Origin of the sequence: Actinomadura rubrisoli, from assembly GCF_004349215.1 — a bacterium.
GTDB lineage: Bacteria > Actinomycetota > Actinomycetes > Streptosporangiales > Streptosporangiaceae > Spirillospora > Spirillospora rubrisoli.
Genome location: NZ_SMKU01000002.1, coordinates 1 through 51,821 on the forward strand (window position 1 = coordinate 1; position 51,821 = coordinate 51,821).

Genomic DNA, 51,821 nt, shown 5'->3' on the forward strand with positions numbered 1-51,821 from the left:
GGCATGACGGGCGCGAGGGCGATCCCGACGGCGGTGGCGCTGCCGGCGAGGGGCTGGGTGAGCGCGCCCAGGAGCGGTAGGGGGGACAGCGCGGTCCAGCGGCGCCAGATGTCTCGGAGACGGCGGCGGGTGCCCGGATGCGAGCCGGGCCGGCACAGGTGGACGCGTTCACTGTCACGGATGTAGGTGATTGCGGCGATCTCACGGGGGAGCTCGGGATGGATGCCGGTGTGATATTCGGCGGCGAGGGCCGCGCGGAACTCTCGCCATGACTCGGCTTCGCGTTGGTAGTCCCAGCAGCAGTCTCGCTTGGAGCGGGCGGCGAGGGTGTAGAAGACGCGGACGCCATCAAGGACGAGGCTGTGGCAGTCGCCGGGTTCGCCGTGTCGGATGGCGTTGCGGTAATCGTGGGGGAGGTTGAGTGAGGTGGCGCCCGCTTTGAAGCGGGCTAGCGCGGTGCGGGGGCGTGGCTCGCCGGTGGCGGCTGGGAGAGCGGGGGTGTCGGGGATGAGTCGGTGGGCGCCGGAGTCATCGACGTTGATGGACATGTTTGGCACACCTCGCGCGCGTCTCGTGCGTGTTGCTGGATGCGGTTGTGTGCCAAGGCCCCGTATTAGATGAGACGCGTGCGGGGTTGACTTCGTCGAGTCATTCACGTCACCGTTACGTGTTTGTTACTTAACATCCTGTCGTGGTGAGTTGTGTGCACGACAAGAACGCCAACAGTGAGTCGTAAGGACCGGTCAGCTCACCTTGCCGCGTCCCTTGCGAAGCCTCCGGTTGACGATGCCGTCGACCTCGCTCTTGAGCGCCAACAGGGCATCGATGTCATCCAGTTGATCGCGCACCAGGTAGTTCAAGAAGATCATCATGCGGCGCTCGTCTGTCGTAGTACCTGGGGTGCGCCATACGTACTGCTCCCACAGCGGCCTGGAGCCGATGTCGGACGGCACATCGGGGTCATCGGGTGGTGCGGGAACGAGGGGGCCGAGGCGCGCTGAGGGAGCGATCTCCTTGGCAGTGGCGACGCCGGCGTGGACGAGCATGTCGCCGAGCGAGTAGCCGAACACCTCGCCTATCGCGCGTAGCGCCTTGATCTCGGGGACGCGGTCGTCGATCAGGATGCGGGAGATGACAGAGGGGCTGATGCCGGTCTGTTTGGCTAGGCGGGTGCGGCCGCCGGCGCGTGACCCATCGACTTCGTAGCCGCGTAGTTCCATCTCGCGGCGTAGCCACACACCGAACCTTTTGTCCTCTTCGGTGCCCACGGGCAAGAACTGTATCCCCTCGCGACAGCTAAGTCACGTGCTTGCCGCACAGCAACTAGCAGGTCAGGGGACGGACGCTCAGAAACTCCAAGATCACCGCGTTGACTCGAAAGAAGATTCGACAGCCACATCCACTGTAATCGCTTTGTCCAACCCCTTGCATGCCGAGCAGCAAGCAAGTTAGCGTGCTGCGTGTGCAGCAAATAGAGCCGCGAGTGCAGCTCCGCCACAACCAGTACGACAAGTACTGCGCGCTGGCCGAACTCACCACGCAGGCGCAACAGGGCGAGGCGTTCGGGCAGTCGGAGGCATACATCAGCCGTGTCCGACGTGGCCGCCGTGAGGTCAACGCCGCGTTCATCGCTGGAGTCCTGGCCGCTTTCCCCGACCTCCGCTTCGACGACATGTTCGAGGTCGTTGGCCTCCGCCCTCTCCGGAGGAGCGCATGAGCGCCATGGGTGACTCGACTGCCCCGATGGAGTCGCGGCCCTGGTACCGGCCCGGTATGTCGGCGCGGGACATCGCATGCTGGGAAGCCGCCGAGCGGTGCGCCGCCGCAGCCCCTGAGATCCGCCGCGGCGATGATGTGTGGCTGGCTTTGCGTCCGCTCGTGGGCGGCATGTGCGCCCACCCCGACGAGCAGGAGCACCGCGCCGCATAGACGACGAGCCCCGGCCGGCTGCGACCCGACCAGGGCTCCACACCAACCGACAACCCCACATCACGAGAAGGAAGGAAGTCGGCCAGCAATGCCCGAGCCTACCGGCAGTCACTGCCCCTTCTGCTCCACTCCCACGGAACTGCGTGAGGACACCCCGGGTGTCCCTGCCCGCTGGTACGAGACCGCCACGGACCGGCCGCACACGTGCCCGCCTGGCACGGGCCAGCGACCCGCCGAGATGGCCGTGGAGCCTGCGGGCGGTGCGACATGAACGTGTCCCGCGACGAGTACATCACCGGGCTGCGCGCTATCGCGGACCTGCTGGAGAAGATCCCCGAGCTTCCGCACTACGAGTACGGGCACCCCTCGTTCGCGGTCACCGGGAACGAGGAGGAGGCGTTTGCCGCGATCGGCGCCGCTGCTGACGCTCTGGCCAAGGCCGGGATCCCCTACGAGCGCTACGAGGGTCCAGGTGCCGTGGGCGTCGAGATCGCTGTCGCCGGGATGCGGTACGCGTTCTCGCGCATCGACGAGCGTCGTAGCGCCGAGGACGAGGCGCGCCGCTCGTACTGCCACAACGTCCAGGTCGAGGGCGAGGAGGCCGGTGATGCCTGAGCCGACGCCCGCCGCCGAGCGGCATACCGCTGCCACGAAACTGCGCAAACTGCTGCCAGGTGACCTGAGCGCGCCGCCGCGTCTGGTGATGACCGACGCCGAGACCATTTCTGGTATCGCGTTCTGCGGCGACCACCTCCTGCCGTTCGACGAGGAGCACCAGCACTCGGCCTGCGACAAATGCGAGGTCATCGACTGCAAGTATGCGGCGCTCGCCGAACTGGTCCTGGCGCTGCTGCTGGGACGTGAGGCGCAGGCGGTGTCGCTGGAGACGGTGGCCGCTTCTTGGCCGGTCCACGAGGCACGAACGTCCACGGCGGCGGCAGGTAGCGCCCGCCGTCACGCGCTCCGCATCGCCCGCGCGGTCAACCACTCCGTGGCTGAGGCGGTGGCGCCGTGACGATCCGGTACGAGTCCCGCCGTCACGCCGCTGCTGACCGGGTGATGGCCGTGTACGAGTGGTTGTTGGCCACCACCCGGAAGGCGGTGGCCCGTGGCTGACCCGATGACTGATCCTGCGGTGGTCGCGCGTGTCGCCGAGTTGCAGGCCGCGTTGGACAGGATGCAGGCCGCTGCGCTGGCTGCTCAGAACGAGCGGGACACTGCCCGCGCCGAGGCGGCCGCCACGGTGAAGCTGTGGACCGAGCACGTCGAGAAGGTGCACGCCAACCACCACGAAACTCAGATCCTGTTGAGCGCGGCTGAGAAGGGGCTCGCTCGGCAGACCGTGATCGCCCGGGCCGAGTACGAGCGGCGGTGTGCCGCCGAACGGCTAGCCGCTGGCCGCCAGACCGCAATCGAGCGGTTGACCGAACAGCGGGACGCAGCCAGGCGTCAGGTGCTGGAGCTTAACGCGCGCCTCCTCGACGAGACGGAGGCGGCCGATGCGTGAATCGCTTCGCGTGAAGAAGCCAGTTGCCGGGCTGACCGCGCCCGCCCGGCTGCGCCACCACCGCGCCCCGGGCCGCCACACCGGACAGGAGGTGTCGGCATGACGCCGATGACCGACAAGATGCTCGCCGAGATCCGCGAGCGCGGCTACGGCCGAGGAGACGTGCAGGTCCTGCTGGACGAGGTGGACCGGCTCCGCACGGCGTCCGCCCGCTATATCGGGCGGATCGAGGAGTTGGCCGCCGAGAGCCGGTCTGCGCGCGGAGCGGTGGAGGTGCTCACCGGCCAGCGCGACGACTTCAAGGACCAGCGCGACCGGCTCCGCGCCGAGTTGGCCGAGGTCGCCACCTGGAAGACGCGCGGCGGAATGCGCGAATTGACCGTCCTGCGCCGGGACATGGGCGCCGTGCAGGCCGAGCGGGACGCAGCGCACGACGACGCCGGAATCGCACGGGACGAGAGCGAGCGGCTCCGCGACCAGCTGGCCGAGGCGCAGCGCGTCGCGGCGACCCTGCGCGCCAGCCGCACCGAGGTCCGGACCAAGCTTAACGAGGCGCTCAAAGCGGCCGACGACGACCGGAACCGGCTCGCCGAGCACGAGCACCTGGTCCGGATGCTGCACCCGAAGATCGCACAGCCGCGACACGGCTGCTGTATACCGCCCTCGACCTGTGGCGGTCATCGTCCAGAGTGCGGCGGGGACCACGGCGGCCAGTGGGTGGCCTGGCCATGCTCCACGATTCGGGCTCTCGACGATCCGGTGATCGCCCGGAACAGGATCCGCCATCTCCACAAGGAGTTCCGCGGCCAGGACGCGGTGGAGTCCACGTGTCTGGCTGATCGTGAGCCCTGGCCCTGCCCTACCATCTGCGCCCTCGACGGGACGGAGGCGGGCCAGTGAGCGCCGCCGACGCTCTCACTGCGGGCGTGCACATCAACGAGACCCACCTGGCTTTCTACGCCCCCGACACCGCCACCTACTGGCACACCCACCGGATCCGCTGCGAGGCCAGCGGACTGCTAACCGTCCTGTCCGCCGACGCCTTCGGCGACACCGTCCTCCTCGGCCCGATGTCAACGGCCGACGCCGACGCCATGCGCGCTCACCTCCACGAGAAGGGCGCGCCCCGGACGGCCGTCACGGTGTGCGACTACGCCAAGGGGGCGGGCCGGTGAGCGCCGTGATCACCTGGGGACCGCCCATCGCCCTCGCCATCCTCGGCGTCTGGGCGCTGAAGAAGACCATCGCCGCCGGACCCCGCGTCGACCGCCTCGCAGACCCGCGTCCCCTGCCAGGCGAGCGCGTCACCCCGCCCGGCTTCACCGCCCCGCCCGCCGACGACCAGGACGGCGAGCACGACATCGAACCGCGCTGGGACGAGCGCAAGCCCGGCGTCCATGTCCGCCCCTGGAGCCCCGGGGAGGCGCCGTGACCGACGACGCCCTGTGCGCCTGCGGCTGCGGACGCCCCAAGGACCCCGAGCGCCGCGGCTGGTCACGCGCCTGCTACTTCCGCTGGTACCGCGCTGGGGCGTGCGAAGGGGAACCCCCGCCGCCCCCGCGTCGCGGCCCCGAATGGTCAGCCGCCCTGCGTGAGGACCTCCTCTGGCTCGTCCAGGGCGGTGAGTCCGTCGAGCAGGCCGCGGACCGCATCGGCGTGACGGTCGAGACCGCGGAACGGTATGTGAACCCGCCCCCGCCTAGACCCGGATGTGCCGTGCGGGATTGCAAGGAGGCGCCGACCTACCGCCGGTGGTGCGACACCCATCGGGACACGCGAGCCGTGTACGAGCAGGCACGCGCGGCAGAGATGTCTCGGCAGGCGGCGGCCTTCTACGTTGGCGTCCACTGGCGCGTGACCTACCGGTGGGAACCCGGCCAGCCCGGCATCGGCCGGCCCCGGACGCGGAGGGCCGCATGACCGCCATCCCCGACCGCCCCGCCGGGACGCGCCCGCCCGCGCGCCCGGCGGGGCCCCCGCCCGCTACCGCGCAGGACTCCGAGACCCCTGACACCTCTTCACCTGGCCGTGTTCCCCCGGCCACCGAGGGACCCGACGGAGGATCCCGATGACCGCGTTCACCCGTCAGCAAGTCGAGCAGCTACTTCGGCCGGTCAACAAGAATCGGGTCCTCCGCGACGGGAAGGGTCACTCCCACGTCTCCCAGCAGGACGTCACCGCGCATCTGATCCGGATGTTCGGGTTCGGTTCCTTCAACACCGACGTCGTCTCCGTCGAGTGCGTGTACGAGCACGAACGCGTCGACAACAAGGGCGTCGCAACTGGGCGGTGGGACTGCTGCTACCGGGCGCTGCTCCGCCTGACGATCAAGGACCAGGCCGGCAAGGAGATCTGCCACTACGAGGACGGATCCACCGCGACCGCGCAGAACCAGACCCGCGGCGACGCCCACGACCTGGCGTACAAGTCGGCTCTGTCGCTGGCGAAGAAGCGCGCCGCGATCAACCTCGGTGACCAGTTCGGGCTATCGCTTTACAACAAGGGCCAGCTCGCCGCCCTCGTCCGAGGCACGCTCATCCTGCCGGAGGGGGAGCCGTCCGAGGGCGACGTTCAGGACGGCGTCCCGCAGCAGGTTTCGCTCGGCAACGACGAGGTCGACCGTGACCTCAACGGCGATGCTCCAACTGCGTCCGCCGAGACGGACCCCGGCTGGCTCGCGGCCATCGAGAGCCGCATCACCAGAGCGACCGACCTCGGCGACCTGGAAACGCTTGCTAACGAAGTCGAGAACAAGCGGGCCGCTGGGCAGTGCGACCAAGCCCAGTACGACCGCCTGTACGCGATCGGGAACCGGCGGCACGCCGAACTGGCGGGGGCGGCTGCCTGATGCTTCCTGCCGTCATCGCTCAGCAACTCGGCCAACTCGGTGTCGATCTCGACCAAGCCGTTCGCCGGCTCGGTGAGCTCGAACAGACCGCCATCGAGGCCGAGGCCGCCTACAAGGTCAAGTTCTCGCAGGTCTTTCGTGGCGCGTCGGGCTCGGTGGAGGACCGCAAGCAGCAGGCCGTCGCCGAGTGCGACGCCGAGTGGCGGAATTGGTCGCTGGCCGCATCGGCGGTGCATGTCCAGAAGGAACACATGAAGGCGTTGCACGCCCGCATCGACGTGGGCCGTTCGTTGGCTTCCACGGCCCGCGCGGAGGCAAGCCTCGCCGGATCGGGGATCACACCATGACCGACATCTCGGCCCGCGAAGCGCGCCTCGCGTACGCGCTGCTGAAGCTCCAGCAGCGTCGCCTGTCCGCCGCGCTGAAGACGTTCGAGCCGTTCATCGACCAGGAACCAGGCGACAAGAACACCGCACGGCTCGGCGAAGCCAAGCTCGGCAAGGTCGCCAGGACCGAACCGGTGGAGAAGCCGATGGTGTCGGATCGGGACGCGTTCACCAAGCATGTCGCGGCCGGTTGGTCGACCGAGGTGGAGCAGGTCGAGACCGTCCGCCCGGCGTTCGAGCGGAAGCTCCTCGCCGAGATAGAAGCCCGCGGCTGCGCCGTTGATGACAATGGCGAGGTCGTCCCCGGGGTCCGTTTCGACGCGGCGACTCCGCAGCAGCGGTTCTACCCCGAGGACGGCGCCGAAGACCTCCTCGCCGTGATCGACCTCGACGACCTCCCTGAGGTCGAGGGCTTGGACTGGCGTGAGCTGCTGCCGATCCGCGCCGATGGCGGTGGGTCGTGAAGCGGGGCGGGCGCCTGGAGCGCCGTACCCAGCTCACGTCCACGATGAGGCTCGAGCGGCGTGCGCCCCTCACCTCAACGATCAGGCTGGCCCGTGTCACGCCGTTGCAGCCGGTCAGCGTGAAGCGCCGCGCAGAGAATCGTGAGCGCCACAAGGTCGTGCACGCCACGTTCGGCGACGCCCCGCTGTGTAGGGCACCTGGCTGCGGACGGCTCGCCGACGACATCCACGAACCGCTTACTCGCGGCCGTGGGGGATCGGTCACCGATCCGTCGAACATGGTGCCGCTGTGCCGCACATGCCATGGCCTCGTCCAGCTCGGCCCGCCTTGGGCCTACGAGTTCGGCTTGATGGCTCATTCGTGGGATGGCGGCGATGCCGCGTGAACGCCTGCTCCCCAGCCCCTGCCGCAGTCCCTGCCGCGCCTCCCGCCGAAGCAAAGGAAGAGGAGACACCAGTGCTGAACGGACTCGCGACCACGGACCTGCCGCTGCTGGTCGACGCACCGGCACGGACGCTGCAGCCGGGCGAGAAGATCTGTCGCCACCCCGACGACGGCTCGGAGGTGGACTGGCGTGTCGTCGGCCACCACCCCGGCGAGGACGGTGCGGTCGTTGTGGAGTATCACCTCCCGGATGACGCGCCCGGCGCGGACCCGCGCACGTGGACCGTCACCGACCCCGACGACGAGGACCACTGGTTGACGGTCGAGGTCGGGCAGGTGACCCGATGAGCGGTCGGCACGCAGTCCAGCCCAGTCGGGGCCCGTCGCTTCCGGTGAGGTCGGTCCGGTTCGTCTACGGATGCGTCGCCGCAACTGGCGGCTGGTACACCTCCACGGTCGCCGGGCTCGTCGGCGGGCTGTTCGACCGGTTCTCCCGGACCGATGTGGCCGAGTATTGCGCGGAGGTCGAGGAGACCCCAGCCGAGCCGATCCGGGTGCCGCATCCGGTGCTGCTCGCCGCGGCCGGGCACCGGGTTTCCGCCGAGTCGGCCCCTGCGCCGGCGCCGCTCTCCCCGCACGCTGCCCTGCGCCGCCTGCACGGCGAACAACCGGACCTGCCGGGCGGGCACCTCCGCTGGTCGTTCCCCGGCGACGGCATCCATGGCGAGGTGTACGCCCTGGACGGCAGCGAGGCCGAGCATTGCGCGATCGTCGGGCAGTACGCCGCGGCGCTCGGCGCGCCCGTCGACACCCGCGACGACAACCCCGCGGGCCGCGTCCTCGTCGCGACCGCCGGAAACCTTCACGGCTTCTGGGTCCTGGTGACCACGACCCTGTACACCGCGGTCCCGGAGCTGATCCGCGCCGAGACCGAACGGGACCCGTCGCTGGCGGACGAGACCCAGACCACGGGCGCGATTCCTCCGGAGGTCCTCCGCGAGGTGATGTCGGCGTGAGCGTCCGCATCCCCGCCCGGGTGAACCGGCTCCTCGACTCCGTGTCCCGGCACCGGCTGCCCGCCGCTGGCGCGGTAGCCGCTACCGCTGGTATCGCGGCAGCAGCGTCGCAGTCGGCTCCGGCTGGCGCCGTGGTAGCCGCAGCGACGTCGGGGGCCGGGTTCCTCACCGTAATCGTGGTTGAACGGCGACGGCTCCGCGAGGCCCTCAAGCAGGTCCACTACGACAAGGGCGCACTTGAGGCTGAGCTCGCCGAGCGGCGTATGGGTGACCCGTCCGCGCCGACCACTGAGCTCCGCACGATCGGTGAGGGCGGTGAGCCGGTGTGAGAGACCGAGACACCGACCGGACCGACATCATCCCTGGCCTGCGGACACACCAGACCCGGGAGCTGGACATGCCGCTACCGGAGCCTTCGCCGTCTGGCAGGCACCGCAGTGGCCGCCGCAGCTTCACGCGGGTGCAGTGGGTCGCGTTGATCAGCGCCCCGGTCGTCCCGATGGCCGCAGCTGCGGGCTGGATCCTGGGCGGCTCTACCGGCTCTCGTCCACCAACGGTCGCGCCGCCGTCGTCCACGGAGGCCACACGGCCCAGTGCCGTAGCGCCTGAACCATCACGGTCTGCACCAGCGCGGAGCATCGACCGGCCCCGTCCCCGCAGGACGAAACCCCCTGCGGCTGCGCCGCCCCCGCCGAAGGCACCGCGTCCGGCAACGCCGTCCCGGTCGACCGGACCCTCCGAAAACCCGTCACCTTCCCCGACCGGGACGACGCCGTCCCCGTCCCCGAGCCCTTCCGGCTCGCACCCGATCACCCCACCAGCGACCGTGAAACAGAGAGGCGACTGGGATGTCCGATGATCAGCAGCTCGGCCGGAGCCTGATGCAGGCCGTGGGGTCGGCGTCTGTGGCCGTCACGATGATCGACAACGCCGCCGGCGGTGACCCGTGGAAGGTCCTCGTCGAGGTCCGTACCGCACTGGTACGCGGCTTCAACGGCCGCCCGCTCGTTCGACCCCAAACGTGCCCGCGTGGCGTGCACCGCGACTGGTGGGCGGACGCCGAGGACCTGGTCTGCCCGTGGTGCCGCATCGCCGCCCTCGAAGGCAACCCCGCTGCGGCGGCCGACGAGACGGACGCGGCATGACCAGCGCTCAGACCGTCAAACTCAGCGAGAGTCTCCTGCGGATCGTCCCGGTCCGCTTCCAGGACGCCTGTGGATTCGTGGAGATGTGGCATCGCCATCACGCGCCACCGGTCGGCTGCAAGTTCTGCCTCGGCGTGGCAGACGATGCCGACGTCCTGCGAGGGGTCGCGATCGTCGGTCGTCCTGTCGCCCGGATGTTCGACAACGGGCTCACTCTCGAAGTCACTCGGACTGCGACGGATGGCACGGCGAACGCCAACTCGATGCTCTATGGCTCGGCATGGCGGGCGGCAAAGGCGCTCGGCTACCGACGCCTGGTCACCTACACCCAGCAGGGTGAGGCTGGCACGAGCCTGCATGCCGCTGGATGGCGAGTCCTTGCCGAGCGGCGATCACGCCCCGGCTGGACGTGTCCCTCTCGCCCGCGTACGCCGAAAGGCACTGAAGGCATCCCGCGGACATTGTGGGAGGCGTCGTGACCGGCCGCACTGAGCAGCCCCGCCCGCCGCGTATCACCGGCTCCGCGGCGGGCGGGGCCACCAGCGCCGGGCAGGCGGGTGGGCGGGCCCCCGAGCGTCCCCTGCCTGCCCGGCCCGAAGCCTTCCTCCTCTGCCTGTGCGGGCATCTCGGACTGCTGCACAACATTGCGACCGACAAGAAGATCCGCACCGCCTGCTCGGTCCACACCGGTACCGCATGTACGCCCTGCGGATGCCGCAAGTTCGCCCCTCAACCTTCCACTCCAGGAGATCCCTCATGACTGATCACGGGCGGCGGCCCGTCACCACAACGGCCGAGGAGCGTGCGTCGTGATCACTGAGGCTGTCATCCGGGTCATCCTCCACTGCTCCCGCTGCAACACCCCGTTCGTCGACGACGACGTGGCGCCTGGCGCCCCGATCCTGTGGGCCCCGACCGAGCTCGTCGAGGTGTTCCCATCCGACATGAACGAGTGGGACGACGTGCAGGGCTGGATGCGCGTTGGCGCCCGGGTCCTGTGCCCCGGCTGTTGGCGCTCGGACCGCGAGGACGCTCTCCCCACTGAGATCACGGCGCTGCCTGCGGTGGACGCGGCGAACGTGGTCCGGGAGCAGACCGGCTACACGTCGGTGGAGGCGCTCGAGCGGGTGTTCTACAACGTCCGCAAGCGGCCTGGGCTGGACGACGGGTGGCGGCCCGTCACCGGGACGGCCGGTACCTCATGAACCGCCCTGTCCCCATGGCGAGGGACCAACTACTCGCGGTCATCGACGACATCCGCACCCGCGTCGCCAACGGCGACTCGTTCGAAGGCTCGATCGAGTACCTGATGCCCGAGAACCCGGGCGGGGGCGTCGACTTCGACGTCCGCGCCGGTTACCGGATCGGCAACTCGATGGGCCAGGGCGGCTTCCGACTCATCGCCGCACCGGAGGCCGACGACACCATCCACGCCGACACCACGGGAGGCGCGCCGTGAGTGAGTTCAGCAAGATCGAATGGACCACGCACACGTTCAACCCCTGGTGGGGCTGCGTGCGCGTGTCACCCGCATGCAGGTTCTGCTACGCCGACGGCCAGGCCCGCCGCTACGGCCACCAGGTGTGGCGCAAGCACGGCCCCCGCCGGATGCTGTCGGACGCGAACTGGGCGAAGCCCCTCAAGTGGAACCGCGGCGCCGAACGCGCCGGTATCCCCGCGAAGGTGTTCTGCGCGTCAATGGCGGACGTGTTCGAGGACCACCCGGATGTGGCCGAACCCCGCAAACGACTCTGGGACCTCATCGAGGCGACGCCGTGGCTACGGTGGCAGCTCCTCACCAAACGCCCCGAGAACGTCGCCAGCATGGCGCCCTGGGGCCGTGACTGGCCCTCCCATGTGTGGCTCGGAACGAGCGTGGAGAACCAGCGGTTCGCCGAACAGCGCATTCCCACTCTGCTCCGCATCCCTGCGGCCGTGCTGTTCCTGTCGTGTGAACCGCTCCTCGGCCCGGTGGATCTCCGCAACATCCGAGCCGGCAACGGCGCCCTGGTCGACTGCCTGTCCGGCGACGTGAAGACCGCCGACGGACGCGAGGTCTACGCCGCCGCACCGAACTCGGTGTCGTGGGTCATCTCAGGTGGAGAGAGCGGCGCCAAAGCCAGACCGACTGACGTGGCATGGGTCCGGTCACTGATCGCCCAGTGCCGCGACACGCACGCCGCACCGTTCGTGAAGCAGCTCGGTACCGCATGGGCTGCCGGCATGTTCGTCGGTGGCCGATCTGTCGCCGCTCAGGGAGACCGCAAGGGCGGCGACCCCGAGTACTGGGACGCTGACCTGCGCATCCGTGAGCTGCCGTACAACGTCGGGGTGGGTGCGTGATGGCCCGCTCCCGTGAGATGGACCCGCAGTGGGCGACCGTCCGCGCCGCACGCCAGGCCGACACCCACAAGCGCCCCATCGGCAAGCAGATCGACGCTGAACACATCCTGGTCATGCCGCCCGTGGAGGACACGGTCGAGGCCGCAGAACGGTGGGAGGCCGCAACGAAGGTCACCGACCTCGCCGCCGGGCAGCACGCCTGCGAGCTGAACCCGGCGCGCGGGGTGACGCTCTGCACCCACCCCGATCACGACCGGGACGCCGACGCCGCACGAGACGCCCTCGACGCGCTGGGCCTCCCCAGCGACCAGAGCGACACAGAAGACACCTACACGCCGCCCGCCAAGCCGAAGGCCCGACTCGGCCGGTCGGCGTCACAGCGACCCGACTGGGCCTGGCAGGACCAAGCAGCGTGCCGCGGCAAAGACCTCACCTTCTTCTTCGGCGCCCCCGGCGAACCATCCGCCGACAGGCAACTCCGGGAGTTCTACGCGACCAGGTTCTGCCGGTCGTCCTGCCCCGTCCTCGACGCCTGCCGAACGCACGCGTTCGAACGGAACGAACGGGACGGCGTTTGGGGCGGGCTCACCGAAGACCAACGCAAGGCCGCACGCCGTAACTGGCAGCGCAGGCAGCGGGGGACAGCGGCATGACCTCCTGCCCCCATCCCCTCATCCAGCAGCTGACCGCCGAACGCATCCGCCGCGGCCTGTCCCAGCGCACCGCAGCTACCCGCGCCGGCGTCTCCGCCTCCACCGTCTGCATGTGGGAGACCGGCTCTTCACCGTCCCTGACCCTCCTGGAGATTTACGCGGAGTCATTGGGCTTCCACCTCAACCTGGTTGCGGTCGCCCACGCGACACCGGGCGAGGCGACGCCATGACCGCCGCCCACGAACTCGACGCCCTCATCGACGAGGCGCTACCTGCGGCAACCGAGCTGTCGGTGTGCGTCCGCGACCGCGACGCGACCGGCGTCCACGCCGTCCTCGGTCCCGTCCTGGACACCGGCGACCGCGACCAGGTCGCGGCGCTGATCATCGCACTCGCGGTGATGATCCCCGATGACCTTCCGTTCGGGGACCTGGTCGCCTGGACACACGGCCCCCACGTCTCACAGGAGGCGTACGCCGAGATCGTCAACCTCGTCCGCCCCGGCCACAAACGCTGCTCAGCGTGCCGTGAGGTCCAGCCGCTGTCGGAGTTCCGCCGGGACCGCAGGAAACGCGACGGCCACAAGTCCCGCTGCTGCTCCTGCCTGTCCACCGCCTCCCGAAGCACGGTCGGCAGGAGAGAAGGGGCAGCCTGATGTCAAGAGTCGGCTGTCTCAGCGTTCACGATCTTTCGGACGGTCTCTCGAGACCACCCGGTGACTTCGGCGACATCTACGATCTGCCATTCGCCGGACTTCACGGCATCACGTACGGCGTCGTCAAGTCTCGCCCGAGCCTCGGTGAGGCGTGTCTCGGCGCGCTTGTGGGCGCGCATCGCCGCAATGAGGTCTCGCTGAGCCATGCGCCCAGTGTCCCACGAGACGCCAACCACACCTACATTGGCGTAGGGTTGCGCAAACTAACTTGGCATAGTTACATGCTAACTCAATGGCCGCGCTGAGCAGGCCGTAGCCCACCTATCCGCGACCTAGCAGGGGGAGCACCAGCACAGATGGCTGTCAGCAAGAAGCTCCGCTTCGAGGTCTTCCGGCGGGATGGCTTCACGTGCCGTTACTGCGGGAGGACCGCTGTGGACGGCGCTGTCCTTGAGCCGGACCACGTCGTTCCCCGCGCACGGGGAGGCAAGGACGTGGCTACCAACCTCGTCACGGCCTGCGAGTCCTGCAACTCCGGCAAGAGCGACACGCCGCTGGAGAGCCCGCCTATCGACGATGTCCCCTTCGACCTCTTCCGGCGCGCATGCAACGAGCGGGGGATCACTCCACCTGCGGGCCACCTGATGGACACGGACTCGGCGGTAGATGAGGACACCACATTCCTGGCCGGTCGGCGCAGCCTGGCCTACCAGGTGCTCGGGATGGCGAACGACTGGGACCGCCGCCACGCAGTCCAGCAAGCACTTCGAGCTGCGGCGCCGCACGAACCGACGCAGGAGGAACTTGACCTGTGCGCTGGGGTCATCGCCGCCGAGAGCGCGTTCTGTGACCTGGAACGCCTGTGCGAGATCCTCATGGGCTTCTTGCACGCGATACCGGGGGGGCGCCAGACCTGGGTGGACGCCGTCGCATTTCTGAAGGAGACCAAGGACGGACATCTTCGCCCGACGGACATCATTGAGGAAGCCGTCAACCGCATCCTGACGAGCGTCTGATGGCCTGGGCTCGCGTCGACGACGGTTTCGACGACCACCCCAAGATTCTCGGGCTCCTTGAGGAGGAGCAGGGACCAGCGGCTATCGGACTGTGGACGCTGTGCCTGACTTGGGCGCACCGCAATACGAGACGCAAGGGCAAGACCCCGGGTCTCATCCCGGTCGGCCTGCCGCGACGCTACGTCGGGCCAGCAGGCAGGGAACTCGCGAAACTGCTTGTCGCCCATGAACTGTGGGATGAGCACGACAGCGGTTGGATGATCCACGACTTTTCCGAGTACCTGCCGACCGAGGAGACCAAGGCAGCGCGTTCCGCCGCAGGAAAGAAGGGCGCGGCGAAGCGCTGGGCTGGCAAGCGCGCGTCAGATGCCAGAGCCGACGAAGCAGAAGCAAAGCAAACCGATGGCAACTTGCCATCCGATAGCCATGACGGCGCTAGCAACGACGTAGCAACCGATGGCTCGCGCGCGCCTGCGCACCGGGCTATCCCTTACGGGATAGCACCCACCCCCACCCCCGAACCCGGTGATGAACCTTCGGTTCACCACGACACGTCGGACGGCGGCGCCGCCGACGATCCCGATGACGATTCCGACGAAGACGAGGAGCAGGACGACCAGCGAGACGACGTCGAACGTGTCTGCCGGCACCTCGCCGATCGCGTCCAAGGCAATGGCTCAAAGCGCCCCCGAGTGTCCAAGACCTGGCGGCGAGAAGCCCGACTGCTGATGGACAGCGACGGGCGCACCGAAGAACAGGTTCACCGCGCGATCGACTGGTGCCAGGACAGCAAATTCTGGCGACGCAACGTGATGTCGATGCCGAAGCTGCGCGCTCAGTACGACCGCATGCGCCTCGAAGCCGAAGAGCAACGAGATCGAGCCTCGCCTGATCAGCGCGATCCCGGGCCGGGACGTTCGACCACAGATGAGCGTGTCGCCCAAGCCCAAGCGCTCAAGGAACGCCGCCGCGCTCGCGCCGAAGGGGCCAACCCTGACGGCACCCTCATCCCCCCGAACACCATCCTCGGAGAGGTGGTCTGATGACTGACGATGAGGTCGTTGACCTGCTGACCCTGATGGCGTCGTTCGACCGCCGCACCGTCGGCGACGCTGATGTCGACGCTTGGCTCATGGCCGTCGGTGATCTCCCGTTCGCCGACGCAAAGGTCGCCGTCGTAAAGCACTACCGCGAGTCGCGGGAATGGTTGATGCCAGCCGACGTGCGACGCGCTGTCCGCGCGATCCGCGAGGAGCGGATCAAGGTACGGCCTCTGCCCGCGCCAACGCCTGATGAGGCCGTCGATCCTCGGGTCTACAAACAGCGGATGGCAGACATCATCCACCGCGTCGGTAACGGCAAGATGCCGTTCCGTGCGATCACCGCTGGTGGCGGCGCAGAGCCCTCAACCGAGTACCAGGAGGCGCGGTCGCAGGAAGACCGCGACCGGGTGCTCGCTCAGACAGTGCCCTGTCCGGTCGATTGGTGCCCGGCGCTCGCGGGAGAACCGTGTCGGCCGTCGCCGACGCAGGAGCCCCTGACGACGTGGCACCCGTCGCGCCTCCAGGTCGCCCGTGGTGAAGAGCCTAGGCCGATCAACAAGCAGAGCACTGCGGGTGAGGCGTCATGACGCCCGCGGAGGTCCAGGACCTTCTGGTTGAGGTATGCCGTGTGTTTCCGCGTCAGGCCGATGAGGCGATGGATCCCGAGCAGTGGCGGAAGGGGCTCGAAGGCGTTCGGTACGCGGAGGCGCTGATCGCGGTGGCGATGTTGCGACTGTTTCGGCACAGGGTCAAGCCGAGCCATGTCCTTGACCGCGTGATCCTTACCCGGAGGAATGTCCAAGAGCCGTCCGGTGCTGCTTGGGAGGCTCGCCGAGCACGCCACAACGGCGTGGAGTACCAGGGCGGCCCGGTCTGTTGGCCGCCGGACATCTGCGTTGGGTCGTGCGCCACTTGCCCGAACGATCCGGCGGCGGTGGCCCCGTGAGCGATGTCGAGATCCAGGCGGCGGAGAACCGTGCCGCAGGTGAACTTGAGCGGCGGCTCCGCCCGATCGTGACGATCCAGGACGTGCGGGCGTTCGCTGAGCGGTTCATTGCGGACCTGCGTGCGGAGGGCTGGCGTCCGCCGCTGCGCCCGAACCCGGGCTGGAAGCAGCACGCGGCCCAGCCGGGTGCTGGCCCGAATGACGACTGGCGGGCGGCGAAGGAAGCGCTGCTCCGCGACACCCAGGGAGGCTCTGATGGCGCGTGAGCCGCATCCCCTGGTCGCCGAACTCAAATCGGTTCGTGAGGGCGCTGGGCTGTCGGTGTGGGAAGCCGCGCGCCGCGCTGGTCTGGCGACTGCGGTGGTCCGGGATTGGGAGTCGGGGCGCAGCGAGCCGACCGTGGTCGCGTTGGAGAAGTACCTGGCGGTGTTCGGGCGGCGGCTGTGGTCGGCCGGCGCCGAAGCTGAGGTGCTCCACGCGGAGGCGGTCCGCCGGCTGGAGTTGGAGACGCTGCCGGACCGACCGACACAGCCCGAGCTCCCGCCGGTGACGCCCGACCAGGCCGCGGAGAACCGGCGCGTCTTGGCGGCGGCGCTCGGGATCACCGATGACCTGCCGTTGTCGCCCGCCGCGATCGTTGAGGAGTTCAACCGGAGGGCAGCGGCATGACGGCGTTGTGGCTGGTGAAGACGCTTCCCGCTGTCGACTATCCGGAGCATGCCGGGCTGCCGGTGACGTGGAGGCCGTGGCAGCTGCCGCAGCGGTTCTCGAAGCTTGTACTCGGCTGTGAGGCGTGCGGCACGGACGGGCAGGTGTGGTCAACGACCGGGCTCGTCGGCCCACCGTCGGAGGTGCTACCGCCGCAGCGGACGTGGCGGACACCGCGCCTGTATGCGTTCCGGTGCGCGCCGTGCGGAGCGATGACGGCCTACGACTCAGGCTCGTCGGGCGCTGATTGGACTGAGATCGACCTTCAGAGCCCGGCAGCCGAGGGCGTGATCGCGTGACCGCTTTGGCTGTGGGTGTGTTCGCCGGGTTCACGGTGCAGTCGCTGGTGTTCCCGTTCTCGCTTCCTCCGACCCGTCCGCGGCCTGCAGCTGCGGTGGTGGAAGACAACGGGCCTGGGAGGCGACCGTGACCACATCGAGAGAGCTGCGCTGCACGTGGATCGCGCCGTCGGAAGACCCCGACGCCAGGCTGCTGGTGCCGGGCTGCATGGAACGGGTCCAGGACTGGGACGCCGACTGCACCTGCAAGTCCAGCGCGGAGGAGCTCGACGAGTTGGAGGCGCGCGTCGCCGAACTCGAACAGCAACTCGATGCGCAGCGGGACCGCTACTCGTCGCTGCACAGCGCGGACTTCCGCGAGTGGCGCAAGCAGAAGGCGGCTGTACGCAAAGCCAACGACATGCACGGAACGGAGATCCCCTCATGAGCGACACCTTGAATGACCTCGCCCCGTGGCCAGCGACCGAGGCCGACGTGACCGCAGAGTCCTTGGCCCGGTACCTGGCGGTCCGCGCACAGGCACACCAGACCCACCGGAAGACGGCGTCGTCTCCGGAGGGCCGGGAGTGGGCGACGTCGGCGACCGTGGACATGTTCGGGCTCGTGAAATTGCTGCGGATTCTGCAGGAGGTCGCGCCGGAGACGGCGGACGAGGCCGCGAAGGGCTTGTGGTCGGACTGGCAGGACGGCGCCCCAGTCGACGAGTGGCTGTGGTCGTGGCTGACGGAGTACGGCATCGACCCGGAGGCTGTGAACCGGGCCGCGGTTGACCTGTCTCGGACGGAGGCGGCGTGAGCGCGCCGAAGCCGAAGACCGGTACCTGCGGCAAGTGTGAGCAGGCCCGGCCGCTGTTCCCCGCGAGGAAGGAATGGGGCGACGTCCCTGAGTCGATGTGCTCGCCCTGTTGGCAGGTCTTCGCGGAGGCCCGCGCGAACGGCACGTTCGTGGATTGGGGTGACGCGTTCGACAACGCCACTGACGAGCAGCTCAACGAGCACGTCTCCGGCTACGAGGTGGGGCCGTGATGCGGATTCTCGTCACCGGCTCCCGCGCCTGGCAAGACGTGGACGCGATCGTCGACGCTCTCGACGAGGCGTACTTCGGTAGTCAGTGCCAGGAGCCTGTCACGGTCGTTCACGGTGGATGCCCGGACGGCGCCGACATCATGGCTGCTGCCTGGATTCGTCGCACCCGTGACGCGGGCTGGGCTATCACCGAGGAACGCCATCCCGCGGATTGGCAGAAGCACGGGAAGGCGGCTGGGTTTCGGCGGAACGCTGAGATGGTCGACGCCGGCGCGGACCTCTGCCTGGCGTTCATCAACCCGTGCTCGAAGCGCGGCTGCCCTGACCCGCAGCCGCACGGGTCGCATGGCGCATCACATACCGCGGACTTGGCGGAGAAGGCGGGGATCCCGGTGCGCCGGTTCCCGGCCCGGGACACCCGCGGTGGTGATGCCGCGTGAGCACCATCACCAAGCAGCTCCTCGCCCGACTGAAGGACCACTACCGAAAGCCCGGTACGGCGCAGGACGGCGAGATCCTGGTGACCGAGGTGACGGCGCCAGGCTCGAACCGGTCATGTGATCTGCTCCGCGTTGGGATGTGGCAGTCCCGCGGGCTCGGCATCGGCGTCCACGAGTTGAAGGTGTCCCGGTCGGACTGGCTCCGGGAACTTGACGACCCGGGGAAGGCGGACGCGTGGTGGCGGTTCTGCTCCCGGTTCTGGGTGGTCGCGATGCCTGGCGTGGTGAACGCGTCGGAGTTGCCGGAGGGGTGGGGGCTGATGCTTCCACCGAATCGGGCGAACGGACGCCGGTTCCGGCCGGTGGTCCCGGCGGCGTCGAGGGAGCCGGAGGTGTCGCTGCCTCTGCTGGTGGAGATCCTGCGCCGCGCTGACAACATCCGCGTCGCCGAGATGCAGCAGATGCGGATGGTTCACCGCCGCGACCTGTACACCAAGGTTGAGCAAGCCCGGCGGACAGCGAACGCCGACGCCCTCGACCTGGTCACCAAGCAGAGCTTGGAGAAGCTGGAGCAGGTCCTCGGTGCGCGTATCTCCGACTTTGCCTGGGGCACCGACCTCCCCCTGACGGAGATCACTTCCGGCGAACTCGCGATTGCAGTCTGCGAGTACACGCACCAGCACGTCGCCTTGCAGCGCCGGGAGGTCGAGCTCGGCCGGATCGAGAGTCGGTTGCAGGGGGTGGCGCAGCGCGTTCTCCGGGATCTGCCGTCGGTGGCTGCGTTGAAGCGTGGTGATGCGGCGTGATCACTGCACCGGAGACGCTGCCGAACCTGCTGCGGGCCGCAGCGACGATCGCGCGGGTCACGCACAGCCCGGGCTGCCCTGACTTCGCTGTGCATCGTCGGGCGGCGGAGCTGATGGACCGGGTCGCCGAGGCGGAGGAGTCCGGCGCCCGGCTGCGGGTAGGGGAGCGGGACGCGGCTCTGCGTGCGGCGGTCACTTACCTGGACACCAAGGACCGGGCGGAGGCGCTGGCGTGACCCGGGTTCGCGAGCACGGTACCTACGCCAAGTATCGGTTGGAGAACTGCCGGTGCTACCCCTGCGCAGCGGCGCGCAGCGCCTACGACGAGAACAGGAACCGTGCCATCGCTTACGGGCGGTGGAGCCCGTGGGTGGACGCGGACCCGGTACGTGTCCATGTCCGGCAGTTGCAGGCGTGTGGGCTGGGTCTCCGGCGTGTCGCTGTCGCCGGTGGCATCGAACGGTCGGTGCTCATCGGCCTGATGAACGGCAAGCCGGGGCGGGCACCAGCCCGGAAGGTCCGGCCGCAGACGGCGCTGCGGATCCTTGGAGTGCAGCCGACCCTGGACAACCTGGGCGCGTCCACGGTCATCGACGCGACCGGCACAGTGCGGAGGCTCCGCGCACTGGTTGCCCAGGGCTGGTCACAGGCCAAACTCGCTGGCCAGTTGGGTATCGCGCCCCGCAACTTCACCCAGACGATCAGCGCTGAGCGTGTGATCGTGCGGACAGCCCGCGCGGTTTGCCGCCTGTACGACGAGCTGTGGGACCAACCACCGCCGGAGGAAGGCCATCGGGACAAGATCGCGGCGTCCCGCGCCCGCAACCACGCACGCGCGCACGGCTGGGCGGGGCCGCTTGCGTGGGATGACCGGGAGCTGGACGACCCGGAGGCGCGGCCTCGAGGCGTGCGGCGGGCGGCGGCATGACCGCAGACCCGTGGAGCGCGTTCCTCGCCGCCCCTGACGCCATACCCCGCGATCGGCTGGTGGCCGCGGTGAAGGCCGCCTACGCCCTTCACGAGCCGACGACGACCACGAACGGCGTGATCTTGTGCCCGTTCTGTACCCGCTCGTTTGGCGTACTCATCTCTGCCCCGTGCGACGCGGCGAAGGACATCCTCGCTGCCCTCAACCCCTCGAAGGAGAGCCGGGATGGCTGATCTTCTGACCGAGCCGCGAAGCGGTGACCTCGCGAGTGAGGAGATCGCCGCCCGGTTGGTGGCGATTACCGCGAACCTCGACGCGCACATCGAGGAGAGGGCAATTGTGATAGCGGCCGAGCGGATCACTGCCGCCGAGGACGCCGCCGAGCAGAAGGTCGCCGGCCTCATGGCCAGCCACGCGTCCGAAGTCCAGCGGCTCGAAGACCTGATCAAGGAACTGCGGCGGCAACTCAAGCCGCTCAGACGCCACATCGAGGAGACCTGCCCGGAGGTGAAGGAGCGGAGAGCCCGCTTCGAGGCGGAGCGCACCGGACGCCTCGACCTCGACGTCGGCCACGACCGGGACCTTCTCCTGGACGCAGCCCGGGTGGTCATCGAGACCCAGCGTGCGGACCGCACCACCATCCAGCGGAAGGCCCGTGTCGGGTTCGCGAAGGCAGGGCGGTTGCTGGAGCTGCTTGAGCAATTCCGGGTAATCGGACCCGTCCCGGCGACGACGAGCGGGAAACGGCCAGTGCTGCTGCCGAAGGAGGAGACAGACGGGGCGCTGAAGCGGCTACGCAAGGAGATCGGAGAGGCCAGCAATGGCTGAGCGGATCCAGCGGCGACGAGTCCGCGGCTGGCGGCTTCCCGAGGGCGCGGTGGTGGTGGACCGTACATCCCGGTTCGGGAACCCGTTCACCGAGGCCGCTGCCGAGGCGGCCGGTGAGGAAGGCCCGCGGGGTGCGGTGGTCGACGCGTACGCCGAGTGGCTGTCGGGCTGCGAGACCTACGAGGACGTGTACATGCTGCATCGCCGTAGCTTCGACCGGCTGTGGGTGTGGGATCACCTACCTGATCTGGCCGGTAAGGACCTGGCGTGCTGGTGCCCGCTGCCCGCGGACGGTGAGCCGGACATCTGCCATGGCGCGGTTCTCCTGGCCGCTGTGGAGCAGGCTGCGGCGGTGGAGAAGGGGTGCCGGGGCGGTGCTGGGGCGTGGGTTCCTGAGCGGCGTCGGCATTGGCGGTCGATGAAGGACGTGCCCGTGACGGGAGCGCTTCTGTGAGGCGCCTTCGCCGACCTGGCTCGCCGTGGCGTCTCCTCGTCGACCTGCTGGTTGCCGTTGTGGCTCGCCGTCCCCGCTGGCATCGGACGCCATGCATGGCCGCGGCCCGACACGCGCCACGTCCGCCGGTGCGGTCCTACACAGCGCCGTCGGATGATCCTGCGCTGGATCGCCTTGCAGCGGCGGGTGGGGATCTGGACGCGCACCGGATCGTGCACGCCCAGAGTAGAGGTGACCGTGATGGCTGACGCCGACCGCCCCACCGTCGTGGCGACCGCCCCGCAACTGCTGTGCGCTGCGGCGGGAGACGTGGTTGTGGTGCACATGCTGGAGGGCGGCGAGGCGCTGCTGCGGCTACCGACGGCCGCGGAGTTCCTCGCCCTGTGGGGTGTGCAGGTCCCGAGCCGGGCTGACGCGGCGATGGCCGAGCGGATCGTCGCCCCGCACATCCAGCGACGGGACGGCATCCATGGCTGAGTGCCCAGCGATCGCCCCGCACGCCCCCACAGACCCGCTCAGCCCCACGGAGGACAGATGAAGCCCGCCGCCTCACCTGAGCCCGCACCGCGCTTTGCCACCATCCACGTGCGCCGCTTCGGCGAGCACGAGCGGATCCCGATCGTGCTGAACGACCGCGGGGCCTGCGGCCTCCCGAGCGACCACCGAAGGCGAGGCTGCATCGGCCTGAACATCCAGGGCGGCGGGTCTCACCAGCTCGTTCACCTGACGGCCGACGAGGCGCTGCGGCTATCGGACCTGCTGCGCGCGATGGCCGAAGCGGACACCGCCCACGACGAGGAGCCCGACCATGCCTGACGTGCCCAGCACACCACCGCTCACGCCCACCCTGCCCGAGGACGTGCCCACACTCCAGTCCCGCCTGCCCGCGCATCAGCAGGCGGGCTACGACGCCGTCTACGCGGTGATCCGCTCCACACCCGGCGACGCCTGGCGCAACGCGCTCATCTGGCGGGCCGTCGAGGCGTACCGCACCGCCGCCGAGCCCAAGCACGACCGGTGGGTCCGCGAGCAGGTCGCCGCCGAGGACAAGCGCGACCGGTCCGACGCGCTCAACCGAGTCATCGCAGTGATCGAGGGTTACGAGTGCGTCCCGTGGGACGTGCCCGTTCCCGTGAGCCTTTTCCGCAAGGCCGTGGAGGGACGCCGATGAGCATCCGCGCGATCAAGATCGGCTGCGATACCCCCGCCTGCTGGGCGTTCTGCAAGATCGATCAACCCACCGCCGACAAAGCCCGCGAGTACGCCGCCGAACGGTGGGGCTGGACGCGCCGCGACGGCCTCGACATCTGCGACCCGTGCAGCCGGGGCAACACCCCGCAGGCGCGGGGCGAGTCGTGACCGGCGACCGCACGCCCACCGGCGACTGCCCGACGGCGCACCGCCTCATGCTGGCCCGCCAGCACGCCCACGACGGCGAGGCAACCCAGGAGGACGCCCGCATCCTCGCCGACGTGATCGCGGACTGGCTGGCCCCGCCCACCGGCGACACACCAACGCCCGTCCGCTGGAACGTCTGTCCTGACTGCGGCGACCGCCACCCCGGCGGTGCCGCATGCCACGACACCCCGCCGGACGCGACTACGCCCGATTCGACCGTTTCCGCAGCCCAGACGCCGGACAGCACCGCGCCTTTGGGCCAGGCATTGGAACAACGGGAGCCTCAAAGCAGCCTCAAAGGCGCGCCCACCGAGGACCTGCGCGGGCGGCTGATCGCCGCGATAGACGACGAGCCGCACTTCAGCTCAGCCGAAATCGTCACCACCGTGATGCGCGTCCTGGCCGAGCCGCGGCAAGGCGACCTGAGCGAGCGGCTCTCCGCCGCCCTGCTCACCGACACCTGGGGAGACGACAGTCCCCGCGTCGCACACGGCCAGCACATCCACGACCGCGCATGCGCCATCTGCCACGGCGACGTGGACGCCATCGCCCGCGTCGTCATGCGCGTGGTCGAGCACGACATCCTCGCCGCCTGGGTCCAGGGCTTCCACGCGCCTGACCGAACCGTTTCCGAACAGGAAACAGTTCGCCCTGACCTGCGCGACCAGATCGCCGAGGCACTGCTGAACGTCGACGCCTGGGCCCAATTGAAACGCCGGGACGACCGCGAGCGCTTCGCCGACGCCGTCCTGCCCATCGTCGAGGCCGAAATCGCAGGGCTGCGCCAGCGCGCCCAGGACGCCGAGGAGGACGCCGCCTACCTCAACGAGGAGATCATCACCCCGGAGCGCGCCCTGCACGAGCAGACCATCATGCGCGCCGAGGAGGCCGAGGCCGTCGTCGAGCGGGCTACGTTCGTCCGCCAGGTGCTCGACCTGTTCGACAAGGCAGACATCCACTCGGAACTGCTCTGGCGCGTCCAGGACGACACCGTCCGGCTGTACGCCAACGTCAGCGACACCTTCGACTGGGCTACCGCGGACCTCGAAGAGATCACCGTCGAGCGGCTGCCCGTTCTCCAGCAGGCGTACGACGACCTGATCGCGATCGACTCGGCAGAGGAAACCGCGACCTTGTTCGCCGCCCGCGTCCGTGGCGTGCGCCCGCAGGGTGCCGCCCATCCGGATCACCCGACCGTGTGCAGGCTGCTGGACGAATGCGGCCCCGAGCGTCAGCTCGGCCTCGCTAATCCGAAGCCGCCGGCCGCCCTCGACGACGTGGAGGCCGCGCCGTGACGCAACCCGACCACACCCCGCCGCCCACCTACGTCTGCGACAACACCCCGCCGCCCCGCAGCAGGGTCACCGGCTGGTACCGCGTCCTCCGCTGGTGGGCGGGCGCCCTCGCCGCAAGGTGGCGCCGATGATCTGCCCGCCCTGCCGCGACCGCGACCACCTCGCCTGCGTGTCGGGCGACTGCACCTGCGGCCACGCCGGAACCCCCGTCCGCGCGCTCACCGGCGCCGAGCGGCAGGCCGTCCGCGACGGCACCCTCACCGCCCACGTCATGCCCCGCGAGACCACCCAGGAGATGCCCGATGCCTGACACCGCCCGCCGCGTGAACGTCTCGCTCACGTTCGCCACCGACGTGTTGCCTCATCACGCCCTGATGAGAGTGACCGCCTGTCTGCCCGACGAGTACTCCGTCCGTTTGGAGTCCACCAGCGTCCACGCCTTCGACCTCGCCGAGGACGACGCGGACGAGCCGTGCGTGCAGCTCGTCGTGGACGCCACGGCAGGGCTGCTGAAGGCGTACGTGGACAACCCGCAGCGAGCGGAGGAGTTCGCGACCCATACGGGCGCGGTCGTCGACGAGCTGCCGATCACCGCCGACCACCGGGGCGAGGCGACCGCGTGAGGGACGACCGGACGACGCTCACGATCCCAGGGATGCGCGCCGGCGCACTGTGGCGCCGTTCCGTCCGCGCGGCCATTCGCAACGCCTGCGTGCTCGGCGCCGAGGTCCACGTCAACGAGGAGTGGCACCTGCTCGACTCGCGGTTCACCATCCGCGCGGTGGGCAACCTCCGTGAGCTGGCCCCGCTGGTGGAGCTGCTCAAGGCAGCTCAGGCGCGCGAAGCCAAGGAGGCCCGTTGAACGTCATCACCCTCGCCTGCGACTGCCGCGACCGGCTCGAACGCTTCTTCCGCTGGAGGGCCGTCCACCGCGTCGGCTACGACCCGGCGCCCGCCCTCGGCGGCGGCCGGTACTACCTGGCCATCGGCACCCGAGGCTGGCGAACCGAGCACGAGTACGAGCTGTCTCGCGACGACATGGAGATGCTCGGCGAGGCCATCAGCGACCTGCTCGCCACTACCCGCCCCAACGACCGGGGCGGATGGCAGTGGTTCGACCCCGAGACCGAGGAGACCCGATGATCGGCCGCACCCTGCTCGCCCGCACCATCAGGGAGAAATGACATGCGCAAGATTCCGACGGTCTTCCTCAGGGACTGGGACAACAACCCCAAACACGTCACCCGCGAACCCAACCCGGAATGCGCCTGGGTGTTCGCCGGCGCCGGCGACGCGACCCGCAAATACGACGGGACCTGCGTGATGCTCGACGAGCACGGCGACTGGTGGGCACGTCGCGAGGTCAAGCCAGGCAAGACCCCTCCGCCCGGTTTCGTTGAAGTCGGCCGCGATGAGGAGACCGGCAAGGCGATGGGCTGGGAACCCATCGCACAGTCCGGATTCGCCAAGCATTTCGAGCAGGCCCTGGACCATCTCCGCGGGAGCTCCGCGCCGACGCCGCCCGGCACCTATGAGCTCATCGGCCCGAAGATCAACGGCAACCCCGAACACCGCGACACCCACACCCTGGTCTGCCACGCCCACGCTGAGATCAGCCCCGACGACCGCGACCACGACTTGCGTACCTACGACACCATCCGCGATCTAGTAGCCGGTCTCGCAACCCAGAACGGCTGGGAAGGGCTGGTCTACCACGCGCCGGACGGACGCATGGCCAAGATCAAAGCCAAGGACTTCCCCGCGTGACCACCGAGAAGACCGTCAAACATGACGCCGCCGACCCCAAACACGGCATGACCCTCGACGAACTCGCCGCGTTCATCCAGGAAGCAATGCGCGCCGAGATCCCCGGCGACACCATCGTCCACTCCACGGCGACGTGGCGATCCAGCATCAAGCGCATCGAAGTCAAGGGCTGACGCCTGCACAACCCATGGGGGGATTATGACGAACACCGACGACGGGATGCACGACTGTGCGCGTGGGGAGCGCTGCGCAGCCCGCAAGACTATCGCAGGGGACGGCGGGGAACGGATCATCGTCCCGGCACAGACGTACCGGGTGTTCTGCGACGGCGACCGCGACCGTGTCCGAGTCTGCGTCGCCGAGCTACCGAACCGGTACACCGAACTCCGCACACGCATCGGCGACCGCCGCATCGTCGACGGCCCCCGGGTGTCCGGCGGGGGCCGGTCAGCGCCCGTCCCCATCAACCTCGGTGTCGACGCGCTCCTCCGGCAGATCGAAGAGATCACCCTGTCGTGGGACGAACGCGTCCGGGTCCTCGCCCGCCTCGCCGACCTCACCGCACCCTCCCACGCCCATGCGGTCACTGCGGCATGCGGGATGCTCACCGCCCACGTCGACGTCCTCCTCGGCCTCGACGCCGACGACATGACCCGCACCATGGACCTCACCCGCCGCGAGTACCTCCCCGACGACGCGACCGGCTGGGTGTTCCCCGCTGGCGGCTGGATCCTCTACTACGCTGCGCTCGGCGCGGCTGAGGCGGGCCGTGAGGTCCTCAACCTGCATCACCGGTCCCTGGCGATGCTTGGGTACGCGCCCCAACATCACGACCTGATTGTGGCGTGCTGGGAGTGCGGGGAACGGTCGCTGCGCCGCCACGACGGCACTGCCGGCCTCGCCGACCACGTGGAGTGTCTCCGCTGCCGGGAGCAGTACCTCGGGTCACGGCTTCGGTCGCTGATGGTGGAGGAGGAGCAGGCGCAGCTGCGGAAGGCGGGCCGGGAACGCCGCCGCACCGACCCGGGCCGGGTAGTGCTGGCAGGCAGCCGTGACGGCACAGGAGGCAGGGCATGACCGATTCGCGCGAGACCCTCGCCGCGATCGACACCGCAGTAGACGCGTGGAGTGACTACGACGAGACCGTCAGCAACGACGCGATGCGGTGGGCGCCCGAACCGCCTGTTGAGGATCACCCCCACACGCAGCCGCGTCCGCGGATCGAGGCCGTCGAAGTCAGGGTGAGAACCAGCGACGGTGTTGAGCACATCTACACCATGCCGGACGCGCGAGATGTCACCATAGACATGGACTTGGAGGATCCCTATCTGGACGATCCATGGTCCCTGTCTTCCCCGGCGCAGTTCGTGGGGTCGCTGCGAGTCGAGCTGTTCAGCTTGACCGTCCGCTGCCCTCGCGAAGTGAACGAGACACGCCGAGAGATCTGATCGAAGCGCTGGTCAAGAGATCGGGGCACACCCAAGTAGCGTTTCCGGACGCTGCGTGCAAGAATTCAAGCCTAGCTTGGTGGATGTCTGCCCCAGAGGCCCCGTGCCCTGGGGCTTTCCGTTTCTCAGGGGGTGACATGCCCCCCGCGCTCAAGCCCGTTCCGGTCACCGCGGTCGAGGCAGCTGGCCGCCTCGACCGCTCGGTCGGAACCGTCTACTCATGGGTGACCCGCCACGGCGCCCGGCGCCTCAAGCGCATCAACCGGAGGATGTACTACGACCTGAACGATCTCCGCGTGATCGAGCGGGAGATCGGTCACGGCCACCCGGTCCCGGCGACACCGGAGGCACGCGCTGAGATCGCGGACGGCTGCCCGCTCCGCCGACAGGAACTGGCCGTCCGCTCGACTGCCGCCTGATCCCCAAGACGCACACCCGGGCCTCAGCTCACAGCGCCCCGGCGCGCCCCCTGGCGTGCCCACACCCCGCGCAGTTCGGCGTCCCCGTCCGTCTGCGCAAGGCCGGGAGCCCGCACCGTAGAGCGCGTGGGGTGTCCACGATGCGGGCTCCCGGTCCACCTCCGGCCTGTCGGCCGTTCACGACACGACCAGCAGCCGGGAGGCGCCGTGGCCGATCTAGTGATGAATCTGGTCAAGGGGAAGGTGCGTCAGTACACGGCGCTGCCCGGCACGAATGACGCGCTGATCGTCGTGCCGCTGGAAGCGACCGGCCTCGAGGCCGACGCGACGCTGAAGGACTACGACACCCTCGCCGCGCTCCTCGCCGGTTCGACCAACGAGCAGACCACCCTCGGCAGGAAAACGGTCACAGCGTCGATCACCGAGAACGTCGACGACACCAACGACCGCGTCGACGTCGACATGCCGGACATCGTCTGGGCCGCTACCGCGGGCAACCCGGTGGGCGCAGTACTGATCTGCTACGACCCGGACACCACGGGCGGCACCGACGCTGACATCGTCCCGCTGGTCAAGCTGGACACTCCGTTCACCCCGGACGGCACTGAGGTAACGATCTCCCTGAACGCCGCCGGGTTCTACCGGGCCGCGTAAGGCCCCGATCCCCGTGCCGGCTCTGCTGCTCGACTCCGACACCTTCCCGTTCGCCGACGGCAACGCCGGACACCTCTGCGACCTCGGCGCCGCGCCCGCGGTCGGGGACCTGGACGTGCTGTGCGTCAACTCCGACACGGTCGTCACCATGCCGTCGGGGTTCTCGGCAGCAACATCCCGCGTCGCGAACCAAGGCAGCTACCTCTGGTACCGGAAGGCTGTCGGCGGCGAGGCCGCAACGGTCACGATCACCACAAGCGGCAACTTCAACTGCCAGGTGTCGTGGTCACGCTGGCGAGGGGTCGACGCGTTCGACAAGTCCGCTGTCGCCGGCGCGGACGCTTCCGCAGGGTCGGCGACCCCGACCGCAACCACAGCCGGGCTGGCCGCGACGAACGAGCTCTCCATCGGGTTCGGCGCGATCCACGGCGCGGTCACCTCCAGCCCTGTCTGGTCGTCCGGGTACACGCCTCTGTCGGCGGTGACGCAGGGCACCGGAGTCGGCGCCTCGACCGGGTACGTCGCGTACCGCACGGACGCCGGGACCGCGGCAGAGGCCCCGTCGGTGTCGTGGACGACCCCGGCACCCGACCGGTACATGCTGGTCGCGACGTTCACGACGGTCGCCGCGACGACAGTGAACGCCGGTCAGGCCACCGAAACAGACACTGCGCTTCCCGCGTCGCCGCGTAAAGCCCGTACCGCGGGCCAGGCCGTCGAGGCTGACTCAGCACTCGCCGTCCAGGCCATCACCAAGCTCGCCGTCGCAGGGATGGCGACAGAGACGGACACGGCGCTCCCAGCCGCGCTCCGGAAGACCCTGACGGCCGGACAAGCGACCGAGACCGACTCCGCGTTCCCGGCCACGGCCCGCAAGGTCGTGTACGCGAGCATCGCAGTCGACACCGAGACGGCGCTGCCGGCCACGCGCACGAAGCGGCTCGCAGCCGGGCAGGCAGTCGAAGCCGACTCGGCGCCGGCGCCCGCGGTCACGAAAACCATCGCCACTGGCCTCGCCGTTGAGACCGACACCGCCCGCCCCGCCACGGCCCTCAAGGTCCGCCGCGCGGGGATCGCCGTAGAGACGGACACGGCACTGCACGCCACCGCCGGGGAGCTCGTTGACATCACCGTCACGGTTGGGCCGCTAGCACGCGGTTGGACGGTGGGGGAGCCGGCGCGGGGCTGGTCAGTCGGGGCGCCTACGACGTGAGGGAGTCCGATGCTGTCGATCCCCTCGACGTCCAAGGAGTACCTCCACATCCCGGTCACCGGCGGGACGTTGTCCACGCCTGTGGATATCGCTGTGATCGCCGCAACCGCGGAGGAACCCACCTCGGGGGATTGGAAGCCCGCAGACGTGTGGGACGGCGCCGTCGCCAAGCTCCTCATCGGGCCGGGCGGCACGGTGCCCCTCGCCGACGGCGTGTACCGGGTGTGGGTGCGTGTCACCGCCACCCCGGAGATTCCAGTGCTCCGCTCCGGGCTTTTGGAGATCACCTAATGCAGGGTGACCCCCGCCAGGTCCCGTACGACATGCGCCCACACAGGGACGCCGTCCATGCCTGGTTCAGCCTGTCGTACAGCAACTACGCCGTCCTGCCCCGCACGCTGCTCCAGTCGATGCCCGACGAGTGGCAGAAACGCTTCGTGGAGCTCCTTGAGGAACTGCACACCGAGTTCGCCCACGTGGAGCAGGCCGACGGCTACGAAGTCACCGCAGGCTCGTGGCTGTACGCCAACGAATGCAGCTCAGCTCAACTCAAGGCGGCAGGCGTCAAGATTGTCGAGACCGACGACGAAGACGGCACCGACGACGAGACCTGCTACGTCAACCGCGACGGCGACGAGATCGACGGCCACCAGTACGTGTTCGTGCCGGGCACCGAACCGATCCCGCACTACAGCCGAGGACGCACCTACGTGCCTCCCGCCAGCGTCCTCAAAACGCTCAGGATAGAACCCGGCGAGTGAGGAGACTCGGTGCCCGCCGACCTGCTGATCATCGTTCCGTCCCGTGGACGCCCCCACAACATCGCCGCCCTGTGGGACGCCTGGCAGGCCACGACCACCGGCGCCGCTGAACTCCTCGTCGCAGCGGACGACGATGACCCCACACTCCCCGGCTACCGGCAGGTGTGCGGAGAGCGGGGCATCGAGCTGCGGATCGGACCGCGGCGCCGCATGGTCCCGACGCTCAACGAGGTCGCGCTCGAGCGGGCGACGCGACACTTCGCGCTCGGCTTCCTCGGAGACGACCACCGTCCCCGGACTCTGGGCTGGTCGGCGCACTACCTCGCCCATCTCCAGTCCCTCGGCAGCGGCTTCGTTTACGGCAACGACCTGGTCGCCAAGGACCGGCTCCCGACGCAGTGGGCGCAGACCTCGGACATCGTCCAGACGCTCGGCGCGATGATCCCGGCGCACGTCACCCACCTCTGGGCCGACAATCAGATCTGGGATCTCGGTCACGCGATCGACCGGATCCGCTACCTCCCGGACGTCATCGTCGAGCATTGCCATCCGCTCGCCGGCACTGCCGACGACGATGACCGCTATCAGGAGGTGAACCACCCGGACGCCTTCGAGGCTGACCGGCTGGTGTACGCCGACTGGTACGCCAACCAGTTCCCTGCGGATGCTGAGAAGCTCCGGACGCTGATCGGGGCGTCCAGGTGACGGAGTGGCGGCTGTTCGACGGCGACCGACCGCACGTGTCAACGCTCGATTTCCATCGCGACCGGGAGCGTGCACCGCACCTGGAGCAGCCCGCCCATCACGACCGGCTCCACCGCGCCGCCGAGCACGTCCGCGGACTGCGGCCGACGAGTGTCGTTGACCTCGGCTGCGGCGACGGCGGGCTCCTGTCGCTGATCCGGGACATCCCGTCGTGGGGGTACGACTGGCAGCCGTCCAACGCCGCTGGCTGGGCCGCGCGCGACGTAACCGCGGAGACCCGCGACGTGTTCGAGTCCCGAGACGCGCCCCGCTGGGGCGAGTGCGCGGTCGCCACGGAAGTTCTGGAGCACCTCGCCGATCCCCATGGCACGGTCGCGTGGATCGCCGCCCATGCCCGCTACATCGTTGCGTCCTCGCCGGCGTTCGAGACCGGTGACTCGGCCAGCGAGTGTCACGCATGGGCGTGGGACGTCGACGGGTACGCCGACCTGATTTCCCCAAGCTTCACGATCTTGTCGCATGAGGTCGTCGGCTGGACACAACTGCTCGTCGGGGAGGCGCGGCGCTGATGGACGTCGTTGTGACCGGCGCGCGGGGCTTTCTAGGCCGACACCTCCAAGCGGCCCTGGAAGCACGCGGCGACTATGTCCTCGACATCGATGTGGATCCCGACCAGGAGTGCAACCGGGACGCGTTGGAGTTCTTCCGCGACGACCCGCACATGTGGGATCTAGCGATCCACTGCGCTGCGGTGGAGCCCCACCGCTCGGCGATCGACGGACGCGCCCTCGCGGTAGGCGCCGGAAACCTTGAACTGGATGCGGCGATGTTCGGGTGGGCGGCGCGTGTCCACCCAGGCCGCCTGGTCTACCTCTCCAGCTCGGCCGCGTACCCGGTGTACCTGCAGACCGGCGACTACCGGGTGCCGCTGCGGGAGCACGACACGTGGGAACAGCCTGGTGAGGCCGACGCGATTTACGGCGCGGTGAAGGTGATGGGGGAGCGCCTCGCTCGCCTGTACCGGGAACAGGGCGGCGCTGTGACGGTTGTGCGGCCTTTCAGCGGCTACGGCGAGGACCAGTCCTCCGACTTCCCGTTTGGGGCATTCCGCGATCGCGCGCGGCGACGTGAGGACCCGTTCGTGGTCTGGGGCGATGGCACCCAGGTCCGCGATTGGATCCACGTGGACGATGTGGTGGGCGCTGTGCTCGCCGCGGTAGACGCCGCCGTGGACGGCCCGGTGAACATTGCTACCGGGATCGGGACGAGCATGGCGGAGCTCGCCGAGATGTTCTGCGCTCAGGTCGGCTACGACCCGCCTTTCGAGTACCTTACGGACCGGCCTGCCGGGGTGGCGTACCGCGTCGGTGACCCCACCGTCCTCAACGAGTTCTACAGGCCGAAGGTGACGCTCGCGGAGGGCGTGAAAAGAGCGCTCGCAAGGCAGCCCGTCAACATGTGATCAACGTTCCGGTCTGGACAATAGACGCGTGAGCAACCGTGACGCCGAAAACTTCTGGACCGGGAACGGCGGCCACCTCTGGAAGACCGACCGGGGACCGGACAGCGCCTGCGCCCGCCCCGAGTGCGGCCTGTCCTATGCGCGGTGGAGCGGCGACCGGTGCCCGGCTGCGCCGGACTGTGACGCTGTGTTCGAGGGCGCGCGGTGCGGGCTTGAGCAGGGCCACGACGGCGACCACGAAGCCACGCTGGTGTGGGCGTCGTGACGAGCCTCAGCGACCTCAACCGCGAAGAGTGGGCGGACAAGCCGTACTTGATCGAACTTCGCGGCGGCAGGATGGACGGCAACCGCTTCCGCAGGAACAAGTTGGCGATCACCTGGTGCGTCCCTGAGATCGTAGAGCCCAGCCTCGTAACTGACGCGGACGGGATCTTCCGACCAGAACTCGTCCCGCTCTCGATCTACCGGCGGACAGGGATAGTCACCGACGACGGCGTCCACATCTACCAGTTCGAGGGCATCGAGCTGATCAACTGACGGATCGGGGTGACCGTGCCCTCTCCGATCCCGTTGCTGGTCCTGACGAACGGCCGCCCGGACTGCATCACCAAGACGCTCCGCTCCGCGGCCGAGCATCTTCGCGGTGCCGCCCCGATGGTGATCCTCGACGACTCCGGCGACGATGTGTACGGTCGGTGGCTGGAGGACGAGTTCATCGGCGGCCCGCTGGACGGCCACGTCCTCCACCTCAACAACCAAGAGCGCGGCTACTGGCGGGCAATGCAGGCCGTGTGGCGGTACGCCCGCTACGTCTTCGACTACATGGGCGTGGACAAGGCTTTCTTCCTCGAGGACGACTTCACGTTCAACGGGGACGTGCACGTCGACGATCTCGCCGGCGTGCTGGACGCGCACCCGCACCTGATCCAGATGGCTCTGTTGCGGCAGCCTTGGTTCGGCAACGAGGTCCGGCTCGGCGGGCTGATCGAAGCCCTCGAAGCGGGCGGCCAGGAGTTCACCGAGACCACCGACGGCACCCACTCGTGGGTCGAGCACCGGGCCTGCTTCACTGGCAACCCGTCGCTGATCCCGCGACGCACGTTCGAGCGGGACTGGCCGGAAGGCAACTGGTCGGAGAGCAGGTTCGGCCGGGCGTTGTTCGCGGCCGAACCGGACGCGCATGGGGCGTACTGGGGCCGCCGCACCGACGCCCCTCGCGTGGAGCACATCGGCCACGAACGAGCCGGGTCCGACTACTGAACCTCGTTGCTCTCGCCGAGCATGTTGTAGACGGTCTGCCGGGCCAGCCCACTGTGGTTGATGATCGCCTGAGGCTGGGTGTCGCCTTCACCGTTGTGCCGCGCAGCGCGGACGGCGGCGTCCATGTACCGCATGATGTGTCGGACCTGCTCGCGTGCGGCCTTGAGGTCTTCGCCGAGGAACTGGAGCGTCTGTAGCGCATCGACCTCGGTCTCGAACTCGAAGACGGGCTCCTTGGTCCAGTCGAGGTCGGTCTCGATGTCGATCGGGCCGGTGAAGGTGATCTTGGCCATGGTCGCTCCCATGCATTGTGTCTAATAGTAGACACTTTAGATTGTGAGCGGCGACCTGTCTAGTGCTAGACACCTCCAAGCCCCCGGTCTGTCGTCGCCTCGTGGAGTGGGGTCGCCACGGCAGACCGGGCCCACCCACTCCACCCGAGGGACCCCGGAAGATGCGCTTCTTCTACGACACCGAATTCATCGAGCGAGGCCCCACCTACCCGCTCGACCTAGTCTCGATTGGGATCGTCGCCGACGACGGCCGAGAGTTCTACGCCGTGAGCGCCGAGTTCGACCAGCGCGCACTGCTGTCCAACCCGTGGCTCGCCGAGAACGTCTGGCCGTCGCTGCCCACGACGGAGCCGCGCCAGTACCGCGACAGGCTCGCCCCGCATGGGCGCCTCGACCTCGACGACCCAACGGTCCGGACCCGCGCCCAGATCGCCCGCGCAGTCCGCTCCTTCATCCTCGGCGACCACCCCGACGAACTGCCGTACGTGGAGCTGTGGGCAAACTACGGCGCCTACGACCACGTCGCTTTGTGTCAACTGTTCGGGTCGATGGTGGACCTGCCCGATGGCATGCCGATGTTTACTCGCGACCTCCAGCAGGAGGCCGCACGGCTCGGTCTCAAGGACGCTGACCTTCCCAAGCAGTCTGAGGGGCTCCACAACGCGCTGGCCGACGCCCGCCACAACAAGGTGGTCGCGGAGTTCCTCAACGCTCAGGTTGCATGATGATCCGCGCCTTCATCCGCGAGGACCTCCCCGGCATGTTCCTGGAGATCGCTCTCATCCAGGTGTCGGACGACATGCCTCGCCGGATCCTGCGCATCGATGAGGCCGGCGCGAACACGACCTACCGGTGGGAGGACCTACCGGACCGTCCCACGAACGTCGCCCCGACGCTCCAACTCGGTGACAGCGAGGCCCGCGCGCTGCTGGAGGCGCTGGGACGCCACTACAGCGGCGGCTCCGACGTCCGTGCCCTCCGAGCCGACCTGGACTACGAACGCAAGCGCGTAGACGAGCTGATTGCCCTCATGGGCGCCGTCATCGCCAACGGGATACAACGACCGCCGCGCCGCCCGCCGGATCCGCTGATTCGGAAACTGGCCGGGGAGTAGACGTGACCACCGCCGACGAGGCCCATGTCGTCCCGCTCAACGACCTGATCGAACACGACACCGAAGGCGACTGCGTCTGCGTACCCGAGGCACGCCCGGTGACCCGCGATGACGGTTCGATTGCATGGCTGATGGTGCACCACTCGTTGGACGGGCGCGAGACCTCGGAGCAACTGCAGTGACCCGCGTCCTCGTTGGCATTCCGTGGCGCCACCAGCCGCACCGCGTCTACGCCCACGACCTGACCGTCCAGCGCTACGAGGAACTGCTGCCGGACGCGACGGTCCTGGACTTCGACACCGAGCACGAGCAATTCTGTCTGGCTGGCGCGAGGAACTTGGCGGTCCGCTTCGGCGAGCGCGTCAGAGCCGACGTCATCGTCCTCGCCGACGCAGACACCCTCCCGGAGCGAGAGCCGCTCCTCGCCGCGATCGAAGGCGCCGCTCACAGCAGCGTGGTGCATCTGCCGTACACCGAGTACCGGTCGCTGCGCCGCGACGGCACCGACCAGTTCCTCGTCGGCGTCCCGTTGCAGGAGTGCAGCCACCTGGTCGTGGACGGCGCCTGCTCCGGCGTCTACGTCACCACACCCGCCACCTGGGGGGCCCACGGCGGCCAAGACGAGCGATTCCGCGGCTGGTCGCCAGAGGACGCTGCCTGGATGGCCGCACACACGACCCTCCTCGGCGACCCGGTCCGCCACAGCGGACGCGTCTACGCCCTCCACCACGACTCACCACCGAAGACCGGCCCCGACCACGAAGCCGGCTACGCGCTGGTCTACCGCTACCACCAAGCCCAGGGCGACCTGGCCGCGATGCGCCGCCTGATCGCCGAGGCCGAGACCTGCAACAAGTCAACATCCGCCACCGGCGGGTAAGAGTGATCATGGGCAGGTGATCCACGATGGCCACCGAGGAGACCAGTCCCAGCGCAGCCGCAGCAACTCAACGCCTCCTGACCTATTGGGCGCATGGACCGGGCCGAGCAAAGATCATGCCTGAGGTTGAGGGCGCTTGGGATCGCTGCCATGTCGAGCTCGGCAAGTACATCCAGGGTCGGCAGCTCGATGGCTTCTGTGCCCGCGTGATTCATGAGGCCACGGGCCGCTGGCCTGGTCAGCATCGCGACAAGGACTGACTGGCCATGGCGTACGGTCCACGCTCCGCCCGCACATCCCCGCTGCCATCGGACTGGGAAAGTTATCGTCGGCCAGCTGTGCTCGAGCGCGACGGGTACGTATGCCAGTGGGAGATCAGCAGGGACGGCACGAGGTGCGGCCGTCCAGCGACGGACGTCGACCACATGGGTGCGGCCGATGACCACCGCCTCGAGCTCCTGCGTGCGCTGTGCGGGCCGCATCATCGGCGTCGCTCCGGCGCGCAGGGTGCCGAGGCGATGCACGCGCGGAAGATCCCTCGGCAGCGGCCAGTGGAGCGGCATCCGGGTCTGCTGTGACCGGGTCCCGCCTGCCTATGCGGCCTTTGGTGATCATGGTGAGGCGATGGGCTGGCGCCAGTACGTTGAGGACGTCGTGAGGCATGCGGCGATCACGGCCGGGTGATCACGGCGGTGGCGATCTTGAAGGAGTGATCATGGCGACGATGACCCAAGATCAACTCTGTCAAGATCAAAGTCACGCTCCATGCAACCGGGCAAACCGAACATTTCTCGCACCAAGATCATAACCTGGGGGATATCCCCAAGATCATCCACTTCCCGCTCCGGCAGGGTATTGGCGCCGCCCACGCCTACGGGTCTGGGGCCTTGATCAACTAGCATCCATTTGATCATCATCGTTCCTTGATCTTGTTTCGGAGGGATGGTGACTGATCATGGCTGGACGCGGCCCCGCCCCCAAGCCCGCTGATCGCCGGGCACGCGCCAACAAGGACACCGTCGGGCAGACGGTGCTGCGGTTCGAGCGCGCCGCACAGCCCGAGCTTCCCGACGACGTGGACTGGCATGACCGGACCCGGGACTGGTGGGCGATGTGGGGCCGGTCGGCGCAAGCCGAGACGTTCACCGCGACCGACTGGTCGTTTCTGCTGGACACGGCACTGATGCATCACGCGATGTGGAGCAAGGGGCAGTGGACCCTCGCTGCTGAGGTCCGGCTGCGGGTCGCGAAGTACGGGGCGACCCCTGAGGATCGCGCGAGGCTGAGGATGGTCTTCGCGGACGCGGATGAGAAGGACGAGAAGCGTGCTGCGAAGGCGGGCGCGTCGGCGCGGGAGCGGTACGGGAAGCTGCGGGTGCTGCCGGCCGGTAAGGCGTCCGGGGGCGAGTAGTGCCCTGGCGCGGCCCGGAGTACCCGGGGGAGCTCCCGACGCTCGGCTACTACGCGCTGGACTGGTTCGCGGAGATGCTGATCGTCCCGGATGGTCCGGCGGCGGGGCAGCCGCTGGTGTTCACGCCGGAGCAGGCGCAGTTCGTTCTGGATTTCTACGCGGTGGATCCGCGGTTCGAGGGACCCGCGATCCGCGGCAGGGCGCTGGTGAACGCGCGGCGGATCCGGCGGGCGGTGTTGTGCCGGCCGAAGGGGCACGGGAAGTCGCCGCTGCTGGGTGCGCTGTGTCTGCTGGAGACGCTCGGCGAGGTGGTGCTGGACGGCTGGGACGCCGATGGGGAGCCGGTGGCGCGGCCGTGGACGTCGCTGGGCTTCAAGGCCAAAGCACAGATCGTCGCTGTCAGCGAGGACCAGACGACGAATACGTGGGATCCGCTGCTGGAGATGGCCCGGAATGGGCCGGTGTACGACGAGTACGACATCGAGCCGATGGAGACGTTTGTGAACGTCCCGCGCGGCCGGATCGAGTACACGACGTCGTCGGCGGTGTCGCGTGAGGGGTTCCGGCCGGTGTTCGCGGCGATGGACCAAACCGAGTCGTGGGTGAAGTCGAACGGCGGGCTGAACTTGGCGGCGTCGATCCGCCGGAACCTGGCGAAGGTGAACGGGTCGTCGGTGGAGACCCCGAACGCGTGGGTGCCTGGTCTGGACAGCGTCGCGGAGAAGTCGCATCAGGCGTGGCAGCAGCAGGTCGAAGGCCGCCTGAAGGGCGACGACGGGATCCTGTTCGACCACCGCGAGGCGCCACCGGACACCAACCCGGCCGACCGGGACTCGCTGATGGCGGGCCTGCGGGTCGCCTACGGCGATTCCGGGGACCTCAACGGCGGGCACGTGAACCTTGAGCGGATCTTGCAGGACTACTGGGATCCGGCGACGGACCCCGGTGAGGCCCGCCGGTTCTACCTGAATCAGATCGCGCCGGCGACGGACGCATGGTCGACGCCACAGGAGTGGGCGGCGTGCGCCGACCCGACTGTGGTGGTCCCAGACAGCGCCGAGATCGTGCTGTTCTTCGACGGGTCCAAGTCCTCCGACGCCACGGCGCTGATCGGATGCGACATGGAGACAGGGCATGTCTTCGACGCGGGCGTGTGGGAACCCGACCCCGGCGACCTGGACGACCAGGTGCCGGTGCATGAGGTCGACGCTGCGGTCGCGCGGGCGTTCGAACGGTGGCAGCCGGTGGCGTTCTTCGGCGACGTGCGGGAGTGGGAGTCGTTCGTCCACACGCTGTGGCCGGAACGGTACGGCGACCGGCTGCTGGTGATGGCGAACCCGCGGGGTCGGAACGCGGGGCCGGTCGCGTGGGACATGCGGTCGCGGACGCGGGACTTCACGCTCGCCGCGGAGACGTGCCACACCGAGATCGAGCAGCGGCAGTTCACTCATGACGGGTCGTCGCCGGTGGCGAGGCATGTGGCGAATGCGCGGCGGCGCCCGAATCGGTACGGCGTGTCGGTCGGGAAGGAGTCGCCGCGCTCGCCGTTGAAGATCGACGCGGCGGTGTGCGTGATCGGCGCGCGGATGGTCCGCCGGATCGTGCTGACCTCCCCTGAGTGGGCGAAGCGGACGAAGAAGAAAACCCGGACCGGCCGCGTCTACGGGTTCTAGCGACCCATCCTGCGAGGGGGTGCTGTGGCGCTCTCCGACGTGGAAGCACCGGATACGGCGAAGAGTCTGCTGGCGTTGCGGGAGGACGAGCAGCGCCGCCTGTCGAAGATTACCGCGTACATGGGTGGCAGGCAGGACAGCGTGTACGTGCCGCGCGGCGCCCGGCAGGAGTACCGGTGGCTGATCAAACGCGCGAAGGTCAACATTCTGCCGCTTGTGGTGACGGTGGTCGCCCAATCGCTGTTCGTGGACGGGTACCGGCCAGAGCGCACTGATAAGAACGCGAGGGCTTGGGAGTACTGGCAGGCCAACCGGATGGACGGTCGGCAGCACGGCTTGCATCGGGCGACGTTGAAGTACGGGGTGGCGTACACGCTGGTGCTTCCGGGGCAGCTCGCGGAGCAGCCGATGCCGGTGATCACGCCGAAGTCGCCGCGGCGGTTGACGGCGTTCTACGCCGACCCTGTCGAGGATGAGTGGCCGCTTTACGCGGTCGAGGTGAAGGTCGAGAACCAGTCGAACGGTAAGAAGCGGCAGGTCGTGTACCTGTATGACGAGAAGTCGCGGTTCACGCTCGTCGGTGATGGGAGGCCCGGCACGCCATTGGTTCTGGCCAGCGAGGACGCGGTCGCCGAGCACGGCCTTGGCGTGTGCCCGGTGGTGCGGTACCTGAACGGCGACGACCTGGACGGCGACGAATGTGTCACCGGTGAGGTCGAACCGCTGTTCGACATGCAGGACCAGCTGAACTCGACGACGTTCGGCCGGATGATGGCCGAGCAGTTCGCGGCGTTCCGGCAGCGTTACGTGTCGGGGATGGTCGCTGAGGACGAGGAAGGCCGACCGCGGGCCCCCTTCCAGTCGGCAGTGGACCGGCTGTGGGTGGCTGAAGACGCCGATACCAAGTTCGGGGAGTTCGATCAAACCGAGCTCGGCGGATACCTGAAGAGCGCTGAGGAGACGATCCGGCACATCGCGACGGTGTCACAGACCCCACCCCACAACCTCCTCGGGCAGATGGCCAATTTGCCTCTGGCGCTCGACACGCCTGTTTTGTCACCCCACGGCCGTAGGGTGATGGGTGTGTTGAAGCCGGGTGATGAGGTATTTGCTCCTGACGGAAGCGTGGTCAGAGTCAAGGCTGTGTCGCCGGTGTTCCACGACCACGAGTGCTATCGAATGCGGTTCGACGATGGTACTGAGGTGGTCGCTGACGCTCAGCACCGCTGGACGACGACGCACTTTGTGAACCCGGCCAATCCGTATGGCCCGGCAAGGCATCTCACGTGCCCGGAATGCGGTTGGGTTCCGCGAGCCCGGAAGGCGCCAGCGCGTGGAGTCGCGCTCCACAGGTCCCGCTCGCACGGAATCTCCGCAGTGGCGGCGCCCAAGGGGGGTGCTCGCGAGACGTCGGTTGTGACGACCGCCCAGATCGCTGCCAGCCTGCGCACGTCGATGGGGACGTACAACCACTTCATTCCGGTTGCCAAGCCATGGGACGGGCCTGAGCGGGACTACAGCATCGACCCGTATGCGCTGGGGGTCTTCCTTGGTGATGGCGACCATATCCACGGCGCGATCACCAGCCACAAAGATGACGCGGAGGAGATGGCCGCTCACCTACGTGCCTGCGGCGAGTTCGTTGATGTCTGTCCCTATGCTGACGGCAGCGATAGGCGCTACATCCGGATCCGTAATGACCGGGAGCGTTGCCCCTACGGTCACGAACGTCCCCGCGGAACGCGTTCGGACACTGCGCGGTGCCACGAGTGCCGACGCATACGTGACCGTGGCGACTCAGAGACTCGGATCAGGGTCAACTCGACATTCAGATGGCGCTTCATGGCCCTGGACCTTCGACGGAACAAGCACATCCCGGAGGAGTACTTCCGTGGCTCCTTGAAGCAGCGCCTCGCCCTGCTCCAAGGGCTGATGGACACCGACGGGACTGTGAACCGCGGGCAAGGGTCGGTTGCAATCACCTTGCACGACGAGCGGCTGGCGCGCGACCTCTACCGGCTAGTCTGCTCTTTGGGGCACAAGGTAGTCCTCCGCGAACGCCCGTGGACGTCGAAGCAACTCGTTAAGTCGGGTATCTGCTGGCGTATGACATGGGCAGCACCTGACATAGTCTTCCGCCTGGCGCGGAAGGTGGCGTTGCAGCGTACCGACTTCGGTGATGGTGACGGTGACGGGAAATCCAACAGCCCGTTCCGGCGCTACGTTGTCGCTTGCGACCTCATACCTTCGGTCCCAGTCCGCTGTATCACCGTGGACTCTGACGATCACCAGTTCTGTGTAACTGATTCCTTTGTCCCGACCTGCAACTCAGCTGAAGCTTTGAACGCCGCGCGTGACGGGTTGAACTCTAAGGTCGCCGAGCGGAAGAGCACGACGGGGGAGTCGCATGAGCAGACGCTTAGGCTCGCGTCGCTAGCTGCTGGGGACCAGGCGGGCTGGAGGGACACCGCAGCGCAGGTCGTGTGGCGCGACACTGAGTCCCGAAGCCTGGCGCAGACGGTTGATGCGCTCGGGAAGCTCGTGCAGATGCTGGGTGTACCTCCCGAGGTGCTCTGGGAGCGGATCCCGAACGTCACCCAGCAGGACGTGGAGCGGTGGAAGGCCGCGGCAGAGAAGGGTGACGCGATCGGCCAGCTCAACAAGATCGTCGCGAAGCAGACCGGTCGGGTCGCTGAGCTGACCGCAGCCGCGACAAGCCCCGCGCCGGTGGCGGCGGCGAACGGTGCCGTCCCAGGCTGAGCAGGCGGCGCTCACCGCCGCCTATGTCGCCGAGCAGAGGCTGCTGGCGGCGTCGCTGTCCCGTGACCTGGTGCTGCTTGTACGGCAGATCTTCAGCGTCGCTGATCCGGGGCAGTCGTGGCCGACGACGAAGCTGGCACTCGACACGCTTATACGGGAGCGGCGCCGCCAGTCAGCGAACCTGGCAGCGCGCTACTACGTCGACCTGCGGCAGCTGGCTGTCCCGCAGTCACCGCTGAGGCGCGAGGCGGCGATCTACGAGGCGCGCAGGCGCCAGTTCCGACCAGAGGTGCGCGTGGATCCCGGAACGGGACTCGTACACACCCGGCTCGCGTCCGCCGCCGAAGTCTCGGAGGCGACTCGGACCATTGAGGCTCCTCTGCCTGAACAGCCTCGCCCAGAGGGTGCGCCTGCCGAACTGGACGGTTTCGCGGACATCAGCGAGGAAGACGCGTGGGCGGAACTGGAGAAAATCGCACCGATCACGCTTGAGGACATCGAAGAGCTCGACGAGGATCGGGTCGACGCGAACCTCAACGCCACGGGGGTCGCCTCCTACAAGAAGGCGATCCGGGCGGGGCAGCCCCCGGAGAGGGCCCGCGACACCATGGCGGTCAACCTGGCGGGGTCGGCGGCCACGCTGGCCCTTGAGGGCGGACGCGAAACCATCCGCAGCGCCGTCCTGGGCGACGACGAAGCCATCGGCTGGGCGCGTGTTACCGACGCCGACCCGTGTGCTTTCTGCGCGATGCTCGCTTCCCGCGGCGCCGTCTACCGGTCCAGGCAGACCGCGGGCGGGGCGAAGAACAAGCAGTTCGAGGGCGAAGGAATGTTCAAGTTCCACAATCATGACGGCTGCTCCGCGGTCCCGGTCTTTGACGCCGATGATCCCGTCCTCGAGGAAGCCGAACGGCTGTACGACAAGTGGCTTGAGGTCACCCGCGCAGCTCCAGGCGAGAAGATGATCGACGCGTGGACGAAGTACTGGGATAACCGTGAAGACAAACCCAGACCCGAAACAGCCACCGGGTGAACGGATCCTGGTGTGCGGGCCGCCCGCGGCCGGGAAATCGACCTGGGTGCGCAGCCAGGCGCGTCCCGGTGACCAGGTCATCGACTTCGACGCGTTGTGTCGTACCCTCGGGTCCCGGTCGCATCACGATCACCCGCCGCACGTCCGTGCGCTCGCCAAGTCAATGCGCCGCAGCCTCGAAGAGCAGGCCACAACGCATCCCGGCCGCACGTTCGTGATCCGATCCCTCGCAGACCCTTCCGACCGCGCCGCCGTCGCTGAACGGCTCGGCGCCCGTGTGGTCATGTTCGCTGTCCCCGCTGCGGAGGCGCTTGAGCGCGCCCGCGGCGACAACCGGCCTGAGTGGACCGATCAGGCGATCCGTTCCTGGTGGGACCGGTACCGGCCGTCTCCGGCCGACGAATCACCCGAGACCTGACGCGGCATCGCCTGCGTCTGGAGCCGTCCCGACGTGGGCGGTTTTTCATGCCCGGACGCCGACATGGCGCCGGGCCCGCAACACCACGCGGCCCCGGCATGGGGTCGGTCCCGACATGGGAGACGCATTGTCCGAGAACGCCCCCGAGCCTGTCGCGCCCGCTGAACCGGCGCAGCCGGCAGAGCCCGCCACCGAGCCCGCGCCAGCACAACCCGGCGAGGTCGAGCAGCCGTCCACCGACCCCGGCAAGGGCGAGGAGAAGGACTGGGAGGCCGAGGCCGCCAAGTGGAAGAGCATGGCCCGCAAGCACGAAACCGAGGCCAAGAAGAACGCCACCGCGGCGCAGAAATACGCCGAGTGGGAGGACACCCAGAAGTCCGAGCAGCAGCGGCTTGCCGACAGGGTCGCCGCCGCTGAGGCCGAACGGGACGACGCTCGCCGCAGCCACGCCCAGCTCATGGCCGCGGCAACGCACAACGTCCCTCCGTCGCTCATCGACCGGATCGGCGGATCGACTGCCGACGAGATCAACGAGTCGGCGGAGGCGCTGGCCGCTGAGATCACCCGCCTGGTGCAGGAACGCGCGTCTGGGATCGCTCCAGCGCCTGCACCGGCGCCGGAGCCCAAGTCGGCTCCGGCCGCGACGCGGCCAGTGGAATCGCTAACACCCGGTGCGCGACCGGCAAACGAGGCACCTGCTGACCCCAACGAGGCGTTCCGCAGCTTCTTGACGAGCCGCCGCACCTGATCACTGACCGCAGCTACCGGATCCTGCATGCCACGGGGCCCGGGGCCGCTGCATACCTGAAAGTGAGGTAACGCCCCGTGGCCTACAACGACATCATCAGCCGGGACGCGTCCAACGACCCGCTGATCCCGACCCCGGTCTCCGCGCAGATCCTGCAGGAGATGCCGACCGAGTCGTTCATCCTGCAGCGGGCCGGCCAGGTCCGCATGTCCACAAAGTCTCAGCGGCAGCCGGTCCTGGACGTGCTTCCTCGCGCCTACTGGGTGTCGGGCGACACCGGCCTGAAGCAGACCAGCGCGGTCGACTGGAAGAACGTGACCCTGGTCGCCGAAGAACTCGCGGTGATCGTCCCGATCCCCGAGGCATATCTCGACGACGCGCAGGTCCCAATCTGGGATGAGGTCCGACCCCGGATCGTGGAAGCGCTCGGCAAGGCGATCGACTCGGCCTGCCTGTTCGGAGTCGACAAGCCCTCCTCATGGCCGGCCGACATCTACTCCTCCGTGGTCGCGGCCGGTAACACGGTCCGGATCGGCACGGGAGAGGACTTCGGCGTCGACGTCGCAAACCTCGGCGAGAAGATCGCCAAGGACGGCTTCGCCGTCAACGGGTTCGCATCACGGCCTGGCCTGAAGTGGAAGCTGGTGGGGCTCCGTTCCACGGACGGGATCCCAATCTACCAGCCGGACCTGCAGAACGGCGGCGGCGGAAACCTATACGGATACGGCCTGTCGGAAGTCATCAACGGATCCTGGGACTCCGACGAGGCCGAACTGATCGCTGGCGACTGGTCCAAGTGCGTGATCGGCATGCGGCAGGACATGAGCTGGAAGACCTTCACCGAGGGCGTCATCTCTGACGCCGACGGCAAGGTCATCCTGAACCTCATGCAGCAGGACTCGATGGCGCTGCGAGTCGTCATGCGGCTGGGATACGCGACGTCCAACCCTGTGACGGCGCTGAACACCGACGCCAACACTCGCTTCCCGTTCGGCGCGGTCCAGGCGGCCACCGCCGACAACGTCGCCGGCTCGGCCTGACCCGACCGTCTTACGATGCCCGCTGGGCGGCATGATCCTTCGCGGCCTCTCGCCGCCCAGCTGGCAGCGGGGAGGACAACATGCGGGTCATGGCGATGATCCCCGACTACCCGCCCCGCGGGGTCGGGTCATGGGTCATGACACACAACCTGCTGAGGGCACTGGTGGAGCGCGGCCACCAGGCCGACGTGGTTCTGTCGGCGGCCGATGGCGACCCCTACGAGCTCGACGGAGTGCGGGTCTGGCCGCTGGTGGACAAGTCGGACCCGTTCCGATTCATTGACGACGCCCATGTCATCGTCGCGCACGTTGAGAGCGCAAGCCGGGCGCTGATGCTAGGAGAGATCCGCGGTGTGCCGGTCGCGCAGATCGCGCACAACGCCAACGCGTTCACTGAGGCGGCGCTGCGGAAACGCCCGGCCAGCCTCACGGTGTTCAACTCTGTGCAGGTGTCGGAGAAGCTGGCGGGGCTGTGCTGCCGATCCATCATTGTGCGGCCACCCGTCCGCGCCGAGGACTACGAAACCGTCCCCGGCGGTGCCGTCACACTGATCAATCTCAGTGAAGACAAGGGCGCCGAGACGTTCTACCAGCTCGCCGAACGCCTCCCTAAGACGGCGTTCTTGGGTGTCCGGGGAGGCTACGGCGTTCAGGTGCTCCCGCGCGGACCTGAGGACCTCCCGAACGTGGAGATCCTCGGACACGTCCGGCCGGACCAGATGCGGGACCGGGTGTACGCCCGCACCCGGGTCCTGCTGATGCCGTCGGCTCACGAATCGTGGGGCCGCACCGGTGTGGAAGCGATGACCAGCGGCATTCCCGTGCTCGCGCATCCAGCTCCGGGACTGCGCGAGTCGCTCGGCGCCGCTGGCACATTCGTCGACCGCGACGACCTTGACGGTTGGGAGCGGTCGTTGCGGCTTCTGCTGGACGGGCGCCGCTGGCGTGCGGCGTCCCGGCGGGCGAAGGCGCGGGCAGTGGAACTCGACCCCACGGCGGACCTGGACCGGTGGTGCACCGAGATCGAAGCCCTCGGCCGGAGGAGGCTGCGTGTCCGCTCTCGCGTCGCAGGCTGACATTGAACGGCGCCTCGGACGGGGACTCACCGCGCCCGAGGCCGCACGAGTTGCTGCGCTTCTGGACGACGCTTCGGCGCTGGTCCGCGCCTACACAGGGCAGGCGTTCGAACTGGTCGAGGACGATGAGGTGGTGCTGCGCGCGTCCGGCGGGGCCATCGTCCTGCCGCAGCGGCCCGTTTCGGCGGTCTCGTCTGTGGTCGCGGTCGGAGGGTCTGAAGCCCTTCCCGACTTCACCGTTGTGGACTGGATGTTCGACGAGATCGACACGATCCGGATTGGTGAGGGTGCCTGCGTCATCAACCTGCCCGAGGTGTGGTGGGACGACGACGGCTACCCCGGCACTTACCGGGTCACCTACTCCCACGGCTACGCGGCGGTGCCCGGCGATGTGCTGAGCGTCGTGTGCGGGGTCCTGATGCGGTCTTTCGGGAACCCGCAAGGGTTGCGGAGCGAGACGGTCGGGTCGTACTCCATCACCTACGCGGTCCCCGCCACCGGCGAAGCCCTCGGCCTCAACCTGACCCGCTACGAGCAGAGGGCCCTGGACCGGTACCGGCGGAAGGCCGCCACGATCAGGGTGACCCGCTGATGCTCGGCCCGCACACCGTCACGGTTCGACGCCCGGCAGGCAGGGACGGGTGGGGGAACACTGTCGCCGGCGCCGCCGAGACCCCTGTCCCCGGATGCTTCTGGCAGCCGGTGTCGACCGATGAGCAGCTCAACGCCGCGGACACCGTCACCGTCGTCGCCCGGGTGTTCATGCCACCCGCAGCGGACGTGAAGGCCACTGACCGCATCCGGTTCGAGGGCCGCGACTACGCCATCGAGGGACGCCCCGAACTGCACCACACCCCAGCAGGCCCGCACCACTACGAGGTCAACCTCAAAGAGATCGAGGGGTGAACCGATGGCCAGTGCCAAGATCCGCTACGAGATGAACTTCGCGGGCCTCGGCAAGATCATGAGGGGGAAGCAGATGGAGGCGATGCTGCGCGGCGAAGCCCAGAAGGGCAAGCAGTACGCCGAACTCATCGCCCCCGTCGAGACCGGCGACTACAAGTCACGGTTCCGGGTGTCGTCGGCGCCACGCGGCGCCGGCCGGTGGGCAGACCGCGCCGCCGGCTACCTCCACAACGACTCCGACCATGCCCTGCATGTGGAGTACACCGACGACTACCGGACCCTCGGTGTCGTCGCCAGCATCATCGAAACCGGCCTCTGACGTGCCGGTCCTCGCCGCGTGGCCACCCGCCGCGCGGATCGTCGGAGCGGTCGTCGACGACGTCGGAACGGTGGTCGGGGAGACCGGAACCGACCTCCTCGTCCTGCTGCAGGGCGGGCAGCGTGTGATCCGCGTCAGGCGGATCGGCGGCACCGACGACCGCGTCACTGACATCGCCCGGATCGACGTCCGCGTGTACGCGGTCGACCTGTCGAACGCGGAGGTCGGCTCGGAGTCAGTGCGGCAGTGCCTGCTGTCCGGGCCGGTCGCGACGGCCCATGGTGTCCTCGACCGCGCCGAGACCGAGGTCGGCCCGCAAGAGGTGCCGAGCCCGGACCCGGAGAACTACCGCGTCGTGTCCGCCACCTACCGGGTCAGCGTGCGACGCCGCTGACCTTCTTCTCTCGACTAGGCCCGCCAGCCTGTCCAGCCCCGCAAGCGGGGCCATTCGTGTCCCGCAAAGAGAGGGATCCTCGTGGCTGGTTCTGCCTACGACGACATTCAGCAGCGGAACGCCGCGCTGATCTTCAAGGCCCTGCAGGGGTCGGTGTTCACCGCGCCGTCCACCGCAGCGGCCATCACCAACCTCACCGACTCCGGTGACAAGCTCCTGAAGGCGCTGCCCACCGGATACGAGGATGTCGGCTGGACGTCCGATGACGGCGCCCAGTTCGGCCGCGACGTCGACACTTCCGACATCACCGGCTGGGGCAGCGTGGAGCCGCTGCGGTCCGACGTCAACTCCGATGTGACGACGTTGCAGATCGCGTGCCTGGAGACCAAGAAGGCCACAATCGGGCTGTACACGGGCGCGGACATGGCCGCTGCGACCCCGGATCCTGTGTCCGGTGAGCTCAGCATCGAGAAGCCGGCCCGTCCCTCGTTCCGCTACTACCGGGTCATCGCGATTGCGGTGGACCTCACCGACGACGGCGAATACTACGTCGCACGGTTCCTCCCGCGCGCCCGCGTCACCGACTTCGATGAGCAGGCGATGCAGTCCAGCGACGACAGCCCTCTGACCTGGGCCGTCACCCTCACCTCGTACCAGGACGCCACGCTCGGCTACAGCGAGCGGTACATCTTCGGTGGGCCGGGCTGGGCGACGCGCTTGGCCTCGATGGGCTTCGACGCCCTCGCCAGCTGATCGTCGCGGCGGCCGGGCAGAGCTGGCGGGCCCCCGGCCGCCGCGACATCCAGGCCCGCCGCCGAGCCAGGAGAAGCCGATGGCGTCCACGCCTGCCTACCCGGTGTACCGCAGCCCCGACGGCAAGTCGGAACAGATCGCGTCTACGCCAGCGCGGGAGGTGCAGCTCAAGCATGCCGGGTGGCGCAAGGTCACCCAGCCCAGGAGGAAGACCGATGCCCGCCAGCATAAGCCCGCGCCCGCGGGCGAGTAGATCACGGAAGGCCCGCCGCATGCCCAGCAAGAAGTACCAGCTCGACAAGTACCGCAACGAGGCTGTGAAGCCCGACTTCGAAATCGTGGTCGACGCGGAGACCAGCATCCTCATCAGGATGCCGACGGTGGATGAGGTCATCGACCTCAACGACATCACCGACATCCGCGCGCAGCTGCAGATCCTGGCGAAGGACCAGTACGAACGGCTGATGGAGGTCATCAGCGACGACCCGGGCGCGATGCTGCAGCCGCTGATGAACGACATGCTGAAGCACTTCGGCCTGGGGAAATAACGAAGGTCGCTGACCTGATCGACAGGTACGGCGACGCGATCCGCTACGACCTGCGCCATGAACTCGGCGTCGACATGCTCGACTTCTTCCGCGGCTCCCTGTCCGCTGAGGCGATCCTCGACTTCCTCCAGCACCTGCCGTCTACGTCGGCGTACAGCGCCGCGCTGGCTGAGGACGAGGACCTGGCGAAGGAACTGCTGGACGAGCCCGACAGGGCGCCGAGCCCGCCGCGGCTCACCGAGTTCGGCCCCGAGGTCCAGGCCCTCGCAGAGGTCCGTGACCTGCTGGCCTCCGTCCTCGCGGTGCTGGTGAAGGCGAACGGCGGGAAGCCGCAGAAGCCCAAGCCGTATCCCCGGCCGGTGACGGCGCTGCAGAAGTTGAAGCGGCGAATGCGGTACTCGCGGCACCTGGACGTGGTTCGTCGCGTCCTGCCGGGCCGTTCCTCCTGATCTTTGTGAGGCTTTCGGTCTCCTCCCTGAAGGGTGCCCTGGGTCGGGCAGGGAGGAGCGCCTGCCGTGGCTGTCGAAGTGGGCGGCGCGTTCATCTCCGTCCGCCCTGACCTCAAGGGCTTCCATACCAAGATCAAGACCGAGTTGCGGTCGATGGCGCCGTCGATGGTGTCGATCGGCCGTGAGTGGGGGACCGCGCTCCAGCGGGGGATCAAGGAGAAGCTCACCCCGATCGAGGTTCGCCTCGAAGCTGGCGCAACGGCCGCCCAACTGGCCACGTTGAATCGGGCCGTCGACAAGCTCGACGGCCGGGTCATCAACATTCAGGTCAACGCTGATGTGTCCGCTGCGGCGGCGCGCCTGGTGTCATTCGAGCAGACTCTGTCGCGACTGGACGGCCGCAAGGTCAACGTCCAGATCAACGTCGACATGGCTGGCGCGGTCAGCGAACTGCTCGCGTTGGAGCAGGTTCTGGCCAGAATCGATGGCCGCCGCGTCAGCGTGCAGGTCGACGTTCAGATCGCGGGCGCTCTCGCCCAACTCGCCGCAGTGCGAGGCGCGGTCACGAACATCGACAACCGCCGCACGATCAACATCGATGTCGATATCGGGTCGGCGATGGCCGGCCTTGGTGCGCTGCGCGCAGCGCTGATCGGCCTCGCTGTGGTGGCATCGCCGGCCCTGGTGGGGATCGGTGCCGGTGTTGTGGGTCTAGCTGGCCCGCTTGCTGCGGCGGGCGCGGGTTTCGCGGGGTTCGGGGCGGTGGCGCTGCCGGCGATCAGCCACGTTTCCAAGGCACTGCAGCAGGAGAAGCAGGCCAGTCAGCAGTCTGCCGCCGCGTCGGGTCAGGCGGCGCAGCAGGCGTTCGCGGCTGCGTCGGCGCGGCAGCAGTTGGCGTCAGCGGTCCGCAACGCCGCGTACGCCCATCAGCAGGCCGTGGATCAGGTGCGGCAGGCCGAGCAGCAGTATCAGCAGGCGCTTCAGGGTGAGGCGGAAGCGCAGCGGGCGGTGACGCAGGCGCGGCTCGCGGCGCGCCGCGCGATCGAGGATCTACACAACCAGGTCGCCAGCGCCCGGCTGGGGTTGGAGGAGGCGCGGCTCGGGGTCGAGCAGTCCCGGGCGGCGTGGGACCAGATGGCCGCGGCGGCGAAGGCCGCCGCCGACAAGGTCGCGTCCGCTCAGTCGGCGCTGGCAGCCGCGCAAGCCGCGCAGGCGACGGTGCTGGGGAACCCCGCTGCGACGGACGCGGCGAAGAAGCAGGCCCAAACCGGCGTCGACGCCGCCCAGCAAGCGCTGAAGAACGCCCAGGCCCAGAAGAAGGCCGCCGATTTGGCGGCGCGGCAGGCCGAGCTGAACTACCGGCAGTCGATCCAGCGGGTGAAGGAGCAACAGCTTCAGCTGCGGCGGCTGGAGCAAGACGAGAGGTCCGCGTCCAAGGCCGGGGTTGAGGGGTCGGACCAGGTCAGGCAGGCACGGCAGCGTCTCGCGCAAGCCAACCAGCAGATCGCCAGCAGCGAACTTGCGTTGCGGCGGGCGCGGGAGAACGTCACCCGCACTGATCAGCAGTCTGCGGATCAAATCGCGTCGGCGCGGCGGGCGCTGGCGCAGGCGACGTCGCAGGCGGCGGCGTCGACGGGCGCGCTCGGGCAGCAGCTGGTGAAGCTGACGCCGCTGGAGCGCCAGCTCGCGAACGCATGGAAAGACCTGACCGCGGTGTTCGGGGCATGGTCGAAGAGCCTGCAGCCGGCTGTCATCCCGGCACTGATCAAGGGCATCGGGTTCCTCAAGGCACTGCTGCCC

The 51,821-nt window shown here is 68.5% G+C and carries 89 protein-coding genes (1 of these 89 running past the window's edge); 85 read left to right on the forward strand and 4 right to left on the reverse strand.

Translation table 11 applies throughout. From position 1 onward, the window contains the following. On the reverse strand, positions 1-548 hold a 548-nt coding region (locus tag E1298_RS00600; protein ID WP_131888724.1), incomplete at its 3' end, for a hypothetical protein. Positions 549-743: 195 nt separating this feature from the next. Further along, complete coding sequence (locus E1298_RS00605; RefSeq protein WP_131888725.1) at positions 744-1,268, reverse strand: helix-turn-helix domain-containing protein; 525 nt, start codon at positions 1,266-1,268, stop codon at positions 744-746. Positions 1,269-1,462: 194 nt separating this feature from the next. Between E1298_RS00605 and E1298_RS00610 the strand changes: the two genes are divergently transcribed. The 24 genes from E1298_RS00610 to E1298_RS00720 all read left to right on the forward strand — a co-directional run bounded on the left by E1298_RS00610 (position 1,463) and on the right by E1298_RS00720 (position 13,331). Beyond that, a complete protein-coding gene (locus E1298_RS00610; RefSeq protein WP_131888726.1) occupies positions 1,463-1,717 on the forward strand; it encodes a hypothetical protein in 255 nt (84 codons plus the stop codon). A gap of 5 nt (positions 1,718-1,722) precedes the next feature. Continuing rightward, positions 1,723-1,929 carry a hypothetical protein gene (locus E1298_RS00615; protein ID WP_131888727.1) on the forward strand — a complete coding sequence of 69 codons (207 nt, stop codon included), beginning with the start codon at positions 1,723-1,725 and terminating at the stop codon, positions 1,927-1,929. A gap of 267 nt (positions 1,930-2,196) precedes the next feature. After that, entirely contained in the window at positions 2,197-2,544 is a 348-nt protein-coding gene (locus E1298_RS00620) for a hypothetical protein (RefSeq protein WP_131888728.1), read from the forward strand. Next, positions 2,537-2,944, forward strand: a complete 408-nt coding sequence (locus tag E1298_RS00625; protein ID WP_131888729.1) for a hypothetical protein — start codon at positions 2,537-2,539, stop codon at positions 2,942-2,944. The genes E1298_RS00620 and E1298_RS00625 overlap by 8 nt, the downstream gene beginning before the upstream one ends. Positions 2,945-3,037: 93 nt before the next feature. Then, complete coding sequence (locus E1298_RS00630; RefSeq protein WP_131888730.1) at positions 3,038-3,436, forward strand: hypothetical protein; 399 nt, start codon at positions 3,038-3,040, stop codon at positions 3,434-3,436. A gap of 99 nt (positions 3,437-3,535) precedes the next feature. Next, positions 3,536-4,336: a hypothetical protein gene (locus tag E1298_RS00635; RefSeq protein WP_131888731.1), complete on the forward strand. Its 801-nt coding sequence runs from the start codon at positions 3,536-3,538 to the stop codon at positions 4,334-4,336. After that, positions 4,333-4,611, forward strand: coding sequence for a hypothetical protein (locus E1298_RS00640; protein WP_131888732.1), 279 nt, complete (start codon positions 4,333-4,335; stop codon positions 4,609-4,611). Before E1298_RS00635 ends, E1298_RS00640 begins: the two co-directional genes overlap by 4 nt. After that, positions 4,608-4,868 (forward strand): hypothetical protein, encoded by a 261-nt coding sequence (locus E1298_RS00645; protein WP_131888733.1) that lies wholly within the window; start codon positions 4,608-4,610, stop codon positions 4,866-4,868. Before E1298_RS00640 ends, E1298_RS00645 begins: the two co-directional genes overlap by 4 nt. Further along, positions 4,865-5,356, forward strand: a complete 492-nt coding sequence (locus tag E1298_RS00650; RefSeq protein ID WP_131888734.1) for a hypothetical protein — start codon at positions 4,865-4,867, stop codon at positions 5,354-5,356. Before E1298_RS00645 ends, E1298_RS00650 begins: the two co-directional genes overlap by 4 nt. 148 nt (positions 5,357-5,504) lie before the next feature. After that, entirely contained in the window at positions 5,505-6,284 is a 780-nt protein-coding gene (locus tag E1298_RS00655) for a Rad52/Rad22 family DNA repair protein (protein WP_131888735.1), read from the forward strand. Beyond that, on the forward strand, positions 6,284-6,631 hold the full coding sequence (locus E1298_RS00660) for a hypothetical protein (protein ID WP_131888736.1): 348 nt from the start codon (positions 6,284-6,286) through the stop codon (positions 6,629-6,631). The genes E1298_RS00655 and E1298_RS00660 overlap by 1 nt, the downstream gene beginning before the upstream one ends. Beyond that, on the forward strand, positions 6,628-7,134 hold the full coding sequence (locus E1298_RS00665; protein WP_131888737.1) for a hypothetical protein: 507 nt from the start codon (positions 6,628-6,630) through the stop codon (positions 7,132-7,134). Before E1298_RS00660 ends, E1298_RS00665 begins: the two co-directional genes overlap by 4 nt. Positions 7,135-7,178: 44 nt before the next feature. Next, positions 7,179-7,520, forward strand: a complete 342-nt coding sequence (locus E1298_RS00670; RefSeq protein ID WP_131888738.1) for an HNH endonuclease signature motif containing protein — start codon at positions 7,179-7,181, stop codon at positions 7,518-7,520. A 71-nt stretch (positions 7,521-7,591) separates the two neighbouring features. After that, positions 7,592-7,867, forward strand: coding sequence for a hypothetical protein (locus E1298_RS00675; protein ID WP_131888739.1), 276 nt, complete (start codon positions 7,592-7,594; stop codon positions 7,865-7,867). Between the two features lie 44 nt (positions 7,868-7,911). Continuing rightward, positions 7,912-8,535, forward strand: a complete 624-nt coding sequence (locus E1298_RS00680; protein WP_131888740.1) for a hypothetical protein — start codon at positions 7,912-7,914, stop codon at positions 8,533-8,535. A 176-nt stretch (positions 8,536-8,711) separates the two neighbouring features. Then, positions 8,712-8,864, forward strand: coding sequence for a hypothetical protein (locus E1298_RS47615; RefSeq protein WP_165975223.1), 153 nt, complete (start codon positions 8,712-8,714; stop codon positions 8,862-8,864). 519 nt (positions 8,865-9,383) lie between these two features. Then, positions 9,384-9,680 carry a hypothetical protein gene (locus tag E1298_RS00685; RefSeq protein WP_131888741.1) on the forward strand — a complete coding sequence of 99 codons (297 nt, stop codon included), beginning with the start codon at positions 9,384-9,386 and terminating at the stop codon, positions 9,678-9,680. Further along, entirely contained in the window at positions 9,677-10,159 is a 483-nt protein-coding gene (locus E1298_RS00690; RefSeq protein WP_131888742.1) for an XF1762 family protein, read from the forward strand. The genes E1298_RS00685 and E1298_RS00690 overlap by 4 nt, the downstream gene beginning before the upstream one ends. Positions 10,160-10,489: 330 nt before the next feature. Then, positions 10,490-10,885 (forward strand): hypothetical protein, encoded by a 396-nt coding sequence (locus E1298_RS00695; protein ID WP_131888743.1) that lies wholly within the window; start codon positions 10,490-10,492, stop codon positions 10,883-10,885. Positions 10,886-10,899: 14 nt separating this feature from the next. After that, positions 10,900-11,139: a hypothetical protein gene (locus tag E1298_RS00700; RefSeq protein ID WP_131888744.1), complete on the forward strand. Its 240-nt coding sequence runs from the start codon at positions 10,900-10,902 to the stop codon at positions 11,137-11,139. Beyond that, positions 11,136-12,023 carry a DUF5131 family protein gene (locus tag E1298_RS00705; protein ID WP_131888745.1) on the forward strand — a complete coding sequence of 296 codons (888 nt, stop codon included), beginning with the start codon at positions 11,136-11,138 and terminating at the stop codon, positions 12,021-12,023. Before E1298_RS00700 ends, E1298_RS00705 begins: the two co-directional genes overlap by 4 nt. Beyond that, complete coding sequence (locus tag E1298_RS00710) at positions 12,023-12,676, forward strand: WhiB family transcriptional regulator (protein ID WP_243725331.1); 654 nt, start codon at positions 12,023-12,025, stop codon at positions 12,674-12,676. The genes E1298_RS00705 and E1298_RS00710 overlap by 1 nt, the downstream gene beginning before the upstream one ends. Continuing rightward, positions 12,673-12,906 carry a helix-turn-helix domain-containing protein gene (locus tag E1298_RS00715; RefSeq protein ID WP_131888746.1) on the forward strand — a complete coding sequence of 78 codons (234 nt, stop codon included), beginning with the start codon at positions 12,673-12,675 and terminating at the stop codon, positions 12,904-12,906. The genes E1298_RS00710 and E1298_RS00715 overlap by 4 nt, the downstream gene beginning before the upstream one ends. Further along, positions 12,903-13,331, forward strand: a complete 429-nt coding sequence (locus E1298_RS00720) for a hypothetical protein (protein ID WP_131888747.1) — start codon at positions 12,903-12,905, stop codon at positions 13,329-13,331. The genes E1298_RS00715 and E1298_RS00720 overlap by 4 nt, the downstream gene beginning before the upstream one ends. 2 nt (positions 13,332-13,333) lie before the next feature. Here E1298_RS00720 and E1298_RS00725 read toward each other — a convergent pair whose 3' ends face one another. Then, the gene (locus tag E1298_RS00725) at positions 13,334-13,537 is read right to left on the reverse strand and encodes a hypothetical protein (RefSeq protein ID WP_131888748.1); all 204 of its coding nucleotides are present in this window, start codon (positions 13,535-13,537) and stop codon (positions 13,334-13,336) included. Between the two features lie 150 nt (positions 13,538-13,687). Here E1298_RS00725 and E1298_RS00730 point away from each other — a divergent pair, with 150 nt between their 5' ends. The 40 genes from E1298_RS00730 to E1298_RS00915 all read left to right on the forward strand — a co-directional run bounded on the left by E1298_RS00730 (position 13,688) and on the right by E1298_RS00915 (position 34,206). Continuing rightward, a complete protein-coding gene (locus E1298_RS00730) occupies positions 13,688-14,347 on the forward strand; it encodes an HNH endonuclease (RefSeq protein WP_131888749.1) in 660 nt (219 codons plus the stop codon). Continuing rightward, a complete protein-coding gene (locus tag E1298_RS00735) occupies positions 14,347-15,390 on the forward strand; it encodes a hypothetical protein (protein ID WP_131888750.1) in 1,044 nt (347 codons plus the stop codon). The genes E1298_RS00730 and E1298_RS00735 overlap by 1 nt, the downstream gene beginning before the upstream one ends. Continuing rightward, entirely contained in the window at positions 15,390-15,977 is a 588-nt protein-coding gene (locus tag E1298_RS00740) for a zinc finger domain-containing protein (protein WP_131888751.1), read from the forward strand. Before E1298_RS00735 ends, E1298_RS00740 begins: the two co-directional genes overlap by 1 nt. A gap of 355 nt (positions 15,978-16,332) precedes the next feature. Next, complete coding sequence (locus E1298_RS00745; RefSeq protein WP_131888752.1) at positions 16,333-16,602, forward strand: hypothetical protein; 270 nt, start codon at positions 16,333-16,335, stop codon at positions 16,600-16,602. Continuing rightward, positions 16,592-17,005, forward strand: coding sequence for a helix-turn-helix domain-containing protein (locus tag E1298_RS00750; protein WP_165975224.1), 414 nt, complete (start codon positions 16,592-16,594; stop codon positions 17,003-17,005). Before E1298_RS00745 ends, E1298_RS00750 begins: the two co-directional genes overlap by 11 nt. A 465-nt stretch (positions 17,006-17,470) precedes the next feature. After that, entirely contained in the window at positions 17,471-17,770 is a 300-nt protein-coding gene (locus E1298_RS00755) for a coiled-coil domain-containing protein (RefSeq protein WP_131888754.1), read from the forward strand. Then, complete coding sequence (locus E1298_RS00760) at positions 17,767-18,138, forward strand: hypothetical protein (protein WP_131888755.1); 372 nt, start codon at positions 17,767-17,769, stop codon at positions 18,136-18,138. Before E1298_RS00755 ends, E1298_RS00760 begins: the two co-directional genes overlap by 4 nt. After that, positions 18,135-18,368: a hypothetical protein gene (locus tag E1298_RS00765; protein ID WP_131888756.1), complete on the forward strand. Its 234-nt coding sequence runs from the start codon at positions 18,135-18,137 to the stop codon at positions 18,366-18,368. Before E1298_RS00760 ends, E1298_RS00765 begins: the two co-directional genes overlap by 4 nt. Continuing rightward, positions 18,368-18,808, forward strand: a complete 441-nt coding sequence (locus tag E1298_RS00770; protein WP_131888757.1) for an SLOG family protein — start codon at positions 18,368-18,370, stop codon at positions 18,806-18,808. The genes E1298_RS00765 and E1298_RS00770 overlap by 1 nt, the downstream gene beginning before the upstream one ends. Further along, entirely contained in the window at positions 18,805-19,614 is an 810-nt protein-coding gene (locus E1298_RS00775; RefSeq protein ID WP_131888758.1) for a hypothetical protein, read from the forward strand. Before E1298_RS00770 ends, E1298_RS00775 begins: the two co-directional genes overlap by 4 nt. Beyond that, entirely contained in the window at positions 19,611-19,850 is a 240-nt protein-coding gene (locus E1298_RS00780) for a hypothetical protein (protein ID WP_131888759.1), read from the forward strand. The genes E1298_RS00775 and E1298_RS00780 overlap by 4 nt, the downstream gene beginning before the upstream one ends. A 134-nt stretch (positions 19,851-19,984) precedes the next feature. After that, entirely contained in the window at positions 19,985-20,542 is a 558-nt protein-coding gene (locus E1298_RS00785; RefSeq protein WP_131888760.1) for a hypothetical protein, read from the forward strand. Beyond that, positions 20,539-20,775, forward strand: coding sequence for a hypothetical protein (locus tag E1298_RS00790; RefSeq protein WP_131888761.1), 237 nt, complete (start codon positions 20,539-20,541; stop codon positions 20,773-20,775). Before E1298_RS00785 ends, E1298_RS00790 begins: the two co-directional genes overlap by 4 nt. After that, positions 20,768-21,370, forward strand: a complete 603-nt coding sequence (locus E1298_RS00795; RefSeq protein ID WP_131888762.1) for a DNA translocase FtsK — start codon at positions 20,768-20,770, stop codon at positions 21,368-21,370. Before E1298_RS00790 ends, E1298_RS00795 begins: the two co-directional genes overlap by 8 nt. Continuing rightward, positions 21,363-21,824, forward strand: coding sequence for a DUF4326 domain-containing protein (locus E1298_RS00800; RefSeq protein WP_131888763.1), 462 nt, complete (start codon positions 21,363-21,365; stop codon positions 21,822-21,824). The genes E1298_RS00795 and E1298_RS00800 overlap by 8 nt, the downstream gene beginning before the upstream one ends. 240 nt (positions 21,825-22,064) lie before the next feature. Then, positions 22,065-22,301, forward strand: coding sequence for a hypothetical protein (locus E1298_RS00805; RefSeq protein WP_131888764.1), 237 nt, complete (start codon positions 22,065-22,067; stop codon positions 22,299-22,301). A 57-nt stretch (positions 22,302-22,358) separates the two neighbouring features. Then, a complete protein-coding gene (locus E1298_RS00810) occupies positions 22,359-22,640 on the forward strand; it encodes a hypothetical protein (RefSeq protein WP_131888765.1) in 282 nt (93 codons plus the stop codon). Beyond that, a complete protein-coding gene (locus E1298_RS00815; RefSeq protein WP_131888766.1) occupies positions 22,633-22,995 on the forward strand; it encodes a hypothetical protein in 363 nt (120 codons plus the stop codon). The genes E1298_RS00810 and E1298_RS00815 overlap by 8 nt, the downstream gene beginning before the upstream one ends. Then, on the forward strand, positions 22,992-23,183 hold the full coding sequence (locus E1298_RS00820) for a hypothetical protein (RefSeq protein ID WP_131888767.1): 192 nt from the start codon (positions 22,992-22,994) through the stop codon (positions 23,181-23,183). Before E1298_RS00815 ends, E1298_RS00820 begins: the two co-directional genes overlap by 4 nt. Then, positions 23,180-24,517 carry a hypothetical protein gene (locus E1298_RS00825; RefSeq protein ID WP_131888768.1) on the forward strand — a complete coding sequence of 446 codons (1,338 nt, stop codon included), beginning with the start codon at positions 23,180-23,182 and terminating at the stop codon, positions 24,515-24,517. Before E1298_RS00820 ends, E1298_RS00825 begins: the two co-directional genes overlap by 4 nt. Further along, entirely contained in the window at positions 24,514-24,648 is a 135-nt protein-coding gene (locus tag E1298_RS51070) for a hypothetical protein (protein WP_279497445.1), read from the forward strand. The genes E1298_RS00825 and E1298_RS51070 overlap by 4 nt, the downstream gene beginning before the upstream one ends. Further along, the gene (locus E1298_RS00830) at positions 24,645-24,827 is read left to right on the forward strand and encodes a hypothetical protein (protein WP_131888769.1); all 183 of its coding nucleotides are present in this window, start codon (positions 24,645-24,647) and stop codon (positions 24,825-24,827) included. Before E1298_RS51070 ends, E1298_RS00830 begins: the two co-directional genes overlap by 4 nt. Continuing rightward, complete coding sequence (locus tag E1298_RS00835; protein ID WP_131888770.1) at positions 24,820-25,140, forward strand: hypothetical protein; 321 nt, start codon at positions 24,820-24,822, stop codon at positions 25,138-25,140. The genes E1298_RS00830 and E1298_RS00835 overlap by 8 nt, the downstream gene beginning before the upstream one ends. A gap of 32 nt (positions 25,141-25,172) precedes the next feature. Continuing rightward, positions 25,173-25,379: a hypothetical protein gene (locus E1298_RS00840; RefSeq protein WP_131888771.1), complete on the forward strand. Its 207-nt coding sequence runs from the start codon at positions 25,173-25,175 to the stop codon at positions 25,377-25,379. Beyond that, positions 25,376-25,660: a hypothetical protein gene (locus E1298_RS00845; RefSeq protein ID WP_131888772.1), complete on the forward strand. Its 285-nt coding sequence runs from the start codon at positions 25,376-25,378 to the stop codon at positions 25,658-25,660. Before E1298_RS00840 ends, E1298_RS00845 begins: the two co-directional genes overlap by 4 nt. Positions 25,661-25,702: 42 nt before the next feature. After that, positions 25,703-26,284 carry a hypothetical protein gene (locus E1298_RS00850; RefSeq protein WP_131888773.1) on the forward strand — a complete coding sequence of 194 codons (582 nt, stop codon included), beginning with the start codon at positions 25,703-25,705 and terminating at the stop codon, positions 26,282-26,284. After that, the gene (locus E1298_RS47620; RefSeq protein WP_165975225.1) at positions 26,281-26,457 is read left to right on the forward strand and encodes a hypothetical protein; all 177 of its coding nucleotides are present in this window, start codon (positions 26,281-26,283) and stop codon (positions 26,455-26,457) included. Before E1298_RS00850 ends, E1298_RS47620 begins: the two co-directional genes overlap by 4 nt. A 25-nt stretch (positions 26,458-26,482) precedes the next feature. Further along, positions 26,483-27,361, forward strand: a complete 879-nt coding sequence (locus tag E1298_RS00855; protein WP_131888774.1) for a hypothetical protein — start codon at positions 26,483-26,485, stop codon at positions 27,359-27,361. Then, positions 27,358-27,732 (forward strand): hypothetical protein, encoded by a 375-nt coding sequence (locus E1298_RS00860; RefSeq protein WP_131888775.1) that lies wholly within the window; start codon positions 27,358-27,360, stop codon positions 27,730-27,732. Before E1298_RS00855 ends, E1298_RS00860 begins: the two co-directional genes overlap by 4 nt. A gap of 137 nt (positions 27,733-27,869) precedes the next feature. Beyond that, a complete protein-coding gene (locus E1298_RS00865; RefSeq protein WP_131888776.1) occupies positions 27,870-28,151 on the forward strand; it encodes a hypothetical protein in 282 nt (93 codons plus the stop codon). 207 nt (positions 28,152-28,358) lie between these two features. Next, complete coding sequence (locus E1298_RS00870; protein ID WP_131888777.1) at positions 28,359-28,805, forward strand: hypothetical protein; 447 nt, start codon at positions 28,359-28,361, stop codon at positions 28,803-28,805. A gap of 13 nt (positions 28,806-28,818) precedes the next feature. Then, positions 28,819-30,018, forward strand: coding sequence for a hypothetical protein (locus tag E1298_RS00875; protein WP_131888778.1), 1,200 nt, complete (start codon positions 28,819-28,821; stop codon positions 30,016-30,018). Between the two features lie 9 nt (positions 30,019-30,027). After that, entirely contained in the window at positions 30,028-30,309 is a 282-nt protein-coding gene (locus E1298_RS00880; protein WP_131888779.1) for a hypothetical protein, read from the forward strand. Further along, positions 30,309-30,779 (forward strand): hypothetical protein, encoded by a 471-nt coding sequence (locus E1298_RS00885; RefSeq protein ID WP_131888780.1) that lies wholly within the window; start codon positions 30,309-30,311, stop codon positions 30,777-30,779. The genes E1298_RS00880 and E1298_RS00885 overlap by 1 nt, the downstream gene beginning before the upstream one ends. Before the next feature lie 9 nt (positions 30,780-30,788). Continuing rightward, a complete protein-coding gene (locus E1298_RS00890) occupies positions 30,789-31,484 on the forward strand; it encodes a hypothetical protein (protein WP_131888781.1) in 696 nt (231 codons plus the stop codon). Positions 31,485-31,519: 35 nt separating this feature from the next. Then, a complete protein-coding gene (locus tag E1298_RS00895) occupies positions 31,520-32,053 on the forward strand; it encodes a class I SAM-dependent methyltransferase (protein WP_165975226.1) in 534 nt (177 codons plus the stop codon). Beyond that, positions 32,053-32,946 carry an NAD-dependent epimerase/dehydratase family protein gene (locus E1298_RS00900; protein ID WP_131888783.1) on the forward strand — a complete coding sequence of 298 codons (894 nt, stop codon included), beginning with the start codon at positions 32,053-32,055 and terminating at the stop codon, positions 32,944-32,946. The genes E1298_RS00895 and E1298_RS00900 overlap by 1 nt, the downstream gene beginning before the upstream one ends. Positions 32,947-32,974: 28 nt before the next feature. Continuing rightward, positions 32,975-33,211, forward strand: coding sequence for a hypothetical protein (locus tag E1298_RS00905; RefSeq protein WP_131888784.1), 237 nt, complete (start codon positions 32,975-32,977; stop codon positions 33,209-33,211). Further along, entirely contained in the window at positions 33,208-33,483 is a 276-nt protein-coding gene (locus E1298_RS00910) for a hypothetical protein (protein ID WP_131888785.1), read from the forward strand. Before E1298_RS00905 ends, E1298_RS00910 begins: the two co-directional genes overlap by 4 nt. A gap of 9 nt (positions 33,484-33,492) precedes the next feature. Next, positions 33,493-34,206, forward strand: a complete 714-nt coding sequence (locus E1298_RS00915) for a hypothetical protein (protein WP_131888786.1) — start codon at positions 33,493-33,495, stop codon at positions 34,204-34,206. Here E1298_RS00915 and E1298_RS00920 read toward each other — a convergent pair. Continuing rightward, positions 34,200-34,499, reverse strand: a complete 300-nt coding sequence (locus E1298_RS00920) for a hypothetical protein (protein ID WP_131888787.1) — start codon at positions 34,497-34,499, stop codon at positions 34,200-34,202. The genes E1298_RS00915 and E1298_RS00920 overlap by 7 nt on opposite strands. Before the next feature lie 161 nt (positions 34,500-34,660). Here E1298_RS00920 and E1298_RS00925 point away from each other — a divergent pair, with 161 nt between their 5' ends. The 21 genes from E1298_RS00925 to E1298_RS47625 all read left to right on the forward strand — a co-directional run. Then, the gene (locus E1298_RS00925) at positions 34,661-35,224 is read left to right on the forward strand and encodes a 3'-5' exoribonuclease domain-containing protein (RefSeq protein ID WP_131888788.1); all 564 of its coding nucleotides are present in this window, start codon (positions 34,661-34,663) and stop codon (positions 35,222-35,224) included. Beyond that, positions 35,221-35,613 (forward strand): hypothetical protein, encoded by a 393-nt coding sequence (locus tag E1298_RS00930; protein WP_131888789.1) that lies wholly within the window; start codon positions 35,221-35,223, stop codon positions 35,611-35,613. Before E1298_RS00925 ends, E1298_RS00930 begins: the two co-directional genes overlap by 4 nt. 2 nt (positions 35,614-35,615) lie before the next feature. Continuing rightward, on the forward strand, positions 35,616-35,795 hold the full coding sequence (locus tag E1298_RS00935; protein ID WP_131888790.1) for a hypothetical protein: 180 nt from the start codon (positions 35,616-35,618) through the stop codon (positions 35,793-35,795). Continuing rightward, positions 35,792-36,493 (forward strand): glycosyltransferase family 2 protein, encoded by a 702-nt coding sequence (locus tag E1298_RS00940; protein ID WP_131888791.1) that lies wholly within the window; start codon positions 35,792-35,794, stop codon positions 36,491-36,493. Before E1298_RS00935 ends, E1298_RS00940 begins: the two co-directional genes overlap by 4 nt. A 26-nt stretch (positions 36,494-36,519) precedes the next feature. Further along, the gene (locus E1298_RS00945) at positions 36,520-36,753 is read left to right on the forward strand and encodes a hypothetical protein (protein ID WP_131888792.1); all 234 of its coding nucleotides are present in this window, start codon (positions 36,520-36,522) and stop codon (positions 36,751-36,753) included. Positions 36,754-37,448: 695 nt separating this feature from the next. Further along, a complete protein-coding gene (locus E1298_RS00955; RefSeq protein ID WP_131888794.1) occupies positions 37,449-37,904 on the forward strand; it encodes a phage terminase small subunit in 456 nt (151 codons plus the stop codon). Continuing rightward, positions 37,904-39,577, forward strand: coding sequence for a terminase (locus E1298_RS00960; RefSeq protein WP_131888795.1), 1,674 nt, complete (start codon positions 37,904-37,906; stop codon positions 39,575-39,577). Before E1298_RS00955 ends, E1298_RS00960 begins: the two co-directional genes overlap by 1 nt. Before the next feature lie 24 nt (positions 39,578-39,601). Beyond that, on the forward strand, positions 39,602-42,337 hold the full coding sequence (locus E1298_RS00965) for a phage portal protein (RefSeq protein WP_131888796.1): 2,736 nt from the start codon (positions 39,602-39,604) through the stop codon (positions 42,335-42,337). Further along, positions 42,321-43,370, forward strand: coding sequence for a VG15 protein (locus tag E1298_RS00970; RefSeq protein ID WP_131888797.1), 1,050 nt, complete (start codon positions 42,321-42,323; stop codon positions 43,368-43,370). The genes E1298_RS00965 and E1298_RS00970 overlap by 17 nt, the downstream gene beginning before the upstream one ends. 10 nt (positions 43,371-43,380) lie before the next feature. After that, the gene (locus tag E1298_RS00975) at positions 43,381-43,788 is read left to right on the forward strand and encodes an AAA family ATPase (RefSeq protein ID WP_165975227.1); all 408 of its coding nucleotides are present in this window, start codon (positions 43,381-43,383) and stop codon (positions 43,786-43,788) included. A gap of 127 nt (positions 43,789-43,915) precedes the next feature. Then, a complete protein-coding gene (locus tag E1298_RS00980; RefSeq protein ID WP_131888799.1) occupies positions 43,916-44,536 on the forward strand; it encodes a DUF4355 domain-containing protein in 621 nt (206 codons plus the stop codon). Positions 44,537-44,613: 77 nt separating this feature from the next. Next, positions 44,614-45,576, forward strand: a complete 963-nt coding sequence (locus E1298_RS00985) for a phage major capsid protein (RefSeq protein ID WP_131888800.1) — start codon at positions 44,614-44,616, stop codon at positions 45,574-45,576. An 80-nt stretch (positions 45,577-45,656) separates the two neighbouring features. Next, a complete protein-coding gene (locus tag E1298_RS00990) occupies positions 45,657-46,652 on the forward strand; it encodes a glycosyltransferase family 4 protein (RefSeq protein WP_131888801.1) in 996 nt (331 codons plus the stop codon). Next, on the forward strand, positions 46,627-47,244 hold the full coding sequence (locus tag E1298_RS00995) for a hypothetical protein (protein ID WP_131888802.1): 618 nt from the start codon (positions 46,627-46,629) through the stop codon (positions 47,242-47,244). The genes E1298_RS00990 and E1298_RS00995 overlap by 26 nt, the downstream gene beginning before the upstream one ends. Beyond that, complete coding sequence (locus tag E1298_RS01000; protein ID WP_131888803.1) at positions 47,244-47,558, forward strand: head-tail adaptor protein; 315 nt, start codon at positions 47,244-47,246, stop codon at positions 47,556-47,558. The genes E1298_RS00995 and E1298_RS01000 overlap by 1 nt, the downstream gene beginning before the upstream one ends. A gap of 4 nt (positions 47,559-47,562) precedes the next feature. Continuing rightward, positions 47,563-47,877: a hypothetical protein gene (locus tag E1298_RS01005; protein ID WP_131888804.1), complete on the forward strand. Its 315-nt coding sequence runs from the start codon at positions 47,563-47,565 to the stop codon at positions 47,875-47,877. Between the two features lies 1 nt (position 47,878). Continuing rightward, positions 47,879-48,271 (forward strand): hypothetical protein, encoded by a 393-nt coding sequence (locus E1298_RS01010; RefSeq protein ID WP_131888805.1) that lies wholly within the window; start codon positions 47,879-47,881, stop codon positions 48,269-48,271. An 81-nt stretch (positions 48,272-48,352) separates the two neighbouring features. Beyond that, positions 48,353-49,024: a phage tail tube protein gene (locus E1298_RS01015; protein ID WP_131888806.1), complete on the forward strand. Its 672-nt coding sequence runs from the start codon at positions 48,353-48,355 to the stop codon at positions 49,022-49,024. Between the two features lie 272 nt (positions 49,025-49,296). After that, positions 49,297-49,572, forward strand: a complete 276-nt coding sequence (locus E1298_RS01020) for a hypothetical protein (protein WP_131888807.1) — start codon at positions 49,297-49,299, stop codon at positions 49,570-49,572. A 74-nt stretch (positions 49,573-49,646) separates the two neighbouring features. Continuing rightward, positions 49,647-50,021: a protein kinase family protein gene (locus E1298_RS01025; protein ID WP_131888808.1), complete on the forward strand. Its 375-nt coding sequence runs from the start codon at positions 49,647-49,649 to the stop codon at positions 50,019-50,021. Positions 50,022-50,087: 66 nt separating this feature from the next. Further along, positions 50,088-51,821 carry the 5' end (the start) of a hypothetical protein gene (locus E1298_RS47625; protein WP_165975228.1) on the forward strand. It continues 3,156 nt past the right edge of the window, so only the first 1,734 of its 4,890 coding nucleotides appear in the window; its start codon is at positions 50,088-50,090; its stop codon lies off the right edge, out of view.

Excerpts from the sequence above, each read along its gene's own strand:
- E1298_RS00615 (WP_131888727.1), top strand. The coding sequence starts at position 1,723 with ATGGGTGACTCGACTGCCCCGATGGAGTCGCGGCCCTGGTACCGGCCC.
- E1298_RS00620 (WP_131888728.1), top strand. The coding sequence starts at position 2,197 with ATGAACGTGTCCCGCGACGAGTACATCACCGGGCTGCGCGCTATCGCG.
- E1298_RS00625 (WP_131888729.1), top strand. The coding sequence starts at position 2,537 with ATGCCTGAGCCGACGCCCGCCGCCGAGCGGCATACCGCTGCCACGAAA.
- E1298_RS00635 (WP_131888731.1), top strand. The coding sequence starts at position 3,536 with ATGACGCCGATGACCGACAAGATGCTCGCCGAGATCCGCGAGCGCGGC.
- E1298_RS00655 (WP_131888735.1), top strand. The coding sequence starts at position 5,505 with ATGACCGCGTTCACCCGTCAGCAAGTCGAGCAGCTACTTCGGCCGGTC.
- E1298_RS00660 (WP_131888736.1), top strand. The coding sequence starts at position 6,284 with ATGCTTCCTGCCGTCATCGCTCAGCAACTCGGCCAACTCGGTGTCGAT.
- E1298_RS00665 (WP_131888737.1), top strand. The coding sequence starts at position 6,628 with ATGACCGACATCTCGGCCCGCGAAGCGCGCCTCGCGTACGCGCTGCTG.
- E1298_RS00670 (WP_131888738.1), top strand. The coding sequence starts at position 7,179 with ATGAGGCTCGAGCGGCGTGCGCCCCTCACCTCAACGATCAGGCTGGCC.
- E1298_RS00685 (WP_131888741.1), top strand. The coding sequence starts at position 9,384 with ATGTCCGATGATCAGCAGCTCGGCCGGAGCCTGATGCAGGCCGTGGGG.
- E1298_RS00690 (WP_131888742.1), top strand. The coding sequence starts at position 9,677 with ATGACCAGCGCTCAGACCGTCAAACTCAGCGAGAGTCTCCTGCGGATC.
- E1298_RS00700 (WP_131888744.1), top strand. The coding sequence starts at position 10,900 with ATGGCGAGGGACCAACTACTCGCGGTCATCGACGACATCCGCACCCGC.
- E1298_RS00710 (WP_243725331.1), top strand. The coding sequence starts at position 12,023 with ATGGCCCGCTCCCGTGAGATGGACCCGCAGTGGGCGACCGTCCGCGCC.
- E1298_RS00715 (WP_131888746.1), top strand. The coding sequence starts at position 12,673 with ATGACCTCCTGCCCCCATCCCCTCATCCAGCAGCTGACCGCCGAACGC.
- E1298_RS00720 (WP_131888747.1), top strand. The coding sequence starts at position 12,903 with ATGACCGCCGCCCACGAACTCGACGCCCTCATCGACGAGGCGCTACCT.
- E1298_RS00725 (WP_131888748.1), bottom strand. The coding sequence starts at position 13,537 with ATGGCTCAGCGAGACCTCATTGCGGCGATGCGCGCCCACAAGCGCGCC.
- E1298_RS00730 (WP_131888749.1), top strand. The coding sequence starts at position 13,688 with ATGGCTGTCAGCAAGAAGCTCCGCTTCGAGGTCTTCCGGCGGGATGGC.
- E1298_RS00735 (WP_131888750.1), top strand. The coding sequence starts at position 14,347 with ATGGCCTGGGCTCGCGTCGACGACGGTTTCGACGACCACCCCAAGATT.
- E1298_RS00740 (WP_131888751.1), top strand. The coding sequence starts at position 15,390 with ATGACTGACGATGAGGTCGTTGACCTGCTGACCCTGATGGCGTCGTTC.
- E1298_RS00750 (WP_165975224.1), top strand. The coding sequence starts at position 16,592 with ATGGCGCGTGAGCCGCATCCCCTGGTCGCCGAACTCAAATCGGTTCGT.
- E1298_RS00760 (WP_131888755.1), top strand. The coding sequence starts at position 17,767 with ATGAGCGACACCTTGAATGACCTCGCCCCGTGGCCAGCGACCGAGGCC.
- E1298_RS00770 (WP_131888757.1), top strand. The coding sequence starts at position 18,368 with ATGCGGATTCTCGTCACCGGCTCCCGCGCCTGGCAAGACGTGGACGCG.
- E1298_RS00790 (WP_131888761.1), top strand. The coding sequence starts at position 20,539 with ATGACCGCAGACCCGTGGAGCGCGTTCCTCGCCGCCCCTGACGCCATA.
- E1298_RS00795 (WP_131888762.1), top strand. The coding sequence starts at position 20,768 with ATGGCTGATCTTCTGACCGAGCCGCGAAGCGGTGACCTCGCGAGTGAG.
- E1298_RS00800 (WP_131888763.1), top strand. The coding sequence starts at position 21,363 with ATGGCTGAGCGGATCCAGCGGCGACGAGTCCGCGGCTGGCGGCTTCCC.
- E1298_RS00805 (WP_131888764.1), top strand. The coding sequence starts at position 22,065 with ATGGCTGACGCCGACCGCCCCACCGTCGTGGCGACCGCCCCGCAACTG.
- E1298_RS00810 (WP_131888765.1), top strand. The coding sequence starts at position 22,359 with ATGAAGCCCGCCGCCTCACCTGAGCCCGCACCGCGCTTTGCCACCATC.
- E1298_RS00815 (WP_131888766.1), top strand. The coding sequence starts at position 22,633 with ATGCCTGACGTGCCCAGCACACCACCGCTCACGCCCACCCTGCCCGAG.
- E1298_RS00820 (WP_131888767.1), top strand. The coding sequence starts at position 22,992 with ATGAGCATCCGCGCGATCAAGATCGGCTGCGATACCCCCGCCTGCTGG.
- E1298_RS00830 (WP_131888769.1), top strand. The coding sequence starts at position 24,645 with ATGATCTGCCCGCCCTGCCGCGACCGCGACCACCTCGCCTGCGTGTCG.
- E1298_RS00835 (WP_131888770.1), top strand. The coding sequence starts at position 24,820 with ATGCCTGACACCGCCCGCCGCGTGAACGTCTCGCTCACGTTCGCCACC.
- E1298_RS00840 (WP_131888771.1), top strand. The coding sequence starts at position 25,173 with ATGCGCGCCGGCGCACTGTGGCGCCGTTCCGTCCGCGCGGCCATTCGC.
- E1298_RS00850 (WP_131888773.1), top strand. The coding sequence starts at position 25,703 with ATGCGCAAGATTCCGACGGTCTTCCTCAGGGACTGGGACAACAACCCC.
- E1298_RS00855 (WP_131888774.1), top strand. The coding sequence starts at position 26,483 with ATGACGAACACCGACGACGGGATGCACGACTGTGCGCGTGGGGAGCGC.
- E1298_RS00860 (WP_131888775.1), top strand. The coding sequence starts at position 27,358 with ATGACCGATTCGCGCGAGACCCTCGCCGCGATCGACACCGCAGTAGAC.
- E1298_RS00865 (WP_131888776.1), top strand. The coding sequence starts at position 27,870 with ATGCCCCCCGCGCTCAAGCCCGTTCCGGTCACCGCGGTCGAGGCAGCT.
- E1298_RS00880 (WP_131888779.1), top strand. The coding sequence starts at position 30,028 with ATGCTGTCGATCCCCTCGACGTCCAAGGAGTACCTCCACATCCCGGTC.
- E1298_RS00885 (WP_131888780.1), top strand. The coding sequence starts at position 30,309 with ATGCAGGGTGACCCCCGCCAGGTCCCGTACGACATGCGCCCACACAGG.
- E1298_RS00900 (WP_131888783.1), top strand. The coding sequence starts at position 32,053 with ATGGACGTCGTTGTGACCGGCGCGCGGGGCTTTCTAGGCCGACACCTC.
- E1298_RS00920 (WP_131888787.1), bottom strand. The coding sequence starts at position 34,499 with ATGGCCAAGATCACCTTCACCGGCCCGATCGACATCGAGACCGACCTC.
- E1298_RS00925 (WP_131888788.1), top strand. The coding sequence starts at position 34,661 with ATGCGCTTCTTCTACGACACCGAATTCATCGAGCGAGGCCCCACCTAC.
- E1298_RS00930 (WP_131888789.1), top strand. The coding sequence starts at position 35,221 with ATGATGATCCGCGCCTTCATCCGCGAGGACCTCCCCGGCATGTTCCTG.
- E1298_RS00945 (WP_131888792.1), top strand. The coding sequence starts at position 36,520 with ATGGCCACCGAGGAGACCAGTCCCAGCGCAGCCGCAGCAACTCAACGC.
- E1298_RS00955 (WP_131888794.1), top strand. The coding sequence starts at position 37,449 with ATGGCTGGACGCGGCCCCGCCCCCAAGCCCGCTGATCGCCGGGCACGC.
- E1298_RS00990 (WP_131888801.1), top strand. The coding sequence starts at position 45,657 with ATGCGGGTCATGGCGATGATCCCCGACTACCCGCCCCGCGGGGTCGGG.
- E1298_RS01000 (WP_131888803.1), top strand. The coding sequence starts at position 47,244 with ATGCTCGGCCCGCACACCGTCACGGTTCGACGCCCGGCAGGCAGGGAC.
- E1298_RS01005 (WP_131888804.1), top strand. The coding sequence starts at position 47,563 with ATGGCCAGTGCCAAGATCCGCTACGAGATGAACTTCGCGGGCCTCGGC.
- E1298_RS01020 (WP_131888807.1), top strand. The coding sequence starts at position 49,297 with ATGCCCAGCAAGAAGTACCAGCTCGACAAGTACCGCAACGAGGCTGTG.
- E1298_RS01025 (WP_131888808.1), top strand. The coding sequence starts at position 49,647 with ATGCTCGACTTCTTCCGCGGCTCCCTGTCCGCTGAGGCGATCCTCGAC.